52 protein-coding genes, 1 tRNA gene and 1 pseudogene (1 of these 54 only partly in view) are annotated in these 56,994 nt (G+C 64.2%); 23 read left to right on the top strand and 31 right to left on the bottom strand.

Going from position 1 to position 56,994, the window contains the following annotated elements:
• Window positions 1-165: 165 nt before the first annotated feature.
• Window positions 166-251, bottom strand: a tRNA-Tyr gene (locus tag CDQ92_RS14895).
• A gap of 79 nt (window positions 252-330) precedes the next feature.
• Here CDQ92_RS14895 and rlmB point away from each other — a divergent pair.
• Entirely contained in the window at window positions 331-1,098 is a 768-nt protein-coding gene (gene rlmB / locus CDQ92_RS14890; protein WP_158213866.1) for a 23S rRNA (guanosine(2251)-2'-O)-methyltransferase RlmB, read from the top strand.
• An 86-nt stretch (window positions 1,099-1,184) separates the two neighbouring features.
• Here the strand turns inward: rlmB and CDQ92_RS14885 are convergent, their stop codons facing one another.
• Entirely contained in the window at window positions 1,185-1,502 is a 318-nt protein-coding gene (locus tag CDQ92_RS14885) for a 2Fe-2S iron-sulfur cluster-binding protein (protein WP_088442287.1), read from the bottom strand.
• Window positions 1,503-1,603: 101 nt separating this feature from the next.
• Between CDQ92_RS14885 and CDQ92_RS14880 the strand changes: the two genes are divergently transcribed.
• On the top strand, window positions 1,604-2,221 hold the full coding sequence (locus CDQ92_RS14880) for a DNA-3-methyladenine glycosylase family protein (RefSeq protein ID WP_088442112.1): 618 nt from the start codon (window positions 1,604-1,606) through the stop codon (window positions 2,219-2,221).
• 17 nt (window positions 2,222-2,238) lie between these two features.
• On the opposite strand, the gene topA is transcribed toward CDQ92_RS14880, so the two are convergent.
• The 5 genes from topA to plsY form a co-directional block, all read right to left on the bottom strand.
• Window positions 2,239-4,785, bottom strand: coding sequence for a type I DNA topoisomerase (gene topA, locus CDQ92_RS14875; protein ID WP_088442111.1), 2,547 nt, complete (start codon window positions 4,783-4,785; stop codon window positions 2,239-2,241).
• Between the two features lie 66 nt (window positions 4,786-4,851).
• Window positions 4,852-5,520 (bottom strand): hypothetical protein, encoded by a 669-nt coding sequence (locus tag CDQ92_RS14870; RefSeq protein WP_088442110.1) that lies wholly within the window; start codon window positions 5,518-5,520, stop codon window positions 4,852-4,854.
• Window positions 5,521-5,619: 99 nt separating this feature from the next.
• On the bottom strand, window positions 5,620-6,675 hold the full coding sequence (locus CDQ92_RS14865; RefSeq protein ID WP_229667401.1) for a vWA domain-containing protein: 1,056 nt from the start codon (window positions 6,673-6,675) through the stop codon (window positions 5,620-5,622).
• Window positions 6,676-7,363: 688 nt separating this feature from the next.
• Window positions 7,364-7,783 carry a DprA-like winged helix domain-containing protein gene (locus CDQ92_RS21195; protein ID WP_158213865.1) on the bottom strand — a complete coding sequence of 140 codons (420 nt, stop codon included), beginning with the start codon at window positions 7,781-7,783 and terminating at the stop codon, window positions 7,364-7,366.
• Window positions 7,780-8,382 carry a glycerol-3-phosphate 1-O-acyltransferase PlsY gene (plsY, locus tag CDQ92_RS14855; RefSeq protein WP_088442285.1) on the bottom strand — a complete coding sequence of 201 codons (603 nt, stop codon included), beginning with the start codon at window positions 8,380-8,382 and terminating at the stop codon, window positions 7,780-7,782. Before plsY ends, CDQ92_RS21195 begins: the two co-directional genes overlap by 4 nt.
• Before the next feature lie 160 nt (window positions 8,383-8,542).
• On the opposite strand from plsY, the gene CDQ92_RS14850 reads away from it, so the two are divergent.
• From CDQ92_RS14850 to CDQ92_RS14835, 5 genes are all read left to right on the top strand, one after another.
• Entirely contained in the window at window positions 8,543-9,793 is a 1,251-nt protein-coding gene (locus CDQ92_RS14850) for an ISNCY family transposase (protein ID WP_201792036.1), read from the top strand.
• A 240-nt stretch (window positions 9,794-10,033) separates the two neighbouring features.
• Entirely contained in the window at window positions 10,034-10,837 is an 804-nt protein-coding gene (murI, locus tag CDQ92_RS14845) for a glutamate racemase (RefSeq protein ID WP_088442108.1), read from the top strand.
• Window positions 10,838-10,932: 95 nt separating this feature from the next.
• Window positions 10,933-11,061, top strand: a complete 129-nt coding sequence (locus CDQ92_RS21835) for a hypothetical protein (protein WP_268239158.1) — start codon at window positions 10,933-10,935, stop codon at window positions 11,059-11,061.
• 529 nt (window positions 11,062-11,590) lie between these two features.
• Entirely contained in the window at window positions 11,591-12,811 is a 1,221-nt protein-coding gene (hemA, locus tag CDQ92_RS14840) for a 5-aminolevulinate synthase (protein WP_088442107.1), read from the top strand.
• A complete protein-coding gene (locus CDQ92_RS14835) occupies window positions 12,808-13,497 on the top strand; it encodes a nitroreductase (protein WP_088442106.1) in 690 nt (229 codons plus the stop codon). Before hemA ends, CDQ92_RS14835 begins: the two co-directional genes overlap by 4 nt.
• A gap of 75 nt (window positions 13,498-13,572) precedes the next feature.
• Here the strand turns inward: CDQ92_RS14835 and CDQ92_RS14830 are convergent, their stop codons facing one another.
• The 6 genes from CDQ92_RS14830 to CDQ92_RS14805 all read right to left on the bottom strand — a co-directional run bounded on the left by CDQ92_RS14830 (window position 13,573) and on the right by CDQ92_RS14805 (window position 17,738).
• Window positions 13,573-14,124 (bottom strand): fasciclin domain-containing protein, encoded by a 552-nt coding sequence (locus CDQ92_RS14830; protein WP_088442283.1) that lies wholly within the window; start codon window positions 14,122-14,124, stop codon window positions 13,573-13,575.
• A gap of 86 nt (window positions 14,125-14,210) precedes the next feature.
• Window positions 14,211-14,918: an anti-sigma factor gene (locus CDQ92_RS14825; RefSeq protein ID WP_088442105.1), complete on the bottom strand. Its 708-nt coding sequence runs from the start codon at window positions 14,916-14,918 to the stop codon at window positions 14,211-14,213.
• Window positions 14,911-15,498 carry a sigma-70 family RNA polymerase sigma factor gene (locus CDQ92_RS14820; protein WP_229667372.1) on the bottom strand — a complete coding sequence of 196 codons (588 nt, stop codon included), beginning with the start codon at window positions 15,496-15,498 and terminating at the stop codon, window positions 14,911-14,913. The genes CDQ92_RS14825 and CDQ92_RS14820 overlap by 8 nt, the downstream gene beginning before the upstream one ends.
• A 4-nt stretch (window positions 15,499-15,502) precedes the next feature.
• Window positions 15,503-16,123 carry a GNAT family N-acetyltransferase gene (locus CDQ92_RS14815; protein ID WP_158213864.1) on the bottom strand — a complete coding sequence of 207 codons (621 nt, stop codon included), beginning with the start codon at window positions 16,121-16,123 and terminating at the stop codon, window positions 15,503-15,505.
• Window positions 16,124-16,248: 125 nt separating this feature from the next.
• The gene (locus tag CDQ92_RS14810) at window positions 16,249-16,692 is read right to left on the bottom strand and encodes a hypothetical protein (protein WP_088442103.1); all 444 of its coding nucleotides are present in this window, start codon (window positions 16,690-16,692) and stop codon (window positions 16,249-16,251) included.
• A 56-nt stretch (window positions 16,693-16,748) separates the two neighbouring features.
• Complete coding sequence (locus CDQ92_RS14805) at window positions 16,749-17,738, bottom strand: threonine ammonia-lyase (RefSeq protein WP_088442102.1); 990 nt, start codon at window positions 17,736-17,738, stop codon at window positions 16,749-16,751.
• A 63-nt stretch (window positions 17,739-17,801) separates the two neighbouring features.
• On the opposite strand from CDQ92_RS14805, the gene CDQ92_RS14800 reads away from it, so the two are divergent.
• The 4 genes from CDQ92_RS14800 to CDQ92_RS14785 are packed head-to-tail and all read left to right on the top strand — an operon-like array spanning window position 17,802 to window position 21,015.
• Entirely contained in the window at window positions 17,802-19,010 is a 1,209-nt protein-coding gene (locus CDQ92_RS14800; protein WP_088442101.1) for a saccharopine dehydrogenase family protein, read from the top strand.
• A gap of 53 nt (window positions 19,011-19,063) precedes the next feature.
• Complete coding sequence (locus CDQ92_RS14795; RefSeq protein ID WP_088442100.1) at window positions 19,064-19,417, top strand: DMT family protein; 354 nt, start codon at window positions 19,064-19,066, stop codon at window positions 19,415-19,417.
• A 12-nt stretch (window positions 19,418-19,429) separates the two neighbouring features.
• The gene (locus CDQ92_RS14790; protein WP_088442099.1) at window positions 19,430-20,602 is read left to right on the top strand and encodes a carboxynorspermidine decarboxylase; all 1,173 of its coding nucleotides are present in this window, start codon (window positions 19,430-19,432) and stop codon (window positions 20,600-20,602) included.
• Window positions 20,603-20,628: 26 nt separating this feature from the next.
• Window positions 20,629-21,015: a hypothetical protein gene (locus CDQ92_RS14785; protein WP_144035794.1), complete on the top strand. Its 387-nt coding sequence runs from the start codon at window positions 20,629-20,631 to the stop codon at window positions 21,013-21,015.
• On the opposite strand, the gene CDQ92_RS14780 is transcribed toward CDQ92_RS14785, so the two are convergent.
• On the bottom strand, window positions 21,012-22,682 hold the full coding sequence (locus CDQ92_RS14780; RefSeq protein WP_088442097.1) for an FAD-dependent oxidoreductase: 1,671 nt from the start codon (window positions 22,680-22,682) through the stop codon (window positions 21,012-21,014). The two genes, CDQ92_RS14785 and CDQ92_RS14780, sit on opposite strands and share 4 nt — an antisense overlap.
• Window positions 22,683-22,938: 256 nt before the next feature.
• On the opposite strand from CDQ92_RS14780, the gene CDQ92_RS14775 reads away from it, so the two are divergent.
• On the top strand, window positions 22,939-24,132 hold the full coding sequence (locus CDQ92_RS14775; protein ID WP_088442096.1) for a type III PLP-dependent enzyme: 1,194 nt from the start codon (window positions 22,939-22,941) through the stop codon (window positions 24,130-24,132).
• A 22-nt stretch (window positions 24,133-24,154) separates the two neighbouring features.
• Here CDQ92_RS14775 and CDQ92_RS14770 read toward each other — a convergent pair whose 3' ends face one another.
• Window positions 24,155-25,186, bottom strand: a complete 1,032-nt coding sequence (locus CDQ92_RS14770) for an NAD(P)-binding domain-containing protein (protein ID WP_088442095.1) — start codon at window positions 25,184-25,186, stop codon at window positions 24,155-24,157.
• Window positions 25,183-26,172, bottom strand: a complete 990-nt coding sequence (locus CDQ92_RS14765; protein WP_158213863.1) for a TauD/TfdA family dioxygenase — start codon at window positions 26,170-26,172, stop codon at window positions 25,183-25,185. Before CDQ92_RS14765 ends, CDQ92_RS14770 begins: the two co-directional genes overlap by 4 nt.
• Before the next feature lie 201 nt (window positions 26,173-26,373).
• Here CDQ92_RS14765 and CDQ92_RS14760 point away from each other — a divergent pair, with 201 nt between their 5' ends.
• The 4 genes from CDQ92_RS14760 (at window position 26,374) to CDQ92_RS14745 (ending at window position 29,907) form a co-directional block, all read left to right on the top strand.
• Window positions 26,374-27,696 (top strand): MFS transporter, encoded by a 1,323-nt coding sequence (locus CDQ92_RS14760; RefSeq protein WP_088442093.1) that lies wholly within the window; start codon window positions 26,374-26,376, stop codon window positions 27,694-27,696.
• A gap of 106 nt (window positions 27,697-27,802) precedes the next feature.
• The gene (locus CDQ92_RS14755) at window positions 27,803-28,963 is read left to right on the top strand and encodes a CaiB/BaiF CoA transferase family protein (protein WP_088442092.1); all 1,161 of its coding nucleotides are present in this window, start codon (window positions 27,803-27,805) and stop codon (window positions 28,961-28,963) included.
• 65 nt (window positions 28,964-29,028) lie between these two features.
• Entirely contained in the window at window positions 29,029-29,460 is a 432-nt protein-coding gene (locus tag CDQ92_RS14750; protein ID WP_088442091.1) for an MAPEG family protein, read from the top strand.
• A gap of 12 nt (window positions 29,461-29,472) precedes the next feature.
• On the top strand, window positions 29,473-29,907 hold the full coding sequence (locus CDQ92_RS14745) for an MAPEG family protein (RefSeq protein WP_088442090.1): 435 nt from the start codon (window positions 29,473-29,475) through the stop codon (window positions 29,905-29,907).
• A 143-nt stretch (window positions 29,908-30,050) separates the two neighbouring features.
• On the opposite strand, the gene CDQ92_RS14740 is transcribed toward CDQ92_RS14745, so the two are convergent.
• The 8 genes from CDQ92_RS14740 to CDQ92_RS14705 all read right to left on the bottom strand — a co-directional run bounded on the left by CDQ92_RS14740 (window position 30,051) and on the right by CDQ92_RS14705 (window position 39,889).
• On the bottom strand, window positions 30,051-31,250 hold the full coding sequence (locus CDQ92_RS14740; RefSeq protein ID WP_088442089.1) for a class I SAM-dependent RNA methyltransferase: 1,200 nt from the start codon (window positions 31,248-31,250) through the stop codon (window positions 30,051-30,053).
• 1 nt (window position 31,251) lies between these two features.
• A complete protein-coding gene (locus CDQ92_RS14735; protein ID WP_088442088.1) occupies window positions 31,252-32,604 on the bottom strand; it encodes an NAD(P)H-hydrate dehydratase in 1,353 nt (450 codons plus the stop codon).
• Window positions 32,605-32,701: 97 nt separating this feature from the next.
• Window positions 32,702-33,088 (bottom strand): hypothetical protein, encoded by a 387-nt coding sequence (locus CDQ92_RS14730; protein ID WP_088442087.1) that lies wholly within the window; start codon window positions 33,086-33,088, stop codon window positions 32,702-32,704.
• The gene (ilvD, locus tag CDQ92_RS14725) at window positions 33,088-34,944 is read right to left on the bottom strand and encodes a dihydroxy-acid dehydratase (RefSeq protein WP_088442086.1); all 1,857 of its coding nucleotides are present in this window, start codon (window positions 34,942-34,944) and stop codon (window positions 33,088-33,090) included. The genes CDQ92_RS14730 and ilvD overlap by 1 nt, the downstream gene beginning before the upstream one ends.
• Before the next feature lie 59 nt (window positions 34,945-35,003).
• Window positions 35,004-35,762, bottom strand: a complete 759-nt coding sequence (locus CDQ92_RS14720; RefSeq protein ID WP_169714571.1) for an N-formylglutamate amidohydrolase — start codon at window positions 35,760-35,762, stop codon at window positions 35,004-35,006.
• On the bottom strand, window positions 35,732-36,583 hold the full coding sequence (locus CDQ92_RS14715) for a 4-(cytidine 5'-diphospho)-2-C-methyl-D-erythritol kinase (RefSeq protein WP_088442085.1): 852 nt from the start codon (window positions 36,581-36,583) through the stop codon (window positions 35,732-35,734). Before CDQ92_RS14715 ends, CDQ92_RS14720 begins: the two co-directional genes overlap by 31 nt.
• Window positions 36,580-38,184, bottom strand: coding sequence for a tetratricopeptide repeat protein (locus tag CDQ92_RS14710; protein WP_229667370.1), 1,605 nt, complete (start codon window positions 38,182-38,184; stop codon window positions 36,580-36,582). Before CDQ92_RS14710 ends, CDQ92_RS14715 begins: the two co-directional genes overlap by 4 nt.
• A gap of 49 nt (window positions 38,185-38,233) precedes the next feature.
• Entirely contained in the window at window positions 38,234-39,889 is a 1,656-nt protein-coding gene (locus tag CDQ92_RS14705; protein ID WP_088442084.1) for an electron transfer flavoprotein-ubiquinone oxidoreductase, read from the bottom strand.
• A gap of 120 nt (window positions 39,890-40,009) precedes the next feature.
• Between CDQ92_RS14705 and CDQ92_RS14700 the strand changes: the two genes are divergently transcribed.
• From CDQ92_RS14700 to CDQ92_RS14685, 4 genes and pseudogenes are all read left to right on the top strand, one after another.
• Window positions 40,010-40,798 carry a uracil-DNA glycosylase family protein gene (locus CDQ92_RS14700; RefSeq protein WP_088442083.1) on the top strand — a complete coding sequence of 263 codons (789 nt, stop codon included), beginning with the start codon at window positions 40,010-40,012 and terminating at the stop codon, window positions 40,796-40,798.
• Window positions 40,799-40,801: 3 nt separating this feature from the next.
• A complete protein-coding gene (locus CDQ92_RS14695) occupies window positions 40,802-42,568 on the top strand; it encodes a lytic transglycosylase domain-containing protein (protein WP_088442082.1) in 1,767 nt (588 codons plus the stop codon).
• Window positions 42,558-43,082: a molybdenum cofactor biosynthesis protein B gene (gene moaB, locus CDQ92_RS14690; protein ID WP_088442081.1), complete on the top strand. Its 525-nt coding sequence runs from the start codon at window positions 42,558-42,560 to the stop codon at window positions 43,080-43,082. The genes CDQ92_RS14695 and moaB overlap by 11 nt, the downstream gene beginning before the upstream one ends.
• A gap of 147 nt (window positions 43,083-43,229) precedes the next feature.
• Window positions 43,230-44,317, top strand: a pseudogene (locus CDQ92_RS14685) (PA0069 family radical SAM protein).
• 117 nt (window positions 44,318-44,434) lie between these two features.
• Here the strand turns inward: CDQ92_RS14685 and CDQ92_RS14680 are convergent.
• The 7 genes from CDQ92_RS14680 to CDQ92_RS14650 all read right to left on the bottom strand — a co-directional run bounded on the left by CDQ92_RS14680 (window position 44,435) and on the right by CDQ92_RS14650 (window position 55,591).
• Window positions 44,435-46,033 carry a long-chain fatty acid--CoA ligase gene (locus CDQ92_RS14680; protein ID WP_088442080.1) on the bottom strand — a complete coding sequence of 533 codons (1,599 nt, stop codon included), beginning with the start codon at window positions 46,031-46,033 and terminating at the stop codon, window positions 44,435-44,437.
• A gap of 79 nt (window positions 46,034-46,112) precedes the next feature.
• On the bottom strand, window positions 46,113-49,601 hold the full coding sequence (gene dnaE / locus CDQ92_RS14675) for a DNA polymerase III subunit alpha (protein WP_088442079.1): 3,489 nt from the start codon (window positions 49,599-49,601) through the stop codon (window positions 46,113-46,115).
• Between the two features lie 152 nt (window positions 49,602-49,753).
• Window positions 49,754-50,230: a glutathione peroxidase gene (locus tag CDQ92_RS14670; RefSeq protein ID WP_088442078.1), complete on the bottom strand. Its 477-nt coding sequence runs from the start codon at window positions 50,228-50,230 to the stop codon at window positions 49,754-49,756.
• Window positions 50,227-50,880, bottom strand: a complete 654-nt coding sequence (locus CDQ92_RS14665) for a hypothetical protein (protein ID WP_229667365.1) — start codon at window positions 50,878-50,880, stop codon at window positions 50,227-50,229. Before CDQ92_RS14665 ends, CDQ92_RS14670 begins: the two co-directional genes overlap by 4 nt.
• Window positions 50,881-50,904: 24 nt before the next feature.
• Window positions 50,905-51,582 (bottom strand): ABC transporter ATP-binding protein, encoded by a 678-nt coding sequence (locus tag CDQ92_RS14660; RefSeq protein WP_088442077.1) that lies wholly within the window; start codon window positions 51,580-51,582, stop codon window positions 50,905-50,907.
• On the bottom strand, window positions 51,575-52,825 hold the full coding sequence (locus CDQ92_RS14655) for a lipoprotein-releasing ABC transporter permease subunit (RefSeq protein WP_088442076.1): 1,251 nt from the start codon (window positions 52,823-52,825) through the stop codon (window positions 51,575-51,577). Before CDQ92_RS14655 ends, CDQ92_RS14660 begins: the two co-directional genes overlap by 8 nt.
• A gap of 573 nt (window positions 52,826-53,398) precedes the next feature.
• The gene (locus CDQ92_RS14650) at window positions 53,399-55,591 is read right to left on the bottom strand and encodes a TonB-dependent receptor family protein (protein WP_201792065.1); all 2,193 of its coding nucleotides are present in this window, start codon (window positions 55,589-55,591) and stop codon (window positions 53,399-53,401) included.
• On the opposite strand from CDQ92_RS14650, the gene CDQ92_RS21300 reads away from it, so the two are divergent.
• The 3 genes from CDQ92_RS21300 to CDQ92_RS14640 all read left to right on the top strand — a co-directional run.
• On the top strand, window positions 55,590-55,751 hold the full coding sequence (locus CDQ92_RS21300; RefSeq protein WP_162291074.1) for a hypothetical protein: 162 nt from the start codon (window positions 55,590-55,592) through the stop codon (window positions 55,749-55,751). The genes CDQ92_RS14650 and CDQ92_RS21300 overlap by 2 nt on opposite strands.
• A 79-nt stretch (window positions 55,752-55,830) precedes the next feature.
• On the top strand, window positions 55,831-56,865 hold the full coding sequence (locus tag CDQ92_RS14645) for an extracellular solute-binding protein (RefSeq protein WP_201792064.1): 1,035 nt from the start codon (window positions 55,831-55,833) through the stop codon (window positions 56,863-56,865).
• 71 nt (window positions 56,866-56,936) lie between these two features.
• Window positions 56,937-56,994, top strand: the start of a protein-coding gene (locus CDQ92_RS14640) for an ABC transporter permease (protein ID WP_088442074.1). Its footprint extends 1,448 nt past the window's final position; 58 of the gene's 1,506 nt are visible here — the first part of the coding sequence; it begins with the start codon at window positions 56,937-56,939; its stop codon lies off the right edge, out of view.

Below are 56,994 nucleotides of genomic sequence, written 5' to 3'. Positions count from 1 at the left end.
TCGGAGACCATCGCTGCGCTTATCCGGTCGAGTTCGCGTGCGACAAACAGCGACGTTCCCGAACAGGCCAGCGACCAGTCGGCAAATTCCCGCGTACTCTGCTCTCCCTTGGCCATCGTCAGAACTCGCCGTGGCGCTCGTCGCGCGAAATACTGGTGCGCAGGGTGGTGGACAGGGCTGGATTCGAACCAGCGTACGGAAACCCGGGCAGATTTACAGTCTGCTGCCTTTAACCACTCGGCCACCTGTCCATGGGGTCCGCTTTGGGAAGCGGTCCAATGGCGAAACGAGGCTTGCCTGTCAATGCCAGTCATGGGAAAGGCGCGCGCTATGAGACAGATTTCCCGTCACCGTCGCCCGCAAGGCCAGGCCCAGCGCGGCCAGGCCACCCGTTTCTGGGGCCGTCACGCCGTCCTGGCGGCGCTCGCCAACCCCGAACGCACCGTCAAACGCATCTGGGGAACGCGCGAAGCGCTGGGGCAGCTTGACCTGCCACCGGTGATTCCGATCAGCTATGCCGAGGTTACCGATCTCGCGCGGCTGGTCGCGCGCGACGCGCCGCATCAGGGGCTGGTGATCGAAGTCGATCCGCTCGAAGACATCTATCTTGGCGACCTGTTGCAACAGGAAGTCGACGCCGATAGCAAGCGCCCGCTGATCGTGCTCGACCAGGTCACCGACCCCCAAAATATCGGCGCGGTGCTGCGTTCGGCGGCGGCGTTCGACGCAGCAGCAATCATCACCCAGGACCGTCACAGCCCGCCGGAAAGCGGCGTCATCGCGCGCTCGGCGTCGGGGGCACTCGAAATCGTGCCGTGGGTGCGCGTGGTCAACCTCTCTCGGGCGCTGGAGGAGATTGCCGAGGCGCAATATTGGCGCATTGGGTTGATGGGCGACACCGACACGACGTTGGGTTCGACGCTTGACGGCAGCCGCGTGGCGCTGGTGCTCGGCTCGGAAGGCGACGGAATGCGTCACAATGTGATGGAACATTGCGACGTGCTGGCAAAGCTGCCGATCTCGCCGCGCATGGAGAGCCTGAACATCTCGAACGCCGCGGCGATCGCGCTTTATGCGGTGGCGACGGCAAAAAGCTGATTGTCATCCCAGCCAAAGCTGGGATCGCTCGCATTCTGAATGGACGATAGCGGCGGCCCCAGCTTTCGCTGGGGCGACGGTCGGGCTCAATCCTCCGCGGCGATCCTGACCTTTAACCCATCCAGCGCCTCGCTGAACGGCAGCTGGCACGACAGGCGCGAGCCCGCATCACGGTCAGTCGTCGAATCGAGCAGGTCGTTTTCGTCCTCGCTCATCGCGGGCAGCTGATACGCCGCGCCTGCTTCGACATGAACGTGGCACGTCGCGCAAGAACAGCAACCGCCGCACAGCGCCAGCAGTTCGTCGAACCCGGCGTCGCGGATATTTTCCATCACCGTCAGGCTGGTGTCGCCTTCGATTTCATGTTCGGTTCCGTCACGCGTCACGACAATCAGCTTGGCCATGCTAGTCCCCATATCTTCGATGTTGCTGGCGCTATGTCGCGCGTTGCGCGGCAAATCAAGCACTGCTAGTGACAGGCGGCGGAACAAAAGGGGAATATGAAATGGGCCTGACCCAGCAGCAGCTGAACGCGGGAATTGACGCGCTGGCGGCATTCGATCCGAATTTCGCCCGCGCACTCGGCAACGCGGGCTACCCCGAACCACGCATCCGCGCACCGGGCTACGCCACCCTGCTCCGCACCATCGTCGGCCAGCAGGTGAGCGTCGCCGCCGCCACCTCGATCTGGAACAAACTGGAGGCGCAATTTGGCGAAGGCTGCCCCGCCGAAGTCGTCGCAGCAGCCGATTTCGATACGCTGCGCGCCTGCGGTCTTTCCGGCCAGAAACAGGGCTATGCCAAAAGCCTGGCACAACTCATCCTCGACGGCGAACTCCAATTCGACGCGCTGCCCGCCGACGACGAGGAAGCGATTGCTCTGCTCACCAAGGTCAAAGGCATCGGCCGCTGGTCCGCCGAAATCTACCTGCTGTTCGCTGAGGGCCGTCCTGACATCTGGCCCGCGGGTGATCTGGCGGTGCAGGAAGCGGTAGGCCGTATCCTGCAACTGGGCGCGCGCCCAACCGAAAAGGACGCGCGCGCGTTGGCCGAAGCCTGGCGCCCGCATCGTGGCGCCGCCGCGATCTTCAGCTGGCACTGCTACAATATGGCGGTGATCTGAAAGACGCGATCGAGCGCTCAGCTAGCCGCCTTCTTCGCCGGAGCCTTCTTCTTCGCGGGCGCCTTTTTTGCCGCCGCCTTCTTGGGCGCCGCCTTCTTCTTCCCCTTCGCCGGCCCCTTGGCAGCGCGCGCATCGATCAGCACGATTGCTTCCTCCAGCGTCAGCGTCGCCGGATCGCTGCTCTTGGGCAGCGTGGCATTGGTCGTGCCATCGGTGACATAAGGACCGAAGCGCCCTTCCATCAGCTTCATCTCGCCGCCGCTGGTCGGGTGCGGGCCGAAGGTGTTGAGCGGCTCGGCCTTGGTCCGCCCGCGCCCGCCGCCCGCTGCTGCCTCAGCGATGCGGACAACCGCAGCATTCATGCCAATGTCGAAGATCTCGGCGGTGCCGGTCAGCTTGGCATATTTGCCGTCGTGGAGGAGGTACGGGCCATAGCGGCCCAGCCCCGCCATGATCACCTTGCCGCTTTCAGGATGCGTCCCGACCTCGCGCGGCAGGCTGAGCAGCCGGAGCGCATAGTCTAGGTCGAAATCCTCGCCCAGAATGTCCTTGGGGATCGACGAGCGCTTGGCCTCGTTGCCGTCGCCGAGTTGGATGTACGGACCGAAGCGCCCGCTGCGCTTGGTGACCTCCAACCCGCTGTCGGGATCGTTGCCCATCGTCTCCGGTCCGGTATCGGCGCCATCGCTGCCGCCCGGCTGCGCGAATTTGCGAGTGAATTTGCAGTCGGGATAGTTGCTGCACGCGATGAATGGCCCGAACTTGCCGCCGCGCAGCGCCAGCTTTCCGGAACCGCAATTGGGGCAAATCCGCGGGTCTGTCCCGTCGCCCTTGTCGGGGAAGAGATAGGGGCCGAGGAAGATATCGAGCTCCGCGGTGATCTCCGACGGCTTCTGCTCCATCACCTCGCCGGTGCGCGGCTTGAAGTCGCGCCAGAAGCGTTCGAGCACCGCCTGCCACTGGGCGCGACCGCCCGACACATCGTCGAGCTCTTCCTCAAGCCCGGCGGTGTAGTCATATTGCACATAGCGGGTGAAGAAGCGTTCGAGGAAGGCGGTCAACAGCCGTCCGCTTTCTTCGGGACTGAAACGGTTCTTCTCGACTGTCACATATTCGCGGTCCTTCAGCACCTGAAGGATCGAGGCATAGGTCGACGGGCGCCCGATGCCGAGCTCTTCCATCTTCTTGACCAGGCTCGCTTCCGAATAGCGCGGCGGCGGCTGGGTCTCGTGGCTTTCGGTCTCGACCCCGGTCTTGGCCGGCGCGTCGCCCTTGGACATCACGGGCAACAGGCGCGCATCCTCGTCTTCGCTGTCGTCACGGCCTTCGTCATAGAGCGCGAGGAAGCCGGGGAATTTGATCACCTGCCCCGTCGCGCGCAGCATCGTCTTGCCGGTGCCGTCGGTCAGGTCGATGCTCGTGCGCTCAAGCCGCGCCGACGCCATCTGGCTGGCCATCGCGCGCTTCCAGATCAGCTCGTACAGCCGCGCATGATCGCCGCCGCCGACCTTGTCCTTGGAAAAGTCGGTCGGGCGGATCGCCTCATGCGCTTCCTGCGCATTTTTGGCCTTGGTCTGATATTGCCGCGGCTGGTCGGGCACATAGCCGCCGTCGTAGCGGGTCGCGATCGCCTTGCGGGCCGCGCTGATCGCGCTGCCGTCCATCTGGACGCCATCGGTACGCATATAGGTGATAGCGCCGTCCTCATACAGCCCCTGCGCAATCCGCATCGTGTGGCTCGCCGAGAAGCCGAGCTTGCGCGCCGCTTCCTGCTGCAAGGTCGAGGTCGTGAACGGCGGCGGCGGGTTGCGCGTCAGCGGCTTGGTTTCGACCAGATCGACGGTGAAATGGCCCGCCTTCACATCGGCCTCAGCGGCGCGCGCATCGACCTCGTTGGTAATCGTCAGCCGCTCGATCTTGTCGCCGCGCCAGCGCGCGAGGCGCGCCTTGAACGGCGTTCCCGACATTTCGAACAGCCCCGTGATCGACCAATATTGCTGCGCAACAAAGGCCTCGATCTCGCGCTCGCGCTCGACGATCATCCGCAGCGTCACCGACTGCACACGCCCCGCCGATTTGGCACCGGGCAGCTTGCGCCACAGCACCGGCGACAGGGTGAAGCCGACAAGATAATCGAGCGCGCGGCGGGCGCGATAGGCATCGATCAGATCCTCGTCGAGCGCACGCGGGCTCGCCATCGCGGTCAAAACCGCGTCCTTGGTGATCGCGTTGAACGTCACCCGATCGACCGTGGCCGGCAGCGCCTTTTTGCTGCGCAGCAATTCCTGCACATGCCAGCTGATCGCCTCGCCTTCGCGATCAGGGTCGGTCGCGAGGATCAGACGGTCGGCACCCTTGGCGGCGTCCTGAATTTCCTTCATCCGCTTGGCCTTGTCGGGATACAGCAGCCACTGCATCGCAAAGCCATCGTCGGGATCGACCGACCCGTCCTTGGGCGGCAGATCGCGGACATGGCCATAGGAGGCCAGCACCTTGAAATCGCGCCCCAAATATTTCTCGATCGTCTTCGCCTTTGCAGGCGATTCCACAATTACCAACTGCATGAAAAACCTTAGTCCTTGCTGTCCCTTACGTACGTACGCGTGAGGGTGGCGTCGCTGCGCGCCGCGTCAACCGAAAATTTCTTGCAAGGTGTGAGCGGGTTGTTCGATGTTCAGCAACAGGCTCACCGCGGCCAGATAGCCGCCCACGATTCCCGCCGCTGCGACAAGGTTGGTCGCGACCAACCAACCAAACCCATATTCGACGGCCAGCGTCGGGGCCACCTCCCCCACCACCAGCGGCGCGACAGACAGAACGCCAAGGATTAACCCGACTCCCAGCGCGGCGGGCCAGTGCGCCGCCAACATCTCCCAGCTACGCTGCATCGCAGCCCGGCGTCCCCCGCCATCGCGCACGAGCAGTGCGCTCGCAAGGTACCACCGCGCGAAAACATAGAACCCCGGCAGGATGAGGAGGACGAGTCCCAGCAATATCCCAAGCCCGATCAACAGGCCTTGCAGATAGACACTCAACGAATTGGCGAGTGGCAGGGCGGGTGCGACGCCGACCTGTTCAAATGCTTCACGGGTAATCCACACCTGAACATAGGTAATCAGAATGCCATAAACAATCAGGACGAAACTCGCCACGTCACCCATCCGGTCAAAGGCAACATCCGAAGCAACTCCTGTGACGGTGGTTGCCAGCCAGGCGACCAAGACAGTGCCCGGCATGGCAGTCGCCATATCCAAGCTTCGCCGCAGCGTCGGAACCAGCAGGCTGCCATCAAATTGCATGGACCGAAACTCCCCCTCGCATGACCGCGCGCGAGGGTCGCGGGCGTCCCATCCTTCCGTCAAGAGATTATCAGGACGCCCGCCATCAGGATCAAAGCGTCACCCATCCTGCCATTTAAAGTCAGCGGGCAGGCTGCATTTGCCCGCGTCATATTTGCCGACGCTGCGGATGATTTCCTGATCCTCGGGCTCGATCCGGCGGCCACTGATCTGGCTGTCGATCACGCGGCGCACCAGCGCGTCGAGCTTCGTGACCAGATAACAGTCGATCGCCGGCGGCGCGTGCGGATTGCCAACGCCGCTGTCGTCGGTCAGGAACAGATAGCGCGACTGCGTCGCTGCCGCCATCGCGCGCATCGAATATTCGGCCTTGTCGGCGACCCCCGATGCCGCGACTGGGGTGATGTGGATGCGCTTGGCGCGCGCCGCTTCGGCGGCTTGCCAAGTCCGTCCGAACAGCTGATCGTGCGGCGGCGCGTCGGCGACGAGCAGCAGCGACTTGACCGCATCGGGGCGCCAGTCCTGGCCCACGGCACGGATCAGCGCCTGATCCATCGCTTCGGGATAATCGCCGCCGCCATTGGCGTTCTGCCGTGCGAGGGCGCCCTGCACCCGCCCGACATCGCGATCGAAGACGACCGTGCGGGTGACATATTCATCGCCGAGATCGCGGTAGAAGACGAAACCGATCCGGATGTCGAGGTTATGGTGCCTCGCGGTGATCGCGCTGATGATTGAGCGAAGTTCGGACTGCAAATAGTTGATCTCGTCGCCCATGCTGCCCGTGGTGTCGACGACCAGCATCAGGTCGAGCTTGGTTACCTTCGTCGCCGCCTGATTGGCGGTCAGACCGACCAGTTGGCCGCCCGCCGCGTTGGCGACCAGCACCGGGCGCGCGTCGGCGATCGTCCGTCCCGCCTTGCGCGCCGTGACGGTGATCCGCTCGCTCAACCGGTCGAGCCCCGGGAAGAACACCGCGCGGCCGTCGGCTTGCGTCGCCATGGTGATGCTGTTGCCATCGCTGCACGTCACGACGACGTCGGCAAAGGGGATCGGCTGGCCGCTGCGGTCGTTGACCTTCACCGTCACCACCCGCATCGTGTCGACGCGCGGCAGGCTCCGCACCTCCTGCCCCAGATCGCCGCTGCGGTTCACATAAGCGGCGTATAACTCCGGGTTAAGCAAATCATCATGCTCGCCCGCGGTCAAGGTGCCCGACTTCGGTTGAGGACGCGGATGGGGCCGCGGTGGATAGGGCGACAATATACGCGCGTCAGACGACCCAGGCACTGGCGGTGCGACCGACCGCTCCGCTCCCGATGCGTCGATCGCCGTCTCCGACCTTGGCAATTCGGATGGCGATGAGGAAATGCGCGAGCCAGTAACCACCGCTTCCGCCGCGCTGCTTGCGTCGGCATAGGCAGAGGGCGCCGTGATCGGTGATGGCGGAGGAGGCGGAGGCGGAGGAGGCGGTGGAGGTGGTGGCATCGGCTCCGGAGCCATGCCGACGTCGCGATCGCGCTTCCGCCCACCTTCGGTTTTGACGCTTCCGTTCGATTGCTGTTGTTGTGGCTGAACCTCGGCGTCGAGGCGTGGCAGGGGGACGGCAGTGCGGCAGAAACCTTGACCAGCAATCGATCTGGCCTGCGCCGCTGCAAAAGGCATCGGCCCGGGCGCGGACGCCAGCACCGCAACCATAATCACGCTTGTCAGTAACCGGCTTCGCATCATCCCACTCCCCGAGATGTAACACAATATCATCAAACTGAAGCTCGACCGCTGAACCGTGGCTGAACCGCGATGAAAGGTTAGATTGCCGGGGATTAGGGCGCTGTGCGCGGCCTCACACGAGAGAAATCTTGGCTCCGGCATGCCGTTCGATGCGCCCCGCGAGTTCGAGTTCGAGCAGGACAAGCTGCACTGTCGCCGTCGCCTGCCCCGATTGCCGTACCAGTTCATCTACAGCCACCGGGGTGGGACCGAGCAGGTCGATCTCGCCCTCGCGCAGCAGTGGCGAATAATCGGGCTCGTCGCTGAAAATATGCCGCGCGCCGAGGTCCGCGGCACGTACCAATTCACGCTCGGCAATGTCGGCGGAGGCAATCCGCACTTTCCCCGCCCCGCCGCGAAACACCAGATCGGGCAGCGCGTCAAGCGCCGCCGCGCCCGATCCAAACCGCTGCATCAGCTGGTGCCAGCTGACCGGGCCGACATGCGGGGTGCGGATCAGCCGCAGCCGCGCCAGCCGTTCGGCGTGCGTCACACGACCTCTTTCTTGCCGCCAATCCGCGGCTCGGTCCCGGCCCGCAGCCGCGCGATATTCTCGCGGTGCCGCCACAGCACGATGACCGCCAGCCCTGCGAGACCGATCGCATAAACGCGATTGCCTAGCGCCAGCGCCGCAATCGGCGCCGCGAGCGCGCCCAGCATTCCGCCGAGCGACGAGATGCGCAGCAACAGCACCGCGCCGATCCACACCGCGGCAAAGGCCAGCCCGATCGGCCAAGCCAGCGCGAGCGCGAGACCGAGCAATGTCGCGACCCCTTTGCCGCCGCGGAAGTTCAACCACACCGGATAGCAATGGCCGATCATCGCCGCCGCGCCCGCGATCATCGCGCCCTGATCACCGAGTTCGGGCACGAAATGCCGCGCCAGCATCACCGCGACCGCGCCCTTCGCGCCATCGAGGATTAGCGTCGCCGCCGCCAGCCCCTTGCGCCCCGTGCGCAGCACATTGGTGGCGCCGATATTGCCCGACCCGATCTGGCGCAGGTCGCCGGCGCCGAACAGGCGGGTCAGGATGACGCCAAAGGGGATCGAGCCGAGCAAGTAGCCCATGGCGATCAGCAACAAATTCGTCATGGCAATTATTGCTCCGTTCGCGGCGATTGTGGCGAAGTTGGCGCGCGCAATCAACGGATTCGGTATGGTTTGTCGTGCGCACGAGGTATGTCCGATGAGTTGACGCGTCATATGTCCGATTTTGGTGTCTGGATGATCTCCGAGCGAAGGGAGTCATCAGATGCGGCGCAATCGGGCATTGACGGAGGCGATACGGATGGAGCGCTTTGAGGAGCTTTACCTTGCGGTTGAGGCTGGGCGACTGAGTTGTTCGGATGCGGCGATGATCCTGGGTTGTAGCCCACGTCATTTTCTGCGGCTGCGCAGCCGGTATGACGAGGACGGGTTTGCTGGATTGCGGGATCGCCGCGTTGGGCAGGTATCGCGGCAGCGGGCGGCGGATGCAGAAGTCGAGGAGCTCACGCAGCTTTACCGAGATCGATATGCGGGATTTAACATGCGTCATTTTCACGAGCTGGCGCGGCGCGATCACAGCCTGCGCCGGGGCTATACCTGGACGCGTCTGGCGCTGTTGAGTGCGGGCCTGGTGAGGCCCGTCAAGCGTGGTGGAACGCACCGTCTCAAGCGCCCGCGCAAGCCGATGCGGGGGATGATGATCCATCAGGACGCGAGCACGCACTGCTGGTATGGCGAGGGCTATGCGGACCTGGTGGTGACGCTCGATGATGCGACGAGCGAGATCACCTCGGCGTTCTTCTGCAAGCAGGAAGGGACCAACTCGAGCCTGCGCGGCATCCATGAGACGATCGCAAAACACGGGCTTTTCTGCTCTTTGTACACCGACCGGGGCAGCCATTATTTCTTCACGCCCGAAGCGGGCGGCAAGGTCGACAAGTCGCGCCCGACCGAGGTTGGGCGAGCGCTCCGCCAACTCGGCATCGATCATATCGCGGCCTATTCGCCCGAGGCGCGCGGGCGTTCGGAGCGGGCATTCGGCACCTTGCAGGGGCGGTTGGTCAACGAGCTGAAGCTGGCGGGCATCGCCGATATGGCAGCGGCGAACCACTATCTCACCGAGGTCTATCTTCCCCGTCACAACGCGCAGTTCGCGGTTGCGCCCGAGATGGAGGCGTCGGCCTTCGTAGCCATCCCCGGCTACGACATCGACAATATCCTGTGCGTCCAGGAAGACCGGCAGGTGGGGGCCGATAACACCGTGCGCTACATGGGAATGATCTTGCAGATCCCGCCCAGCCCCTTTCGCCATCACTATGTCAAAATGCGCGTCCGGGTGCATCACTACCCCGATGACTGCCTGGCCATCTTCCACGGCCCGCGCAAAATCGGCGGCTATCGCCCCGACGGCACCCTCCAGGACGAGGTTCAAATCGATCCGCGCGAGTGCAGCCCGCTCCGGACCGGCTCCGGCTACGCCTCCGCCAGCCCTCCGCAGGCTGCACTCGCGCTATGAAACCAATCGGACATATGTCGTGTCAATTAATCGGACATCTTCATTCGCGCTCGACACGGATTCGGTATGGTTGATCTCCAGAATGGACAATTACCGTCGCCCCCGCGTAGGGGGTTCAGAGTCACGTGCCTCCGCACGCGGCCGCCCTCGGCCTCGCGCAAGATTGCCAGCGGCCCCCGCCGTCGCGGGGGGCGACGAGATATATTTGAGCACCGCCTTGCCCCCTGCTAGTCGCGACGCATGAACCCCGCCCGCGACGCCCCCATCCTGTTCTTCGACTCCGGCCTCGGCGGCCTCACCGTGCTCGGGTCGACGCGCGCGCTGCTGCCGACCGCGCCGATCGTCTATGCCGCCGACTATGCCGGGCTGCCCTATGGCCAGAAAAGCGAGACAGAGCTCGCGGCGCGCGTCCCGGCGCTGCTCGGCCGTCTTGTCGAACGCTATCAACCGCGGCTCGCGGTCATTGCCTGCAACACCGCCTCGACGATCGCGCTTGCGCATGTTCGCGCCGCACTTGACCTGCCGATCGTCGGCACCGTCCCCGCGATCAAGCCTGCCGCCCAGCTCACCAAAAGCGGCGTCATCGGCGTGCTCGGCACCGAAGCGACGGTGCGCCAGCCCTATGTCGACGACCTCAGCGCGCGGTTCGCGGGCGGCAAGACGGTGCTACGCCACGGCAGCCCCGGCCTCGTCACCGGCGCCGAGGCGAAGCTGCGCGGCGAACCGGTCGACCCCGCGGTGATTGCGCGCGCCATTGCGGGCCTGCGCGATCAACCGGGCGGCGCCGCAATTGACGTCATCGTCCTCGCCTGCACGCATTTCCCGTTGCTGGCCGATGAATTACAGGCCGCGGCGGGTTCGGGCGTGACCCTAATCGATGGCGCCGAGGGTATTGCGCGGCGGATCGCCGACCTGACGCAGGGCCAACAATGGCCAAAGACTGCAACCCCCGGTCTTGCGGTGTTTACCCGCAGCGCCGACCGCCCCCCGCCACCGCTGGCGACGCTGGCGTCATATGGCATCGACCGGATCGAGACGATCTGACGCATCACTCGCGCCCCGCTGCGCAGGCCGCCAACCAGTCGCGATCTTCCGGATGCTGTCCTTGCTTGCCCAGGCCGCGAACGCGCGGCATTCCCATGCCGGACGTCGCGCCCTTACAACTGGCGCGGGCATCGCTCGACGTGCTGAACAATCGGCCCCGGCACTGGAACAATCGTTCGCTGGACGTGCCCCACCCGATCTTCGCGGCATTGCGCGGCACTTGACCCGTGCAACTTGACCCGTGCAATAAGTGTCGGTCTCCAATCCCAGGTCACCGCAGATCTTCTCGACTTGCGCGACATGGCCCGTCACAGAACCGACAAACCGCTGCTCGTAATAGGCGCTGGTCGCAAAATAGCGCTGAACGCCGCAAACCCGACTGCCGCGTTGCGGCAAGCAACTTGTACGTGCAAATCGCGGCCCCGCGATAGGTTTAGCAGGACATCCACGCCCCATCGAACGGTGCCGGCGCCGGCGCGGGGACCAGCACCGATATTTCAATGGCAATCGACCATATGACAACAAGCGGGACGCGCATCGTGTCCTTGCTCATTTTGACAGCTTTGGGTTCGCCGCTTAACCGCTGACGGTCAACATACCGGTGCATTTGATCACACTGATCGACGCAATGACTTGCGAATCGTTCGCACTGGATTTCAGCCCAATTCACCGTTATTGGCCCGCGTGTTAATAGCCGCCCTGAACGAGCGGCAAAAATGCCTGGATTTGGCACCTGGATTGCGGGGCTGGAACGTGAATTATAACGATATCTTCGCTCGCGCGATCGACCGGCTGCACGAAGAGGGGCGCTATCGCGTCTTTATCGACATCCTGCGTAACCGCGGCTCGTTCCCCAACGCCCGCTGCTTTGCCGGCCATAACGGTCCCAAGCCGATCACCGTGTGGTGCTCGAACGATTATCTGGCGATGGGCCAGCACCCCAAGGTCGTCGAAGCAATGGAATCGGCTTTGCACGATGTCGGCGCCGGTTCGGGCGGCACGCGCAATATCGGCGGCAACACGCATTATCACATCGACCTCGAGCATGAACTGGCCGACCTGCACGGCAAGGACGGCGCACTGCTGTTCACCTCCGGATATATCTCGAACGAAGCGACGCTCGGCACGCTCGGCAAATTGCTGCCGAACTGCATCATCTATTCGGACGAGCTCAACCACGCCTCGATGATCGCGGGCATCCGCAATTCGGGCTGCGAAAAGCGCGTGTGGCGCCACAACGACCTCGCGCATCTCGAAGAATTGATGGCGCAGGACGATCCCGAAGCGGCGAAGCTGATTGCGTTTGAAAGCGTCTATTCGATGGACGGCGACGTCGCCCCGATCCACGCGATCTGCGACCTCGCCGACAAATATAACGCCCTCACCTATTGCGACGAAGTCCACGCCGTCGGCATGTACGGCCCGCGCGGCGGCGGCATCACCGACCGCGACGAAGCTGCCGATCGGGTCACAATCATCGAGGGCACGCTGGGCAAGGCGTTCGGCGTGATGGGCGGCTATATCGCCGCCGACAAGAATATCATCGACGTCATCCGCAGCTATGCGCCGGGTTTCATCTTCACCACCAGCCTGTCGCCGGTGCTCGTCGCCGGGGTGCTCGCCAGCGTCCGCCACCTCAAAAGCTCGAGCGTCGAGCGCGAGGCACAGCAGGCCAATGCCGCGTATCTCAAGGCCTGTTTCCACAACGCCGGACTGCCGGTGATGGATTCGACGACGCATATCGTGCCGCTGATGGTTGGCGACCCGGTGCGCGCCAAGAAGATCAGTGACATCCTGCTCGCCGAATATGGCGTCTATGTGCAACCGATCAATTTCCCGACCGTGCCGCGCGGTACCGAACGACTGCGCTTCACCCCCGGCCCGGCGCATGACGAGGCGATGATGCGTGAGCTCACCGATGCGCTCGTCGAAATCTGGGGCCGGTTGGAGCTGGAACTGCGCGAGGCGGCGTGAGCCAGGCAATCGGTTTTGACGATGTCGTGTTGGGACGCCGCTCTATCCGCGGCTTCCTCGACAAGCCGGTCCCCAAGGAACGGATCGCCGAGATCATCGAGGTCGCTATGCGCGCGCCCTCGTCCTACAACAACCAGTGCTGGAATTTCTCGGTTGTCACCGGTGAGCCGCTCGACGCGATCCGCCGTGGCAACACCGACGGCATATTGGCGGGCAAACCCGACAGCCGCGAATTTCGGACATTCAACCTTGTCCCCGACGAACATCGCGGTCGGCAGATCGAAGTCGCCAAACAATTGTTTGGCGCGATGGGGATCGCGCGCGACGACAAGGACGGGCGACAGGATTGGGTGTTGCGCGGGTTTCGCCAGTTCGACGCGCCGGTCAGCATCGTCGTCACTTACGACCGCGTCCTGCTCGGCAGCGACATCGCGCCCTTCGATTGCGGCGCGGTCACCAACGCGCTGGTCAACGCCGCCTGGTCGCGCGGGCTGGGTTGCGTCATCAACAGCCAGGGCATCATGCAAAGCCCGGTGGTGCGCGAGCATGCGAAAATTCCCGACGATCAGGTGATCATGATCTGCGTCGCGATGGGCTGGCCCGACGAAGATTTCTCCGCCAATGCGGTGGTGTCGAACCGCAAGAGCGTCGCAGAAGCTGCGCGGTTCGTGGGCTTCGACGACTGATCTAATTGGTGTCCGGCAATGCGGCCCGTCCCGGGAGGGAAGTGGACGGACCGCACCTGTTACCGGACGAAGGGGTCAGCCCGGCAGCAACACGTCATCGACGACGTGGATGACGCCGTTCGACTGCTTGACGTCAGCGATGGTGATCTCGGCCTTCCCGCCCTTGGCGTCGGTGACATACCATTTGCCATCCTTGCCCCACACGGTGAGCTTGGCGCCCTGAACCGTCGTCAGCACGGCCTTGCCGCCATTAGCCTGCGCATTGGCGGCCAGATCGCCGGCGGTCAGCGTGCCGGGCACGACATGATAGGTCAGCACCGCGGTCAGCATGCCCTTGTTCTCGGGCTTCAGCAGCGTATCGACGGTACCCGCGGGCAGCTTGCCGAACGCGGCGTTAGTCGGTGCGAACACGGTGAACGGGCCGGGGCTGGCGAGCGTGTCGACCAGGCCAGCCGCTTGCACCGCGGCGACCAGCGTCGTGTGATCCTTTGAATTGACGGCATTTTCGACGATGTTCTTGGTTTCGTACATCGCGGCGCCGCCGACCATTGGGTTGGCTAGCGCGGCGCCGCCCCCGGCAACCATCATCAAGGCAGCAAGCGACGCGGAGAGTTTGGAAAGTTTCATCATACAATCCTCTGGTTTCTGGCACCCCGGAAATGCGGAATGCGGCGCAGCTACGGCGGCACCCCCAGCTCGGATGCAACGGAACGTCAGATTGTGATGATTTTTCCCGAGGCCACCGCGACACTGCTCGGCGCAGGATGCGGCGTTTTCGACACCGGCTCCATCGTGATCGCCAGCGTCGCACCTTCGGTCATGAGCAGGCGGTGCGGCGGCGGCATCGTCATTTCGGCTTCGCCTGCATGACCGATCTGCCCGAGCGAGACGGGCGTGCCGCCCTCGGGAATGACCCACAGTTCGGGCGCCAGCGTTCCGGGCTCGAAGCCATGGATGCGCAGCTGCATCAAACCGTTGCTCTGGTTATAACGCGCGAGCACCAGCGGCCCCGCGGCATCGCTTTCGATCCGCGCAACCGCGAGCTGCGGCGCGGCCGGTGTTGGTGTCGGCACGGGCTGGGTGATCAGCACGAAAGCCAACGCTGCCGCAACCGCACCCGACAGCAGCGCCCCGGCGCGCCAGCGGCGCAACCGCATTTCGATAGCGGTAACCTTGTCGGTGGGCGCATCCGCCAGCTGCCGCTCGATGCCGCTCCACACCGCGGCGCCGGGCTGCGCATCGGCCCACTCGTCATGCAGCGGTGCCAGCTTCGCCTCCCACGCCGCGACCTGCGCCGCGAAGGCGGGATCGCTGAGCGACAGCCGCAGCGCATCGGCGCGCGTCTGCCCTTCGAGCAGGCCAAGCGCCAGTTCGGCGGCGAGCGCGTCGCGCTCTTCAGTGGGCGTCAGATGGTCATCCATCGCCAAGACAATCCTTCAGGCGCAGCAACCCGCGCCGTATCCAGCTTTTCATCGTCCCCAACGGGACATTTTCGCGCGTCGCAAGCTCGGCATAGGTCGATCCATCGAAAAAGGCGGCGCGGATGCACAAGCGGGTCCGATCCTCGAGTTCGCCCAGGCAGCGGTGCAGCTGCTCGCCCTCCTCTGCCGCAACCAGCGACTGGTCCGCGAGCGGGCTGTCGTCGGCCACTGCAAAGGCGGCCTGTTCGGGCAAAGTGTCGCGCACCGTCCGGCCGGAAACCGACCGCCGCCAGTCGATCGCGCCATTGCGGGCGATCGTCGCCAGCCAGGTGATCGGGCTGGCACGCGCAGCATCAAACTGCCCCGCGCGCTCCCACACCTTGATATAGACGGTCTGCAAAACATCCTCCGCGCTGGCCCTCTCCCCACAGATACGGAGGCAGATTCCAAATAGTTTCGCGGCGGTCATGTCATAGACCTGGCGGAGCGCCGCGCGGTCGCCGCGCCCGACCGCGGTCAGCGCCGCCGTCAGCTGCGCGCGCGCCTCGTCCGCGCCTGATGACCATTGGGTGCCGTCCACGGCGTCAAGTCGTAGAGAGGTGACGGGAATATTCAAGCGCGGCCGGCCGCATCATGCCCCAAAAATGCGGTCCGCCCTCTGGCACGTCCCATTCGACCTGCGTCGCAAAGCCCAACCTTTCATAAAGCGACACATTTTCCGGGGTCGCGGTTTCCAGCCAGCACGGCAGCCCTTCGGCGTCGGCGACCGCGGTTTGCGCGCGAATGATCCGCCCGCCATGGCCTTTGCCCTGGTGCGCGGTGCGCACGCCGACATAGTGGAGATACCAGAAGCCGCTCGTCGGACGGTGCGCGTCGATGCCGCTTTGGACCTTCATTCCCCGCGGCAAGGCGGTGCCAAAGGTGGCGATCAGCGACAGGACGGTGCGTAGGAATTCCAACGTCTCGCCATGCGCCTGCCCCGGCGAACGCCACAGCGCCGCCGCTTCGTCGCCAGCGGAGCGAAGCGCCACCCCGGCGCGCATGTCGGCGGGGACGAGGGTGCGGAACAGGCTACGCAGCGCCCGCGCGCGGTGGGCAGGATCGGGCAATATCCATGACAGCGCCGGGTCGGTCTGGAAAGCCTGCGCGAGTGTTTCGATCAGCGCTGATTGGTCGGCTATTGTTGCTCTGCCGATCTGATCCATTCCCACCCTCTCCATCGTCATTGCGACCCCGGACTTGGTCCCGGGGGAAGCAATCCCCAGCGGTTTACACAAGGACTGGATTGCCGCGTCGCTTCGCTCCTCGCAATGACGGCGAATTTACCAGATCAATCGCGGCAATAGCCCTCGCCATCCTTGACCTTCAGGCAATCCTTCTTGCCCGCGAGATATTTGAGGCCGGTCGCATCGCCGGTCGAGGCCGCCAGCGTCAGCGTTTCGGTACCGCGGGTAAATGTGATGCCCCCCTCGCCGTCGCTACCGTCATAGGTGCCTTTGGTGTCGAGGTCCGACTGCATGTCCAGCTTGTACTTGCCGGGCTCAGCCGCGGTGATCGTGACATACATGCCCTCGACCCCGGTCCACTTGCCCGCCCATGCCGCGTAGCGGTGCGCCGCGACAGCCGGATCGTTGGCGTCAGCGCCTTCAGGCGCTGTCGTTTCGACCGGCACCTCGGTCGTAGCGGTCTCGGCAGGCGCCGGCGCCTCGGCCTTTTCGCAACCGGTCAGCAACGCCAGCGCCGCTGCACCAGCCAGAATTACTTTCTTTTGCATCTCGCCTCTCCTTCGCCGTCCCAACGCACCAAGTGAAGCAGATATCCCGCGCGGCGTCACCCGGCGATTATCTCGGCATAAAGCTCCGGATCGACATTGCCGCCCGACAGGGTGACCAGCGTCGCCTCGCCCAGCGCGACCTTGCCCGCCAGCACCGCCGCCAACGCCGCCGCGCCGCCGGGTTCAACCACCAGATGCAATCGCTCGAACGCCACGCGCATCGCGTACCGCACCTCCTCGCGCGTCACCACCACGCCGCGCACCCCGCGCGCTTGCAGCACCGCAAAATTGATAGGCCAGGTCTGCGGCGTTTGCAGCGCGTCACACTCAGTCGGATAGGCCAGATCCTCGACCGACAGGATTTCTCCCGCCACCAACGAGCGCGTCACATCGTCCCACCCCTCGGGCTCGACCGCAATTATCTCGGCATCGGGACAGGCCAGCGCCAGCCCCGCCGACAAACCGCCGCCGCCGCAGCACGCGATGACTTTATCCGGTCCAGTAATCCCGCGCGCCGCCAGCTGCGCCCGCGCCTCGATCCCCGCGCTCCCCTGCCCCTCGATGATCCACGGATCGCCATAAGCATGCATGAGCGTCCCGCCGCTGGCTGCGAGCAATTTCGCCGCCACCGCGTCGCGCGATTCGGTCACGCGGTCGTACAGCTCCACCTCGGCCCCCAGCGCCCGCGTTGCGGCGAGCTTCATCTTGGGCGCATTGCTCGGCATGACGATCGTCGCTGGAATCCCCAGCCGTTTCGCCGCCCACGCCACGCCCTGCGCATGATTGCCGCTCGACACCCCGACCACCCCCGCCGCCGCTTGCTCGGGCGTCAGGTCGGTCAGCCGGTGCCAGGCGCCGCGGATCTTGAAGGCGCCAACGGGTTGCAGGCATTCGGCCTTGCACCAGATCGTCGTGCCATCGACTTCGAGCGGCAGTAGCGGCGTTTGCGGCAGCAATGCAGCGACTTTCTCCGCAGCGCGTTCGACACCCGCAAGCGTGGGCGCGCGGTTCGGGTCGAGCAAGGGATCGGGGCTTTGCTGTGTCATGGCTTCGTCCTATAGGGCCGGGCATACAAGACAAGCCGCATAGGTAGGCGCAGGAGGTTTTTCATGAGCAAGGTTCTGGTGATCGGCGCAGGCGGCGTCGGTTCGGTCGCGGTGCACAAGATGGCGATGAACACCGACATCTTTCCCGACATCACATTGGCCAGCCGCCGCAAGTTCAAATGCGACGCGGTCGCCGAATCGGTGAAGGCAATCACGGGCGTGACGATCAAGACCGCCGAAGTCGACGCCGACCATATCGATGCCACCGCCGCGCTGATCCGCGAAATCGGTGCGACGCATGTCGTCAACCTCGCGCTCCCCTATCAGGATCTGACGATCATGGAGGCGTGCCTGTCGACCAGTGCGCATTATATGGACACCGCCAATTACGAACCGCGCGACGAGGCGAAGTTCGAATATCACTGGCAGTGGGCGTATCACGACCGTTTCAAGGATGCCGGGCTGATGGCGCTGCTCGGCTCGGGCTTCGACCCCGGCGTGACCAGCGTGTTCACCACCTGGCTCAAGAAACATCATTTCACCCGCATCGACACGCTCGACATTCTCGACTGCAACGGCGGCGATCACGGCCAGCATTTCGCGACCAACTTCAATCCCGAGATCAACATCCGCGAAGTCACCGCGGTCGCGCGCCACTGGGAAAATGGCGACTGGGTCGAAACTCCGCCGATGTCGGTAAAGCAGAAATTCGACTTCGAAGCGGTCGGCGAAAAGACGATGTACCTCATGTATCACGAGGAGATCGAAAGCCTGAAAACGCACCTCCCCGAAATCCAGCGCATCCGCTTCTGGATGACCTTTGGCGAGGCCTATATCACCCATCTCAATGTGCTGCAGAATGTCGGCATGACCCGCATCGACCCGGTGATGTACGAAGGCCGCGAGATCATCCCGCTGCAGTTCCTGAAAGCCGTACTCCCCGAACCGTCTAGCCTGGGTGAAACGACCAAGGGCAAAACCAACATCGGCGTCATCGCCACCGGTCTGGGTCAGGACGGCAAGGAAAAGACGCTCTACCTCTACAATATCTGCGATCATGAGGACGCCTATGCCGAAACGGGCAATCAGGCGGTCAGCTACACCACCGGCGTCCCCGCGATGATCGGCGCCGCGATGATGGTGACGAACACTTGGTCGGGTGACGGGGTGTTCAACATGGAACAGATGGACCCCGATCCGTTCATGGCGATGCTGAACGACCATGGGCTGCCCTGGAAGGTGAAGGAACTGGACGGGCCGCTCGAATTCTGATTGCTGCACGTAGCGTCGGCGCCTGTCGGCGCTACGTGCCAGCGAGGGAATTTATGACCGCCTATCTCGCCCCCATCGGGCTGCTTATCATCTCCAACATCTTCATGACCTTCGCTTGGTATGGGCATCTCGGCGACATGTCGCGGCCGTTGTGGCTCGCGGTGCTGATTGCGTGGGGCATCGCCTTTTTCGAATATTGCCTTGCGGTCCCCGCCAATCGCATCGGTTACGGCGTTTACACCGCCGCCGAACTCAAGACCTTGCAGGAAGTCATCACCCTCGTCATATTCGCCGGGTTCGCAGTCTTCTGGCTCGGTGAGAAGCTGACGGTGAACCATCTCGTCGGCTTTGGCTTTATCGCGGCGGGGGCTTTCTTCATCTTCAAGGGACCGATTGCGGTCGCATAGGAACAGAACGACATGGAAACCCGTGCCGGCGATCCCGGAGCTTTCGCAAGCTTCGACCTCAGCCGCGTCCCCTCGCCCGCCTTTGTCGTCGATGCCGCAAAGGTTCGCGCCAATCTGTCGGTGCTGCGCCATATCGGCGACGCGTCGGGCGCGCGCGTGCTCGCGGCGCTCAAGGCATTCTCGATGTGGTCGCTGGGTTCAACGGTGGCCGAGTATCTCGACGGCGTCTGCGCCTCGGGGCTTTACGAAGCCAAGCTCGGCAGCGCTGAATATGGCGGCGAGGTTGCCACCTATTGCGCGGGTTACAAGGAAGCCGACCTGCCCGAAATTGCGGCGCTGTCCGATCATCTGATCTTCAATTCGCCCGGGCAAATCGCCCGCTTCCGCCCGCTGCTCGACGAACTTCGCGCGAAGGGCGAGAACTTCGACATCGGTTTGCGCATCAACCCGATGCACAGCGAGGGGGAAGTCGCCAAATACGACCCCGCCGCGCCGTGCAGCCGCCTTGGCTTTCCGGTCACCCAGCTGCTGCCCGATCACATGGAGGGCATCGACGGCATCCATATGCACAGCCTGTGCGAACAGGATTTCCCGCCGCTGGCGCGCACTTGGGAGGCCGTTCAGCCGATGCTGAGGCCGTTCTTCGGCCAGCTCAAATGGATCAACTTCGGCGGCGGACACCATGTCACCCGCGCCGATTATCAGGTGGACGACCTCATCGCCTTCCTGAAACAGGTGCGCGCCGCGACCGACTGCGACGTGATGATCGAACCCGGCGAAGCGATCGCGCTCGACGCCGGGATCCTGATCGGCGAGATCCTCGATCTGTTCGACAACGGCATGCCGATCGGTATCACCGATATTTCGGCGACCTGCCACATGCCCGACGTGATCGAGGCGCCGTATCGCCCCGCGATGCTCGATGAAGGCTCAGACGGCATGCCGACCCGACTCGGCGGTCCTTCGTGCCTCGCAGGCGACGTTATCGGCGACTACCGCGTCCCCGGCGGCGCCCGCATCGGTCAGCGTTTCGCCTTTCTCGACCAGGCGCATTATTCGATGGTCAAGACCAACACCTTCAACGGCGTGCCGCTGCCGTCGATCTGGCTGTGGGACAGCGAGACAGACAACCTCAAGCTGATCCGGGAATTCGGTTACGAGGATTTCAAGACCCGGCTGAGCTGAGACCGACGATGGCAGATCCATTGGACATGACCGGCCTTTGGACCGGTCAATATTGGTATCCCGAACCTTGGGAACCCCCCATGGGGTTCGTCGCCACGATCAGCGATAACGCCGGTTCGCTATCGGGCACGACGACGGAGGCTTCCGACCTTTTCATCGGTGTTGACGAACGCGCCGACATACGAGGCACGCGAAGCGGCACGAGCGTGAGCTTCTATAAATATTATGACGGTACCAGGGCCTACGGGCATTCGGTGACTTATGAGGGCGTGTTAAGCGCCGACGGCCAACAGGTTGAAGGTCAGTGGTCGCTGGACGACTATTCGGGGTCTTTCATCATGTTGCGTAGTCTTCAGCAGTTCAGTGTAGAACAGCTGGAGGAGTTCAATCAGCTCGATGTATCGGTCAGCTAACCCGCGTGCTCCGCAATCTCCGCCAGCGCGGCGTGGATATCGCTGACCACCACCGACCCCTCGCCCACCGACGACGCGACCCGCTTCACCGACCCCTTGCGCACATCACCGATCGCATAAATACGCGGCCAGCTGGTCTCGTAGCGGCTCGGCATTCGGTCGAGCGACCAGCCCGCCTTGACCAGCTCAACCGGCGCAATGTCGGCGCCCGTCTTCACGAATCCACGTTCATCGCACACCATTTCCTTCGGCAACCAGCCGGTGTTCGGGCTGGCACCGAGAAACAGGAACAGGAAGCGGCAATCGCAGCCGCTTTCGGCCCCGCTCTCACGGCTGCGATAAGTGATTCCGTCGAGCCACCCGCCCGCCGCATCGGCGCCGTGCAGCCCGACCACATCGGTCATCGCGTGCAGCTCGATGTTCGGATGCTCCTCCAGCCGCTTGACGAGATATTCGGACATCGTTTCGCGCAAGGACGGCCGTCGGAAAATCACATGCACCTTGCGCGCCGCATTGGCGAGGTAGATCGCCCCCTGCCCCGCCGAATTGCCCGCGCCGACAACGGTCACCTCGGCGTTGCCGCACAGCTGCGCCTCCATCGGCGTCGCGCCGTAGAAAATGCCGCGGCCCTCATAATGCTCGATCCCGTCGATCGGCAGCCGCTGATATTGCGCGCCGCTCGCGATCACCACCGCGCGGCTGCGCAATTTGCGGCCATCGGCGAGCATCAGGCAGTAGGCCCCGTCATTGCGGTCGATCGCCGCGCCGCGCACCGGCGCGACCAGCCGCGCGCCGAATTTCTGCGCCTGCACCGTCGCGCGCCGCGCCAGCTCGTTGCCTGAAATGCCGGTCGGAAAGCCGAGGTAATTTTCGATCTTCGACGATGTCCCCGCCTGCCCACCCGGCGCGAGTGCGTCGATCGCGATGACGGTCAGCCCTTCGGACGCCGCATAGACCGCCGCCGCCAGCCCGCCCGGGCCGCTGCCCACCACAATGACATCGGCGGTCGCACCGTCAGGGAGCAAGTCGAGCCCGAGGCTGGCGGCCAGTTGCTCGGGGGTCGGCTGGATCAGCACGTCGGCGGCGCCCAGGATTACCGCGGGCAACTGCTCGTCAATCAAGCCGCGCTCGGCGATCAGATGCCCAGCGACCGGGCCATCGGCAGGATCGAACCACCGATGCGCCACACCATGTTTCATCAGCAGGTCGCGCAGCGCATAGACGCTGCGGTCCATCGCCGCGCCGATCACGATGATCGCCGCAAAGCCGCGGCTGGTGCTGAACTCGCGGCGCGCCGCGAAAATGCGGACGAAGATGTCAGAATAATGCGAATTGCCCGCGATCAGTCGCTGGAAATCGCCATGCACGATCCGCAAAATCTCGCCATCAACGCCCATTTCGACGCGCGACAGGTGGCGCTGCCCGGTCAGCACCGACAGGTCGCCGGCAAACTGCCCGCGCTCCATCCAGCCAACGCGCTTCGGTCCATCGTCGGTCGATGCAAAAATGTCGGTGTGGCCTGAAAGCGTGACGATACAGTCGGGGGCCATCGTTCCCTCGGCAACGAGCAACTCGCCGGCCCGATGCGATTCGACCGTGCCAAAGGCGCGCAGCTCGTCAAGTTCCGCATCGGAAAAGGTGTGGTTCACTTCGGCGGGAGAGGCCATGACGAGCAAATCCTTTGGCGGCTTCGATTTCAGATGGTCGTAGCGCAGAGCTGCGGGATTGTCGCTACTTTGACCCGTTCGGCGCGCACCTGCCCCGCTTCGCCCTTTGTGTTACCGCGCTATTACAAAATTGCGCGATAGGGACTTTACAGGGGGCACCCCCCTCCATATATGCGCCTCCGCTGCCCCAGGGGGACTTCCAATAACCGCAAGGCAGCCTTGTCGTTTACCGTTACACTTTTGGGGGTCCCTTGCATTGCACCAGCATCATAGCGCCCACGGGCTGATTCAGGCACTTTCGCCGGTCGAACCTGTCACGCTTGTCCGTCCGCACGCGGCGCGGCGCGCAGCGCGTTTCTTCATCGACCGGTTTCCCGGCACGACCATGTATGCGGTCAAGGCGAATCCGTCCGCCGACCTGCTGCGCGTGCTGTGGGATTCGGGCGTCACCCATTATGACGTCGCCTCGATCGCCGAGGTCCGACTGGTGTCGCGCACCCTGCCGCAAGCGACACTGTGCTTCATGCACCCGGTGAAGGCCGAGGAAGCGATTTCCGAAGCCTATTGGAAGCATGGCGTGCGCACCTTCTCGCTCGACACGATGGACGAGCTGGAGAAGATCGTCCGCGCAACCGAAGGCGCTGCCGACCTCAATCTGCTCGTGCGCCTGCGCGTCTCGTCCGACCATAGCAAGCTCAGCCTCGCCGCCAAATTCGGCGCCGAAGCCGACGAAGTTGCCGAGCTGCTGATGGCAACGCGGCAGGCGGCCGACGCGCTTGGCATCTGCTTCCATGTCGGCAGCCAGGCGATGACGCCGCACGCCTATGCGCAAGCGATGGAGCGCGTCCGCGCTGCGATCGTCGCGGCATCGGTGACCGTCGACATCATTGATGTCGGGGGCGGCTTTCCCTCGTCCTATCCGGGCATGGAGCCGCCGCCGCTCGATGCCTATTTCGACACCATCCACCGCAGCTTCGAAAGCCTGCCGATCAGCTATTCGGCCGAGCTGTGGTGCGAACCCGGCAGGGCGCTGTCAGCAGAGTATAGCTCGCTGATCGTCCGCGTCGAAAAGCGCCGCGGCGAGGAGCTGTACATCAACGACGGTGCCTACGGCGCCCTGTTCGACGCCGCGCATGTCGGCTGGCGCTTCCCGGTGTCGCTGCAACGCGATGTCGAAAGCGACGCCGAGCTGGTGCCGTTCAGCTTCTATGGCCCGACCTGCGATGACCTCGACCATATGGCGGGGCCGTTCTTCCTGCCGGCGGACATCAAGGCAGGCGATTTCATCGAGATCGGGATGCTCGGCGCCTATGGCTGTGCGATGCGGACCAAGTTCAACGGCTTTGGCGCCGACGAGACCCATGTCGTCAGCGACGAACCGATGACCAGCCTCTACACCGGCGAAGTTGAGCAGGAACGCCGCAGCGCGACGGTGACCAAGCTGTTCTGATCACCGCCGCGCGGCAACTGGTTCACATCGCGGCGATCCGCGGGATGACGTAATCGGCGTCACGCCCGACGCCGCGCAGCGTCGCCGATGCAAAGCCGTTCTGTCCCGAGAGGCCAACAAAACCGAGCCCGCGGACGCTGGTCGACACCCCGCGGCGATGCAGCGGCTGCCCGTGCGCATCGAGGGCGCCCGATGGGCGGAGAAAGTCCATCGCGTGGCGAAAGCCGGTAGCGAAAATGACCTGGTCGACCCGCTCTTGCGTTCCGTCGGGCCAGACGACGCCGTCGGCGGTAAAGGCACGGAACATCTTCCGGATCGGCGGCCTATTGGCGCGCAACGCGGCCTTGTAACGGCCATCGTCGACGATGGGGACGCCTTGGTCGGAAAACAGGTTGAGGCCGTTCAGGCGTAGCTTGTTGAACCACCAGTGAATATCGTGGCCCAGCACCCGCTGCGGCAGAAAGCGCAGCTTGTCACGGACGGCCAGGGTCACGTCGGCATGCCCCGCCAGTTCCACCGCAATCTGCACTGCCGAATTTCCGGCCCCGACCACGATGATCCGCTGGCCCAGATAGGCATCCGGATTGCGATATTCCGATGAATGCGCGATGCGGCCCAGATATACGGCTTGCCCGGCTATCTGCGGCAGGTTCGGCGCGCCAAAGGCTCCCGACGCCACGATCAGCTTTTGCGCGCGCATCGGCGTTCCGTTTTCGGGCCTCAACACAAATCGATCAGGCTCGCGGGTGACCGACGATATCCTCGTTCCCAATTTCACCGGGAAGGCAAAATGGTCGCGATACTGTTGCAGATAATCGACGACATCATCGCGCGTCGGATAGGCATCGGGCACGCCCTGCATCGCAAACTCAGGCAATGACGAGTAGCGCACCGGCGAAAACAGCTCGAGGCTGTCGTAATAGTGGCGCCACGAACCGCCCACCGCCCATTCGGCATCGACCATCAGGAAGTCGGCGCCCGCGCGTTGCAAAAGACGCGCCGCCGCCAGTCCCGCTTGTCCGGCCCCGATGACGACAAACTGATGATCGATCATGCGTCGGCTTCTTGGGCAAAACCATGCCGTAACCGATCGTCGCCATCGGCAAACTCAGGGACGTTGAGCCACAGCCGCAACAGATGGCGCTTTTCCTCGGCGGAATCCCAATCCTCATAATCGGTGCGTGCATGCAGCACGACCGAGTTTTTCAGGAACTGCATGTCGCCCTCCTGAAAATTCATGTCCAGCGCGATACCCGGTTCGAAGGGAAGCCATTCGAGCAGGTCGAGCAGGCTCTGCTCGCCGTCGCTCAGCACCGCGATTTCGGGGAAATCCTCGGCTGCATTGCGGATATACCAGGTCAGCAGCATCATCCGGAAAATCCCGCCCTCACGGCTGACGATCGGATAGCGAAAGGTCTTGGGGCCGTCCGGGCCCAATTGCCCATGTGCGTGGTGGTGGAATTGCTGTTCCATCAGCGGCGCCAGTTCGGGGCGCCGCGCGACGACCTGATTATAGACCTCGACCGACGAACAGATGCGGCTGACACCGTCCGCCTTGGCACCGCGCAGGCACAGCAGGCCGATAATGTCGGCGCCGTCAGTGTGAAAGGCCAGTTCGGCCCGCGTCTTGTACAGCCGCACATTATGGTCGCTCGGCGGCGCACCCGTGTCACGAATGTCGACGAGCAGCTCGCCCAGCGGATTCTGGGCGGTCGGCTGCCCCAGCTGCAATCCGATCAACCAATAGGCCGCGGCGGCGACCTCGCGGCCGATGCTGCGGACCGGCAGTCCGCGGATCAGCACCATGCCATGACCGTGGTCGATCCGATCCCGCCAATCGGTCAGTGCCGCCTCCAACCCGGTCATCGGATAATCTTCGCGCGCCAGCTCGCTGAGCGGGCAGCCTCGCTCGACTGCCGATTGCGCCGCGATGACAATCGTGGCGATTTCGGCGCCACTCATCTGGTAAAGCCACTGCTCGGGTTGCGCCTGCAATGTCTCGCCGCGCCAGGGTGTTGGTGATTCAACCATTGACGTCATTGGGCAGTCCTTTTCCTTGAACGCGGCCACCGATTGCGACCGCTCGAAATCGCGCATCGGATCATTAATTCGATATTCGTCGAATTATCGAATTTAACAACTGGGTCAAGCCATATTTCGACTGCAGTCGAAACGACGAAAAGGGACAGGCGCAAATTGCGGGCTAGCCTGAGCAAATCACGCTGCTAGGTTTCCCGCCGCATGCGCCCCTTTCACCACCTGCTGATCAATAACCTCGTCGCCAACATCACCAATTTCACGGTGTGGTTCGCGATCACCTTCTGGATTTTTCTCGAAACCCGGTCGGTGTTCGCAACCGGCATGATCGCGGGCATCTATCTGGTGCTCACCGGGGCGCTGGGCATCTGGTTTGGCAGCCTGGTCGACCATCACCGCAAACGCAGCATGATGCTCGTCTCCAGCTTGGTTTCACTGGCGATTTATGCCGCCGCGCTCGGCGCCTATGCGCTCGATCCCGGCATCCGCGTCGCCACGACAACCAGCGTCACCTTATGGCTGTTCGTCCTGCTCACGATGCTCGGCGTGATCGTCGGCAATATCCGCATGATCGCGCTGCCCACGCTCGTAACCCTGCTGGTGCCAGCGGATCGGCGCGACAAGGCGAACGGGCTGGTGGGGATGGTCAGCGGTATCGGCTTCCTGACCACCTCGGCGATCAGCGGCTTCCTCGTCGCGTGGGGCGGAATGGTCGCGACATTGGCGTTCGCAATCGCCTTCTCGCTGATCGCCGCGCTGCACCTCCCTTTCGTCGATGTTGACGAGCCGCGCGAAACCGACACGCATGATGCGCCCCAACAGATCGACCTCGCCGGCACCTTTCGCGTCGTGCGCGGCATTCCGGGCCTGTTCGCGCTGATCCTGTTCGCGGCGTTCAACAATCTGCTGGGCGGCGTCTTCATGGCGCTGATGGACGCTTACGGCCTGTCGTTGATGAAGGTCGAGCAATGGGGCCTGCTCTGGGCCTTTGTCTCCTGCGCTTTCATCCTCAGCGGCGCGTTGATCGCGCGAACGGGCCTTGGCACCAACCCGGTGCGGACGCTGCTCCTCGTCAACCTGATCGTCTGGGCGGTCGCGGCGCTGTTCACTGTCCAGTCGTCGATCCTGTTATTGACCATCGGCTGCTTCATCTGGCTGTTCCTCGGCCCCTATGCCGAGGCGGCCGAGCAGACGACGTTGCAAAAGGTCGTGCCGTTCGAGCGGCAGGGGCGCGTCTTCGGCTTTGCCCAGTCGGTCGAACAGGCCGCCTCGCCGCTCACCGCCTTCCTCATCGCGCCGCTCACGCAGTTCATCTTCGTGCCGCTGATGACGAGCGGCGCGGGCGCCGACCTGATCGGCGACTGGTACGGCCGCGGCGCCGAACGCGGCATCGCGATCGTCTTCTCGATCACCGGTACGCTCGGCGTGCTGGCGACGATCGCCGCTTTCCGATCGCAATCTTACCGCCAGATATCGGCGGCCTATGCGACCGATACCCCTCTCCAAGAGAACACCGCCGCATCATAAGGATGTCCGATTGCGTTTTTGGTTTCCTTCTGCAACCATTCCTTCCGACACGCGAGATGGAGAGGCAGACGATGGCGCTCAAATCGACCCGGCGAGACCGCGCCGCATGACCATGCTCAAAGGCATCCGCATCGTCGACCTGACGACGGTGATTTTCGGCCCCTACGCCACGCAAATGCTCGCCGATCTAGGCGCCGAGGTGATCAAGGTCGAGACTCCCGGCCTCGGCGACATCTCACGCTATCTGGGCAGCGGGGTTCCCGATCCGACGATGGGGTCGATCCACCTCACCGTGAACCGCGGTAAACGCTCGATCGCGCTCGACCTCAAGAAACCCGACGACGCGGCGGTACTGCGCGACCTCGTCGCTGGCGCCGACGTGTTTTTCCACAATGTCCGCGGCAAGGCGATTGCCAAGCTCGGTTTCGACTATGCGGGCTGCAAGGCGATTAAGGGCGACATCATCTATGTCCATGGCACCGGCTTTGGGCAGGATGGACCCTATGCCGATTTGCAAGCCTATGACGACGTCATTCAGGCCGCGACCGGCACCACCAGCCTGCTGCCACGCGTCGATGGCGACCCGCGCCCGCGCTATTTCCCGTCGCTGATCGCCGACAAGATCGCGGGCCATTTCGGCGCACAGGCGATCTTGGCGGCGCTGATCCACAAGCTGCGCACCGGCGAGGGGCAAGCGGTCGAGGTGCCGATGTTCGAATGTTTTGCATCCTTCATGCTGACCGAACATCTGCGCGACGCCGCGCTTGACCCGCCGCTCGGCCCCGCGGGCTATCCGCGCCAGCTCGATCCGACGCGCCAGCCCTTCCCGACTAGCGACGGCTATCTGGCAATCGTCCCCTACACCCCCGAATCGACCGCGCGGCTGATGGCGCTGCTCGGTAGCGAAGGACTGACCCAAACCCCCGAGTTCGAGGCGGCCAAGGCGAAAGGCCAGCACATGCCTATCGTTTACAGCGAGATCGCTCGCAAGACTCCGGCCAAGACAACCGCCGAATGGCTCACCCTGTTCGCCGCCAACGACATTCCCGCGATGGCGGCGCGCGAACTGCAAGACGTCAAAGAGGATCCGCATTTCGTCGCGACCGGTTTCTTCCGCCACCGCAACCATCCCGACGTCGGCGCCTTCCACGAAATGCAGCCACCGGTGAAATATGGCGCCGCGGCCGCGCGGGACCTGGGTTTTGCGCCGAAGGTCGATGGCGACGGCGACGCGATCCGCGCCGAACTCGCCGAGCGCCGCGGCTGAATATCGATCATTGCAATGTCGGCCCCGCGCCCTAGCATCGCACGAAAATAACGAGGGGGAATGATATGCCTGAAAACCTGCTAGCCCCCGGCGCGGTGCTCGCGCTTTGGACACTGATCATGCTCGGCTGGGCCGCGGTCACGCGATTTCAGGCGTTCGGCAAGGTCGGCCTCGACCTCAAGACCGCACCGCCGGGTGGGCGCGGGGTCGATCTGGAGGGCGTGCTGCCACCCCTCACCAACTGGAAATCGCACAATTACACGCATCTGCTCGAACAGCCGACGCTGTTCTATGCGGTGCTCGTTTTTCTGCACCTGTCGGGCGGTAGCACCGACCTGACGCGCGGACTGGCGTGGGCCTATGTCGTGCTGCGCATCATTCACAGCCTGTATCAAGCGACCGTGAACCGCGTTCCGGTCCGTTTCGCGATATTCGCACTCGCAACATTCTGTCTGGTCGTGCTGGCCGTGCTGGCGGTCATCGCCACTTTGGGTTGAGGGGGGAATATCATGGAAACCAATGCAATTTTAGGGCCGGTCGCGACGCTCGCGCTATGGTCAATGATCATATGGGTGTGGATGTACGCGACGCGCATCCCGGCGATGCAACGCGCCAAGATCGACGCGGCCAAGATGGTCGGCGGCACCGGCAAGAGCCTCGACGAAGTGCTACCGCCCGAAGTGCAGTGGAAGGCGCACAACTATAACCATCTGATGGAACAGCCGACGATCTTCTACGCCGTCGCGCTAGCGCTGGCGGTGGGTGGCATGGGCGGCGGGCTGAACACCCAGCTCGCCTGGGCCTATGTCGGCCTGCGGATCGTCCACAGCCTGATTCAGGTGACGGTCAACCGCGTGCTATGGCGCTTCGCCGTCTTCGCGCTGGCCAGCCTCGCGCTGCTCGCACTGTGCGTGCATGCGTTCATGGGGTTTGTGCTGCACTGAACTTGAATCCCCTCCCGCTTGCGGGAGGGGCAGCGAGACTTGCGAATTTGTTCGCTAGTCGCAGCGGGGTGGGCTTGGACAAGGCTGCAAGCTCGCTTCGCTCGTGCCCACCCCTAGCCCCTCCCGTTCGCGGGAGCGGAAAACTATTTCGAAAAGCGTCCGGCCAGCTCGACATGCGTCGACCAGCGAAACTGCCCGACCGGCTGCACCCAATCGAGCTTATATCCGCTATCGACCAGCAGCTTCGCGTCACGCGCAAAGCTCGCGGGGTTACAGCTGACATAAGCGATCACCGGCGTATCCGACGCCGCCAATTGCGCCACCTGTTCCTCAGCCCCCGCGCGCGGCGGGTCGAGGATCACCGCACCGAAGCGGTCCAGCTCGGCAGGGATCAACGGCCGACGGAACAGGTCGCGATGCTCGGTGGCGACCAGCGCGCCGACGCGGTTGGCGGACGCCTTCAACGCTGCAATCGCATCCCGCGCGCCTTCGGCGGCATAGACCTTGCGCCCCTTCTGCAGTGACAGCGCAAACGTCCCGACCCCTGCGAACAAATCGGCGACCACCCCGGCATCGCCGATCGCTTTGGCCACCGCCTCGACCAGCGCCGCCTGCCCCGAGCTCGTCGGCTGCAGAAACGAAAACGCCGGCACTTCGACCGTAACGTCACCGAAGCAGACCGTCGGCGGTTCGGGCTGCCACAGGGTTTCCAGCCCATGCCCCTGATCGACGGCAAAGCGCGCCAGCTTATGCGTCCCCGCGAAATCCTGTAACGCCATTGCAGCATCAAGACCCTCGGCCTTGACGCCCTCCAATATCACCTCGACGCCCTGGTCGAGCATCTGCAGCTTGACCTTCACCGGTCGCTTTTGCTGCGCAATCGTCGGCAGCAGGTCGCGCAGCGGCGCGATCAGCGCAAACAATTCGGGCAGCAGCAGCGGGCATTGCCGCATATCGACGATCTGGTTGCTCTGCGCCGCGTTGAACCCGATCGCGACCTGCTTGCCGGTGCGCAGCGCGGTCAGCGCCGCTCGGCGGCGGCTCTGTGGCGGCGACAGCAGCGCGGGCAACACCTCGCCAACCGGCACTTCCTGCCCCGCCAAAGCGCCGACCACCCGGTCGCGCACAAAATCGACGAGCGCGGGCTCTGCAACATGCTGCAAGTCGCACCCGCCGCATTTGCCGAAATGACGGCACGGCGGCTCGGCGCGGTTCGGCCCCGGGATGATAATCCCGTCGTCGCGCACCCGATCGCCCGGAACGCCGCCAGCGACATGGCGGCCATCGCCGGTCACGCCATCGCCGCGCGCGGCGATGCGCTCAATCAGCGCAGTTTCGCTCATTTCATTCCCTAACCAGATCGTCGGCGACAAGGCCGCGGCCTATACGCGCCGCCTGCGCGATATGCCACCCCACCGCCGCGACCGCGGCGTCGAACGCATCGCCGCCGCGCGCCAGCATCGCCCCGCACGCCCCGGCCAGTACATCGCCGGTCCCTGCCGTCGCCAGCCAGGGGCTGCCGGGCCAAGCTGCTACCACCCTGCCATCAGGCGCGGCGACGATCGTATCGGCGCCTTTATAGATAACCACGGCCCCCGTGCGCACCGCCGCCGCCTTCGCGCGGTCGATCTTACTGCCGTATAGCTCGGGAAAGGCACGCGCGAATTCGCCTTCATGCGGAGTGAGGATCGCCCGGCAGGGCGTTTCGCACAGGCGCGGCAAGGCTGCCGAAATCGCGGCGGCGTCGAGCACGAGCGGCTTGCCCGAATCAAGCGCCGCCTCAACATCGAACAGCAATTCGTCGCCCGCCGGAAAGCCCGGCCCGATCACGACCGCGCCGACCCGAGGATCGCTCAGCCGTTCGCCGAAGCGCGCGTCGCTCTCAGTTATGATCGCCGACAGCGGCGCGCGTTCGCTGCCCTCCAGCACGACGTAGCCTGCCCCGGCGCGTAGCGCCGAGGCCGACGCCAGCCCCGCCGCCCCCGGCATCGGCCCGGCAAACACCAGCACCATCCCGCGGTTGAACTTGTGGGCGGTCGCCGCGGGCGTGGCGGCTTTCAATGGCGGCAAGGTCCGCATCGTGCCATGCGGGGCAATCCCGATCGGCGCGAGCAGCACGCGGCCGCAAGCGGGCGCGGTGGGCAGCAACACATGCGCAGGTTTCAGAGCACTAAGTGCCAGCGTGACATCGGCGGCCAAAGGCGGCATCCAATCGGCATTGCCGTCGCTCTCGACGCCACTCGGTACGTCAACCGCCAGCACGCGGCGTCCGACGAAACGCCGCAACAACAGCGTCAGATCGTGGGCCAGCGGCCGCGACAAGCCAACGCCAAACAGCGCATCGACGATCAACGGCGCGGATGCCAGCGCGGCATCGATCGTTTCGACTGGACCGCTCCAACCAGCGCGCGCCGACTTCGCCAGATCGGTCGCGGGCTCGGCCAAAGCCGCTACTCGCACTGCCACCCCGCGCGCGGCCAGCACCCGCGCCGCGACATAGCCGTCGCCGCCATTGTTGCCGGGACCGCACAGGATCAGGATCGGCGCCCCTGCGCCCATTCGCCAAGCGATGTCGGCCACCGCCACACCGGCGAGCTCCATGAGTTCGGACAGCGGGGTTCCTTGGACGGCGCAGGCAGCCTCAGCCTCGCGCATCGCAGCGCTGGTCAGGATCGGGGCGTCGGCGGGGATGGACATGGCTTTAGACTAGCACGACCAGCCAAAAAGTCGCGGTGGAAGCGCTCGACCGCCTCAACCCGTCATTGCGAGCGCAGCGAAGCAATGGCGATAATGTTTAGGTCGCACCACCCGTGTTCGCCGGCAACCGATAGCGATCGCTCCCAACCGCAACCTCGATCATGCCGTCACCCACAATCGTCACCTTCGCAGCTTCAGCCCCGTCCGCCGACACGACCCCGCGTCCATCGGTCGTGATCTGCAACCGACGATAGCCGACGTTCGGACGTCCGACGACCAGCACCGTCCCGTCCACTCCGCTCATCTCCTCGACGGTGCAAGTACGGTCGAACAGCTTGGCGTCCTCCAGCGCGCACTCGATACGTCCATTCACCGCCGCTTCACGCGACCCGCGCGCTTCAGCTTCGGCCAGGTCGCCATTGTCGGGTGCGCCGCCGCACGCTGCCAGAAGCAGAAGCCCCGCAAAGCCCCACAGTGTCCGCATTACTTGCCCTTCAGCTGCGACAGGTCGCGCACTGCGCCGCGCGCGGCGCTCGTCGTCATCGCGGCATAGGCCTGCAGCGCGACCGAAATCTTGCGCGGGCGCGGCCTGGCGGGTTGCCAGGCGGCGTCGCCCTTGGCCTCCATCGCCGCGCGCCGCGCCGCCAGTTCGGCATCCGGTACGGCGAGATTGATCGTGCGCTTCGGAATATCGATCTCGATAAGGTCTCCGTCTTCGACCAGCCCGATCAAGCCACCCTCGGCAGCTTCGGGCGAGGCATGGCCGATCGACAAGCCCGACGTGCCGCCCGAGAAACGTCCGTCGGTGACCAAGGCACAGGCCGCACCCAGCCCCTTCGATTTCAGATAGCTGGTCGGATACAGCATTTCCTGCATCCCCGGCCCGCCCTTCGGCCCTTCGTAGCGGATCACGACGACATCGCCCGCAACGACCTGACCGGTCAATATACCCGCAACCGACGCATCCTGGCTTTCAAACACCTTCGCCGGTCCCGAGAATTTCAGGATCGATTCATCGACCCCCGCTGTTTTCACGATGCAGCCATCGAGCGCCAGATTGCCCGATAGCACCGCGAGTCCGCCGTCCTGGCTGAATGCGTGCTCGGCCGACCGGATCACGCCTGTCTCGCGGTCCAGATCAAGCGACTCCCAGCGCCGCTCCTGGCTGAACGCAACCTGCGTCGGCACCCCGCCCGGCGCCGCCATGAAGAATTTCTGCACCTCGGGATCGTTTGTCCTTGAGATGTCCCATTTGTTCAGCGCATCGCCCAGCGTCGCGCTGTGCACCGTCGGCAGATGCGCATGGAGCAGTCCGGCGCGCTCGAGCTGACCGAGGATCGCCATGATCCCGCCGGCGCGATGGACGTCCTCCATATGCACGTCGCTCTTGGCGGGCGCGACCTTCGACAGGCACGGCACCCGGCGCGACAGCCGGTCGATGTCGGTCATGGTGAAATCGACCCCGGCTTCAAAGGCAGCGGCCAGCAAATGCAACACGGTGTTCGTCGAACCGCCCATCGCGATGTCGAGGCTCATCGCATTTTCGAACGCTTCGAATGTCGCGATATTGCGCGGCAACACGCTGTCGTCGCCTTCCTCATAATGCCGTTTGCACATCTCGACGACGATCCGCCCGGCGCGCAGGAACAGCTCCTTGCGGTCGGCATGCGTCGCGAGCTGCGATCCGTTGCCCGGCAGCGACAGTCCCAGCGCTTCGGTCAGGCAGTTCATCGAATTGGCGGTGAACATTCCCGAGCACGAGCCGCAGGTCGGGCACGCCGCCTGCTCGATCGCCAGCACCTCCTCATCGCTGTATTTTTCGTCGGCGGCAGCGACCATCGCATCAACCAGATCGAGCGCAACCGTCTTGCCGTTGAGCACGACCTTGCCCGCCTCCATCGGGCCGCCCGACACGAACACGACCGGGATATTGATGCGCAGCGCCGCCATCAGCATCCCGGGCGTGATCTTGTCGCAGTTCGAAATGCACACCATCGCGTCGGCGCAATGCGCGTTGACCATATATTCGACCGAATCCGCGATCAGGTCGCGCGACGGCAGCGAATAAAGCATGCCGTCATGCCCCATCGCGATGCCGTCATCGACCGCGATCGTGTTGAATTCCTTGGCAACCCCGCCCACCGCCTCGATCTCGCGCGCGACCATCTGGCCCAGATCTTTCAGATGGACGTGGCCAGGGACGAACTGGGTAAAGCTGTTGACCACCGCGATGATCGGCTTGCCGAAATCGCCGTCCTTCATCCCCGTCGCGCGCCACAGCCCGCGGGCGCCCGCTTGGTTGCGGCCATGCGTGGTCGTGCGCGAACGATAAGAAGGCATTTTCTGATTTCCTAGAAATAATATTACAATTTATTGCGAGAGAAAGCGCCTCTACACGCCTATCCAGCGATGTTCAACGCCACTTTATGGCACATGCGCGCCAACCGCTCGGCAAACAGCGCCTGCCCCGCGGCATCGCCGACCAGATCCTGCCGCATCTCGATCCCGACGTAGGGAATGCCATTACCCTCGGCATGGCGGTTCATCGTCGCGTTGAGCAGCTTGCCCGAATAGGGCAACTGATCGCCGACGATCATCTCCTCCGCTTCCAAAGCCGAAATCGCCGCCGCCGCCAGCCGGTCGTCTTCGTTATACAGTACCCCGACATGCCAGGGCCGAACCTGCTCGGGATGCGCCGCCAGCGACGGCGTGAAGCTGTGCAGCGACAGGATCATCGCCGGGCGATGCGCCGCGATCGTCGCGGCAATATGCGCGTGATAAGGGCGAAAGAACCGCGCCAGCCGCGCCTCGCGCGCCGCGTCGTCCAGCGCATTGCCCGGCACCGCATGCCCGTCGCTAGCAATCGGCAGCACCCCCGGCACCTCTTCTTCGCGGTTGCAATCAATCACCAGCCGCGACACCCCGCCCAGGATAGCCGCATCGACCGCGCCGCTCTCGACCAGCAGTGCCGCCACCTCGGCCACCCCGATGTCGATCGCGATATGCTTACTCAGCAGGGCGGGATCGATGCCGAGGTCGATGTCATCGGGAACATGGTTCGACGCATGATCGGCGATCAGCAAAATGCCGCCCGTGCGCGGCGTCCCCAATTGGCGCCACGCCTCGCTCACCGCAGCGCCGCCGCCATTTGCCACCATTGCGGATGACTCTGCGCCAGCGACACCGCAGCCGCATCGCGCTCGGCGGCGGAATCGAACAGCGCAAAACAGGTCGCGCCCGATCCCGACATCCGCGCGAGCCACGGCCGCAGCGCGCCGAGTTCGAGCAGCACATCGGCAATCGCTGGACATTGCGCCGTCGCAGGACGCTGCAAATCATTGCGCGCCGCCAGCAACTGCGCCCGCCCCGCCGGATCGCCAAACAATTCCCCGCGATCGATCCCGTCCCACGCCGCAAACACCGGCCCGGTCGCGACCGGCTGGCGCGGGTTGACCAGCAGCACCGGCGTGCCGTCCAGCGGCAATTCGGGGACCGCGCTTAACTCTTCACCCACCCCGACCCCCAGACAGGTCGCGCTCGTAACGCACGCGGCGATATCGGCGCCGAGCGGGCTGATGATCCGCGCCAGCACCGCATCGCCCAGCTCGGGCAGGAAATGCGTTCGCACCAGCCGCGCCATCGCCGCCGCATCGGCCGACCCGCCGCCGATCCCTGCCGCAACCGGCAGCCGCTTAGTCAGCATCACCGCCAGCGGCGGCACCCGCTCGGCGCCGTACCGCGCGCGCAGCAAGGTCAGCACCTGCAGCACCAGATTGTCGGCGCCTGCACTGAGCCCATCGGCAAATTCACCAACGATCGTCAGGCTATTCGCTTCTGCCAGTTCGGCCACGATCCCGTCGCCGCCATCGACAAAGGCGAACAAGGTCTCAATCTCATGATAGCCATCGCGCCGCCGCGCCCGCACGTGCAGCGCCAAGTTGATCTTGGCCCAGCCGGTTTCCTGCATCACATTGCTCATGGCGCGATCGTCGCTTGGGTTAGCCCGTCGCGCAGCTTCGCCGCGAGCCGCGTCGCCATTTCGGCCTCGGCGAGCAGCGCCGCGGCCCGCCATTTGTACCGCGCCTCGAACTTGCGCCCGACTTGCCAATAGGCATCGCCCAGATGTTCGACGATCACCGTATTGGTCGGCTCGCCGCGCTGCGCCTTTTCAAGCAGTTCGACCGCATCGTCGGTGCGCCCGGTCAGGAAATAGGCCCAGCCGAGCGAATCGGTGATGCTCGCATTTTGCGGCTCCTGCGCCCACGCCGCCTCGATCCGCGCCAGCGACAGCTTGACATCCTTGCGCCGTTCGAGCGCCGAATAACCTGCAAAATTCAGCACCGCGGCATCGTTCGGGCGCAGCGCCACCGCGCGTTCCATCAGCGGCGCCGCAGCGTCCCATTCGTCCGTACGCAACAGCAATTCGGCGCGCGCAATCAACAACGATCCGCGCAGCGTCTGGTCGCCCTCATCCTCGCCCAGCGCCGCCTCCAGCCGTTCATAAGCGCGCGCCGCGGCCTTCGGATCTTCCGAGCGCCGCGCAATGTCGGCGAGGCGCACCAGCAAGCTACGCGGCGTATCACCCGCCGCGGCGCTCTCAGCCAGCGTCGTCGCCCCCGCCAGATCGCCACTATCGGCCAGCAATTCGGCGCGCCGCATCGCCAGCACAGGCGGCAGTTCGCCGCGCCTGCCATCGATTAACGCCGCGGCTGCATCGCGCTGGCCATTGCGGTCGAGCGTCTCGACCAACGTCGCGAGCACCGCCCAGTCCGCATCGTTCAGCCAAAAGGCGGCGCGCGAAAACAGCAGCGGCAGTTTGGTGTTGCCATTCGGCACCCGCGCCAGCCCGTCAGCGAGCAGCCCCAGCCACTGCGCCACCCCGGCGCGCGGCGTCGTCACCGCCTGATCGGGCAGCAACAGCATCGGATCCTCGCGCTGCCCCGCCGCCAGTGCGATCCGCCCGCGCAGCTGCTGCGCCGCATCACCCTGCCCGGCCTTGTCGAGCGTCGCAGCCAGCCGCAGCCCGACCAGTTGGCTCGTCCGGTCGGTCAAAACAATCTCGTCGGTCAGCGCCGCCGCTTCATCGGCGCGTTTGGTCGCCAGATGCACCAGCGCCACTTGCAACGTGAGCGCCGGTTCGGGCCGCGTCCGCCCGCTGACGTCAAGCAAATGCCGTTCGGGTTGCTTCTCGCGCGCTCCGACGTCGATCCACGCATTGACCGTCGGCAGGATCAACCGCGCGATCGTGTCGGCGCCCGTTTTGTCGCCGCGCCCCGACATAAATTCGCGCGCAGCCTTCCAGTCCGACCGCCGCATCGCATCGACCATCAGCACCAGCTGCGCATCGAACCGGCGGTCACCCGCGGTGCACAGCTGCAACGCCGCCGTACGCGCGGCGGCGAGGTCGCCCACTTCGATCGCCTGTTCCAATATCCGCCCGCGCACCCCGGGCAAGCCGGGCGCCAGGCTCGACACATCGGTCAGCGCCGCCAGCGCCGCCGCAGGCTCACCGCCCGCCTCGGCCAGCCGCGCCCGCACCAGCGCGTTCAGCGCCGCGCCGCCATCGTCCGCAGCCTGCACAGGCGCTGCGACAGCGAACGCGCTGACAGCCAGAAACGCCCGCGCGAGCTTACATATTCGGGTAATTGGGGCCTCCGCCGCCTTCGGGGGTGACCCAGTTGATATTCTGGGTCGGATCCTTGATGTCGCACGTCTTGCAATGGACGCAATTCTGCGCGTTGATCACGAATTTGGGATCACCCGTTTCCTCGCCGACAATCTCATAAACCCCCGCCGGGCAATAGCGCTGCGCAGGTTCGTCAAAGAGCGGCAGGTTATAGGCGACCGGAATCGACGGGTCTTTCAGCTGCAGATGGACCGGCTGGTCTTCCTCATGGTTGGTGTTCGACACGAACACCGAGGATAGCCGATCGAACGTCAGCACCCCGTCGGGCTTGGGATAATCGGGCTTCGGCATCATGTCGGCGCGGTACAGGCTCTCATTGTCCGGGTGATGCTTCATCGTGAAGGGGACTTTGATCTTGAGCGTTTCGAGCCACATCGTGATCCCCGACAGGATCGTCCCGCCCAGATCACCCCATTTTTCGACGAGCGGCAACACGTTGCGCACGACGCTCAGCTCTTTCTTGACCCAGCTGTCGTCATAGGCCGCCTGATAGGCGTCCAGCGTGTCGCTGCCACGTCCCGCAGTCACCGCCGCAAACGCCGCCTCGGCCGCCATCATCCCCGATTTCATCGCGGTGTGGGTGCCCTTGATGCGCGGGACATTCAGGAAACCGGCGCTGTCGCCGATCAGCGCGCCGCCCGGAAACGCCAGCTTCGGCACCGACTGGTAACCGCCATCGCTGATCGCCCGCGCACCATAGGACACGCGCTTGCCGCCCTTCAAAATCTTAGCGATCTCGGGATGCGTCTTCCACTTCTGCATCTCTTGGAAGGGGGAGATGTGCGGATTGCGGTAATTGAGCCAGGTCACGAAACCCAGCGCGACCTGTCCGTTCGCCTGATGATAGAGGAAGCCGCCACCATTGGCATGTTCGTCGAGCGGCCAGCCCTGCGTGTGGATCACCCGGCCCTCGGCATGGTTCTCGGGCTTGACGTCCCACAATTCCTTGACGCCCAGCCCGTAAACCTGCGGCTCGCAATCGGCGTCGAGCGCGAATTGCGGCTTCAGGATTTTGGTCAGATGCCCGCGCACGCCTTCGCCAAAGAAGGTATATTTGGCGTGGAGTTCCAGTCCCGGCGCATAATCCGCCTTATGGCTGCCGTCGCGCGCGACGCCCATGTCGCCGGTCGCGACGCCTTTGACCGAGCCATCGTCATTGTAGAGAATTTCCGCGGCGGGAAAGCCGGGGAAGATTTCGACACCCAATCCTTCGGCCTGTTCGGCCAGCCAGCGGCACAGATTGCCCAGACTGCCCGTGTACGTGCCCTTGTTGTGCATGAACCCTGGGGTGATGATGTGCGGCACCCCGATCTTCTTGGTCTTGGTCAGCACCCAATGCTGGTTGTCGTTAACCGGCACCTCGGCCATGGGACAGCCTTGCGTCCGCCAGTCAGGCAGCAACTCGTCGAGCGACTTGGGATCGATCACCGCGCCCGACAGGATGTGCGCGCCGACCTCGGACCCTTTTTCCAGGATACAGACCGACAGCTCGCTGCCCGCTTCATTCGCCAATTGTTTGAGGCGGATCGCCGCTGAAAGTCCCGCCGGCCCAGCACCGACGATGACCACATCATAGGGCATCGATTCCCGTTCGCTCACTTGGCTTACCCTTTCTGCCGTCCCGGCGCCGATCGTTCATCGTAAGCGGCGCTCATTCTGTCACGAAATGCGATGCCCGCCAATTGACGTGTCCGTCAACAGCCTGTTTGGATAAATCACATGGGTGGGTCACAATCAGCCTTGCTGGCGGAAAGCATAACCGACTGGTGGTCGTTGGCGGGCGTCGATGCGCTCGTTGGTGAGGACCCGGCGGGCTGGCTCGTCCTGCTACCGGCAAATGACGCTGCGGCACCGCGGCCCAAGCCGACGATCGCCCCCGAACCCGAAGCGGCGCCCCTACCCGCCATTTTGCAGCGCCAGGAGGCACCGCAACCGGTCGAAACCAAGGGACCGGTCGTCTTTCCCGATGCGTGGGACGAATTTCAGCACTGGCTCGCGACCAGCGACGATGTGCCGGGCAGCCAGTGGGACGCGCGCCGCATCTTGCCGGTCGGCCAGACGAACGCCCCGCTCATGCTGCTCACCGCCTGGCCCGAAATCGACGACCAGCGCGACGGCGCCATGTTCAGCGGCACCGCGGGCCAGTTGCTCGACGCAATGCTCAGCGCCATCAGGACGACGCGCGACGTTTGTTATGTTGCCAGCCTCGCGGTCACGCGCCCCGCGGGCGGCCGCTGCGACGGCGCCGAGGCCGCCGAACTCGACCGGCTGCTCTGGCATCACCTCCGGCTCGCCAACCCCGAACGGCTGCTTCTGATTGGCAGCGACATCGTCCGGATGGCGGCGGCGAGCGAATTGCCCGAAACACGCGGGAAGATACTGAATATTAACCAAGATGGCGGCAAGGTGGAGACGGTGGCTGTGGCGCATCCTGCGATGCTCCTGGCCCGGCCCGCGCAAAAGGCGGCGGCATGGGACAGCCTGAAACTGCTCAACCGGGGACGTTGACAGATGAACATGATGACCAGGACTTTTCTTTCCGGCGCGATTTTGGCGGCAGCCGCTTCGGCACTGCCCGCCATGGCGGCCGATGCCAGCAGCCGCGATGTCGCGGCGGCCCCGCAAACCGTGCCCGACATTTTATCGTCGAAACAGAAACAGCTTTATACGCAGGTGCTCACCGCGATCCGCGGCCAGCGCTGGACCGATGCCAAGGCGCTGCTCGATAGCGCAGACAATGGCCCGCTCACCGATTTCCTGCGCGCCGAACTGCTGACTGCCGCCAACAGCCCGCGCGCCGAAGTCGCCGACATCCTGCCGATCCTTTCGCGCTCTCCCTATCTGCCGCAGGCCGAACAGCTTGGTCGCCTCGCCACCAAGCGCGGCGCCACCGATCTGCCATCGCTCCCCTCGCAAGCCCGCCTCGCCTGGGCCGGCAGCGCCCCGCGCCGCCTTGGCGCCGATGCGGTCAGCAGTGATCCTGTCGCCGCCGCGCTGACCCGCACTATCCCCGAGCGCATCAAGAACGATGACCCTGCGGGCGCCGAAGCCTTGCTCAACGCGGTGGCCGACCGGCTGACTCCCGAAGCTCGCGACGAATGGAGCCAAAAGGTCGCCTGGTCCTATTATATCGAAAACGACGATGCGAACGCGCTGCGCGTGGCAATGGCCTGCACTTCGGGCCGCAGCAGCTGGGCGACACAAGGCGCGTGGGTGCAGGGCCTCGCGGCATGGCGCCTGCACGATTATCCCACCGCGCTCGTCGCCTTCGATCGCGTGTCGCGCGAAGCGCCCGACAGCGAATTGCGCGCCGCGGCTTATTATTGGGCCGCCCGCGCCGCGATCGCCGCCGGTCAGCCCGCCGCGGTGCAGTCGCGCCTTCGCGCCGCCGCCACCAATGAAGAAACTTTCTACGGCATGCTCGCGGTCGAAACGCTCGGCGTCGCGACCAACAGCCAGCGCGAGCTGATCCGCGCCGATCGCAGCACATGGCGCGCGCTCGAAAAACTGCCCAACGTCCGTACCGCCATGGCGCTATCCGAAATCGGCGAGGATATATATGCCGACGCCGTGCTGCGCCATCAGGCACGGATCGGTGATTCGCGGCAACATGAGCAACTGCTTGCCATGGCGGGCGCGCTCAGCCTTCCCGAAACCCAGCTCTATCTCGCCCACAACACCCCTCAGGGCCGCAAGCCTGCCGCGCAGGCCCGCTATCCGCAGCCCAAATGGGAACCGAATGGTGGATGGAAGGTCGATCCGGCGCTCGTCTTCGCCCACACGCTCCAGGAATCGCGCTTCCAGCGCACCGTCGTCAGCCCAGCAGGCGCCTATGGTTTGATGCAGGTCCGCCCCGGCACCGCGCGCGATGTCGCACGCTGGCGAGGCGACAGCATCGACACCGCCGATCTGCGCATCCCCGCGGTCAACATGGACATGGGGCAAAGCTATCTGCAATATCTCGCCCGCGACGTCTCGACCGGCGGCCAGCTGCCTAAGGTGATTGCCGCATACAACGCCGGCCCCGCCCCGATCTCGCGCTGGCAGTCCGAAATCCGCGATAACGGCGATCCTTTGCTCTACATGGAATCGATCCCCTATTGGGAAACGCGCGGCTATGTCGGAATCGTGCTGCGCAATTACTGGATGTACGAAGCGCAGCAGGGCAAGCCATCGGTGAGCCGCGCCGCACTGGCGCAGGGCAAATGGCCGCGCTTCCCCGACGGCAAGGACCGCACCCGGCTGACCTATGCGGGCGGCTTGGCCAATGCCGATTGACGAAAGCCTGACCTTCAAACCGGTCCGGATCGCGTTGCTGACGATTTCCGACAGCCGCAGCGCTGCCGAAGACCGCTCGGGCGACAAGCTCGAAGAACTCCTGACCGCCGCAGGCCACATCCTCGCCGCGCGCGCGATCATCAAAGACGAGACATCGCTGATCGTCTCGCGTCTCCACAACTGGATCGACGACCCCGAGGTCGATGTCGTTATCACCACTGGCGGCACCGGCCTGACCGGCCGCGACGTGACCCCCGAGGCGCTGCACCGGCTCGACGGCAAGAACATACCCGGCTTCGGCGAGCTGTTCCGCTGGCTCAGCTATCAGACAATTGGTACCTCGACGATCCAGTCGCGCGCGTGCGCCGTTGTCGCGCGCGGTACCTATATCTTTGCGCTGCCGGGATCGACCGGCGCGGTCACCGATGCGTGGGAAGGCATTTTGGCAACCCAGCTCGATAGCCGTCACAAGCCGTGCAATTTTGTGGAACTGATGCCGCGGTTGATGGAATAATCAGGAAAATCGTCGCCCCCGCGAAGGCGTGGGCCGCTAGAGTGTTCAACCCATCGGCGTCCACTAGACCGATGGCGGCCCCCGCCTTCGCGGGGGCGACGGATATTTGTTCTTTATTTGTTCTCGTTAAACAGATAAACTCTTTCGGTGGAACCCGCGAAACCCCTCCCCCCAATCGCCGGTCGCGGCGCTCCCTCCAACCCGCGCCCGACGCGCACCGGATCGCTCGACCGTGAGCCCGACGGCGACTGGCTCGACACCGCCGAATTGATCGACGACGCCCCAATGCCGCTGCGGACGACCGTCACCGTCGAACATCCCAAAACGATCATCGCGCGCAACACCTCACCCGACATCGGCTTCGACCGCTCGATCAATCCCTATCGCGGCTGCGAGCATGGCTGCATCTATTGTTACGCGCGTCCGACCCACGCTTTTCACGCCTGTCGCCCGGACTCGACTTCGAAAGCCGCCTGTTCGCCAAGCCCGACGCCGCCAAGCTACTACGCGCCGAACTCGCAAAGCGCGGCTACACTCCTGCTCCGCTCGCGATCGGCACCAACACCGATGGTTACCAGCCGATCGAGCGCGAATGGGGGATCACACGCTCGGTGATTGAGGTGCTCGCCGAGACGCGCCACCCGCTGCTCATCACCACCAAGTCCGATCGGCTGCTCCGCGACATCGACCTGCTCGCCGACATGGCGCGCGACAATCTGGTCGGCGTCGCGATCTCGGTCACGACGCTCGACCCGGCAGTCGCGCGCACGCTCGAACCGCGCGCCCCGCATCCCAAACGCCGCCTTGCCGCGATCCGCCAGCTAATCGATGCCGGGGTACCGACGCAGGTCAATATCTCGCCGATCATCCCCGCGATCACCGATCACGAGATCGAAGCGATCATGGCCGCGGCTGCACAAGCAGGCGCGATCCGCGCCTCCTACATCCTGATGCGCCTGCCCTACGAAGTCGCGCCCTTGTTCCGCGCGTGGCTCGCCGCGCACTATCCCGACCGCGCCGACAAGGTGATGCACATGGTGCAGGACATCCGCGGCGGCCGCGACAATGACTCCGGATTCTTCACCCGCATGAAGGGCCAGGGCGTCTGGGCCAACTTGATCCGCACCCGCGTGAAACGCGCTGCGCGGGAGCAGGGCATGGATCGCAGCTTTCCGCCGCTGCGCTCCGATTTTTTCAAACCACCCGAGCGGGATGGTCAGATGGAACTGTTTTGAATCCAAACCGTCGCCCAATGCACAATCTGTCATTGCGAGCGAAGCGAAGCAATCCAGAGCGGTTGACGCCGTCCCTAGATTGCTACGCTTCGCTCAATGACGAGAGATTGCAGGCAATTATGCCTCGGCCAGCGACTTCAGCCTATAATCCTTATAGTCGTCCCGGATCTGCCGCTTCAAAATCTTCCCCGTCGCCGTATGCGGCAACTCGTCAACAAACACGATCTCGTCAGGCAGCCACCATTTGGCGATCTTGTCCTGCAGATATTCGACGATGCTCGCCTCGCTCACCTCGGCCCCCGGTTTCTTCACGATCAGCAGGATAGGCCGCTCGTCCCACTTCGGGTGATAAACCCCGACCGCCGCGGCTTCCTGCACCCCCGGCGCACCCACCGCGGCATTTTCCAGTTCGATTGACGAAATCCATTCGCCGCCCGACTTGATCACATCCTTCGCCCGGTCGGTGATTTGCATGACGCCATCGGGGTGGATCACCGACACGTCGCCCGTATCGAACCAGCCGTCGGCATCCGCGGCATCGCTGTCGGCCCGGAAATAACGCTGAATGATCCATGGCCCGCGACATTGCAGCCGCCCGCTCGTCACGCCGTCGCGCGGCAATTCATTGCCTTCATCGTCAACGATGCGCAGCTCGACCCCGAACGGCGGACAGCCTTGCCGCGCCACCACATCGACGCGCTCGTCGAAACTCATCTCGTCCCAGTTCCACGGCCGCTTGCCCATCGTCCCGATCGGGCTGGTCTCGGTCATCCCCCACGCATGGCCGACGTCGATCCCCGCCTTCATAAAGCGTTCGATCATCGCCCGCGGGCAAGCCGATCCGCCGATGATGACGCGGTGCAGCTTGCCATAGTCGATGCCCGTCGCGTCCATATGCGCGAACATCGCGATCCACACCGTCGGCACCCCGGCGCTGTGCGTCACGCCTTCGCTATGCATGAGGTCGCATAGCACCGCCGCGTCGTTGGTCGCCGAAAACACCAGCTTCGCCCCCACCGTCGCCGCGGCAAAGGGGATGCCCCAGCTGTTGGCATGGAACATCGGCACGATCGGCAGGATCACGCTGCGGTTCGACATGTCGAACACGTCGGGCTGAATCTCGGTAATCGCGTGGATGACGTTCGAGCGATGTTCGTATAGCACCCCCTTGGGATTGCCGGTTGTCCCGCTGGTGTAGCACAGCCCGACCGGATCGCGCTCGTCGAGGTCCACCCATTCGAAGCTGCCATCCTCGGCGTCGATCAGGTCACTGTACGACAAATAGCCGTCCTGCGCCGGCGCATCGAACAGGATGAAATGCTCGACCGTCGGCAACTGGCTGCGCAGCCGCTCGACGATCGGCAGGAACATCGCGTCGAACAGCAGCACGCGGTCCTCGGCATGGTTGATGATATAGACCAGCTGCTCGTCGAACAGCCGCGGGTTTACCGTATGCAGCACGCCGCCCAGGCCCGCGCTGCCGTACCAGCTGACCAGATGATGGCCATGGTTCATCGCCAGCGTCGCAATGCGGTCTCCCTTGATCATGCCCAGCCTGACCATCGCCGCAGCGAACCGCCGCGCGTCCTGCCCGACCTCGCCCCAGTTCGATCGCGTCAAACTGCCATCGGCCCAGCGCGAGACGATTTCGCGCCCCGCATGTTCGCGCGCGGCATGGTCGATCAGGCTGGTGACCAGCAGCGGCTGGCTCTGCATTCCGGACATTTGGGCATTCCTCTCTTGTTTCCCCAAGGGATAAGGCGAGGACGGCGCTTTGCGCAAGCGTGAAGCGGGATCAGCGCACCCGAAAATCGCGCGGCGCCACCAGCGACAGCGCGGTTTCGCTGATCCCGGCCACCGTTTCGAGACGCGACACGACATCGGGGCCAAGCGCGAAGCGGCGGCCCAGGCATATCCTGATTTCGCCGCCGGTGTCGGGGTCGGCGGCCACGACGATCACCTTGCCGCGCGCATCGTCGCGCTTTTCCAGCAGCCGCGCCATGTCGGCGATCGCCTCGGGCAGCGCCACGCGGCACGTCAGCTCCAGCGCCGCGGTCGCCGCAATCTCCGCCAGCGGCTGCGCCCCGCGCACCGTAACGCGCGGCGTTTCTTCGCCTTCGAGCAGGTCGAGCTCGACCGACAGGATCGCGCAGCCGCCATCGACCGCCAGTGTTTCCAGTAGCTTGCATGTCTGTTCGTCGAAACAACTCGACTGGAACTGGCCGCTGCGGTCCGACAGCGTCAAATTCAGGAACCGGTTGCCGCGCTGCGACACCCGCGCCTTGGCGTTTTCGACCATCCCCGCCATCATCATCGGGATCCGCGTCCCCGGCGTCATTTCGACCTGCGAACAGATGTCGCCGTAAGTTCGCGCCCCGCGCGCCGCGACGATCGCCTCATATTGCTCGACCGGATGCGACGAGAAGTAGAATCCGAACGCCTCTTTTTCGCGCGTCATTCGCTCGGCGAGTGTCCACGGTTCGGCGGTCGGCAATTGCAGCACCGGCGCGACATCTATGTCCCCCCCAAACAAGCCGCCCTGTCCGGTCGACCGCTCGTGCGCCGAGCTATTAGCGCAGGCGAGCAGGCTTTCGGCCCCGGCGTAGGCACGCGGGCGATTGGGCTCGATACTGTCGAACGCCCCCGCCCCCGCCAGCGCCTCGATCTGGCGCCGGTTGAGGAGTTTCGGATCGATCCGGCTGGCGAAATCGTCGAGGCTGGCAAAATCGCCCTTCGCCTGCCGCTCGGCGACCAGCGCCTCCATCGCCCGCTCGCCGACCCCCTTCAGCGCGCCGAGCGCAAAGCGCACCGTCAGCTCGTCGCCGCTCTGCCCAACCGAAAAATCGGCCTCGCTTTCGTTGATCGACGGAGGGGCCACCACGACACCCGACCGGCGCATGTCGTCAATAAAGATCGACAATTTGTCGGTCTGATGGCTGTCGAACGACATCGACGCGGCGAAGAATTCGTGCGGATAATGCGCTTTCAGCCAGGCCGTCTGATACGACAGCAATGCGTAGGCGGCAGCGTGGCTCTTGTTGAAACCATAGCCCGCGAACTTGTCGATCAAATCGAACAGCTCATTCGCCGCCTTCGGCGCAATCTGGTTATGCTCGCCGCAGCCTTTGACAAAGGTGTCGCGCTGCGCGTCCATCTCTGCCTGGACCTTCTTGCCCATCGCGCGGCGCAGCAGGTCGGCGCCGCCGAGGCTGTAACCGGCGAGGATCTGCGCCGCCTGCATCACCTGTTCCTGATAGACAAAGATGCCATAGGTTTCGGCGAGAATGCCCTCGAGCAGCGGGTGCGGATAGGCGATCGCCTCGCGCCCGTTCTTGCGCGCCCCGAACAGCGGGATATTGTCCATCGGTCCGGGGCGATAGAGCGCAACGAGCGCGATGATGTCGCCGAAATTGGTCGGTTTCACCGCCGACAGCGTGCGCCGCATCCCTTCGGATTCCAGCTGGAACACCCCGACCGTCTCACCGCGCTGGAGCAGTTCATAGACCGCCGGATCTTCCCACGCGAGCGTATCGAGATCGACGTCGATGCCGCGCAGCGCGAGCAGGCGCCGCGCCTCTTTCAGCACCGACAGCGTCTTGAGCCCGAGAAAGTCGAACTTCACCAGCCCAGCGCTCTCGACATATTTCATGTCGAACTGCGTCACCGGCATGTCCGAGCGCGGGTCGCGATAGAGTGGCACCAACTGGTCGAGCGGGCGGTCGCCGATCACCACCCCGGCGGCGTGTGTCGAACTATGCCGTGGCAGGCCTTCCAACTGGCGCGCCATGTCGAACAGGCGGCGCACCCCGTCGTCCTGCTTATATTCGGTCATCAGCTCGGACACGCCGTTCAATGCGCGCTCAAGCGTCCACGGATCGGTCGGATGGTTCGGCACCAGCTTCGCCAGCCGGTCGACTTGGCCATAGCTCATCTGGAGCACGCGCCCGGTGTCCTTCAGCACCGCGCGCGCTTTCAGCTTACCAAAGGTGATGATCTGCGCGACGGTGTCGCGGCCATATTTTTCCTGCACATAGCGAATGACTTCGCCGCGCCGCGTTTCGCAGAAATCGATGTCGAAGTCGGGCATCGACACGCGCTCGGGGTTGAGGAAGCGTTCGAACAGCAACCCCAGCTTGAGCGGATCGAGATCGGTGATCGTCAGCGCCCACGCGACCACCGAACCCGCGCCCGAACCGCGCCCCGGCCCGACCGGAATATCCTGCGCCTTCGCCCATTTTATGAAGTCGGCCACGATCAGGAAGTAGCCGGGGAAGCCCATCTGGGTGATCACCCCGACCTCAAAATCGAGCCGGTCGATATAGGTCTGGCGCTCCTCGTCCGACAGCTCGGCATAGAGCGCCAGCCGCGCGTCAAGCCCTTCACGCGCGTCGCGCGCCAGCTGCGCCGCCTCGGCCTCGCGATCACCCGCGAGGCTCGGCAGGATCGGGGCGCGGTTCGGCGCCATGAACGCGCAGCGCTGCGCGACGACCAGGCTGTTGCGCATCGCCTCGGGCAGGTCCGAAAACGCATCCTCCATCGCCTCGGCGGGCTTCAGCCACGCCTCGGGACTGCTCACGCGGCGGTCGGTGCTTTCGACATAGGCCGATTGCGCGATACAGAGCATGGCGTCGTGCGCGGGGTGGAATTGCGGTTCGACAAAGCTCGCCGGGTTCGTCGCCACCAGCGGCAGCGCGCGCGCATAGGCCAGGTCGATCAGCACCTTTTCAGCGGCGATCTCGGCAGCGTCGCCGCGGCGCGAAAGTTCGATATAGAGCCGCCCGGCGAACAGCGCCTCCAACTGCTCGATATAATCATTCGCCGCGACTGCCTGCTCGCCCGCCAGCAAGCGCGTCAGCGCGCCCTCGCCGCCCGCGGTCAGGCAGATCAGCCCGTTGGTCCGCCCCGCCATGTCCGCCAGCGTGACGTGCGGGTCCATCTCGACCGGGCGGCCCAGATGCGCGTGCGACACCAGCGCGCACAGATTACCATATCCCGTCTCGTCCTGCGCATAGAGCGCCAACCAGTCGATCTGCGGCGCGCCGTTCGCCAGCCGCTGCCCCGGCCGCGCGACGCTGAGCAGCGCCCCGACGATCGGCTGCACCCCCGCCGCCTTGCACGCATCGCCAAACGCCATCGCGCCGTACAGCCCGTTGCGGTCGCAGATCGCGATCGCCGGAAACCCGCGCTCGCGAGCCGCCTTGGCAATCGCCTTCGGCTCGATCGCCCCTTCGAGCATCGTGTAGCTGGAAAAGACGCGCAGGGGGACAAAGGGGCTGTAGGCCATGGCGGGGACGCTAGCGCCGCCCAGATGATTCGACCATGGCTTCGATTCACAAAATCGTCATTGCGAGAAGCCGAAGGCGACGCGGCAAACCATGGCCTGCGTAAACCGCCCTAGATTGCTTCGCTGCGCTCGCAATGACGAGCTATTGGGATCTACCCCAACAATTCTTCAATCTCTTTCCTGAGCTGCTCTGGCTTCGTCGTCGGCGCATGCCGCGACACCACTTTGCCGTCGCGCCCGACCAGAAACTTTGTGAAATTCCACTTTATCCCGCTGCCCAGCAGCCCGGTCTTTTCCTGCTTCAGATGCTTGAATATCGGATCGGCGTCATCGCCGTTGACCTCGATCTTCGCCATCACCGGAAAGCTGACATCATAGGTAAGCGAACAGAAATTCGCGATCTCGCTTGCGTCACCCGGCTCCTGCGCGCCGAACTGATTGCATGGGAAAGCCAGCACCTCGAACCCGCGATCCTTGTAGTCCCGATACAGCTCCTCCAGCCCTTCATATTGCGGGGTAAAACCGCATTTGGACGCGGTATTGACGATCAGCAGCACCTTGCCGCGATAATCCGCCATCGAATGCATCGCCCCACCGGGCAGCGGCGCCGAAAAATCATAAAGGCTCATGGTCTTTTCTCCCCCGCTTGGCGCGGTCTGTAGATGAAATCGAAACTGGTTGCCCATGTCAGGCCGTGATCGGTCGATTGCTCGCCATGCTGGCGCACCGACCCGTCGGGCTGCTTGCTATATGTCATGCGGATCAGCCCGTCCTGCCCATTGGCGACGACATTCGCCCAATGACCGGTCAGCACCATCTTGCCGTTCGCGGGTCCGCCGTCGAAATCGACCCGTGCGCCGCTGCTGTCGACCCACGCCTGCCGCCAGCGGCGACGTTCGGCGTCAAAATGGCTGAACGACCCGCCGCCGCCGCCCTTCAGCGGTTGCCACGTCTCGCGGATCGCACAGCCCGCGAACATCGCCTCGATGCTGCTCGTCGCCACCTGCGCACTGCTTCCATTCGCATAGACATCCCACTCCCCGACCCAAAAGTCGAAGGCGCGATAGTCGGGCGCCGTGCAAGCCGATTGAACCAGCGGCGGCGCGACGGGCGCCGATACGGGCGGCGGCGACGGTGGCAGCAGGATGGGAGGCGGTGGTGGCGCCGGCGACGACGGCATCGGAATAGGCGGCGGTGGCGGTGGCGGTGACTGGGCTTGCCCCGGTTGAGCCACCACCCATGTCAGCGCAATCAGCAAAAACAGCCTGTACCGGATCATGCGCTCACCCCCTGCGAATGCAGCCTACGCTTCAATCCGCCCGTCATGCAAGCGCAGCACGCGGTCCATCCGCGCCGCCAGCCGTTCGTTGTGCGTCGCCACCAACGCCGCCGAGCCATGATCGCGCACCAGCGACACGAACTGGTCGAACACTCGGTCGGCGGTCGCCTCGTCCAGATTGCCCGTCGGCTCGTCCGCCAGCACCAGCATCGGCCGGTTCGCCAACGCCCGCGCCACCGCGACGCGCTGCTGTTCGCCGCCCGACAGCTTGCTCGGCTTGTGCTGCAATCGCTCACCCAGCCCCAGTCGCCCGAGCAGCTCCGCCGCGCGTTCCTCGGCGTCGGCCTGCGCGGTCCCGCGGATCAGCTGCGGCAACACGACATTCTCGATCGCGTTGAAATCGGGCAGCAGGTGGTGGAACTGATAGACGAAGCCGATCTTCTCCCGCCGCGTCTTGGTTCGCTCGCTCTGATCATATTGCGTCACGTCGGCGCCATCGATGCGGATCGTTCCGTCGAACCCGCCTTCGAGCAGCCCGACGGCCTGCAACATCGTCGACTTGCCCGATCCCGACGGCCCGAGCAGCGCAACGATCTCGCCGCGTTTCAGATGCGCATCGACCCCGCGCAGCACGTCGATCGTCACATCGCCCTGCGTGAAACTGCGCCTGAGCGCGGTCAGCTCGAGGATCATGTCACTCATAACGCAGCACCTGCACCGGATCGGTATTCGCCGCCTTGAACGCGGGATAGAGCGTCGCGAGGAAGCTGAACACCACCGCCATCAACGCAATCCCCGCGACTTCGAACGGATCGGGCTTCGACGGCAATTCGGTCAGGAAGCGGATCGACGGATCCCAGAGCGGCTGGCCGGTCAGAAACTCGACCCCGCGCAGCACACCCTGCCGGAAATAGAGCAGGCCGAAGCCGAGCGCCATTCCCATCAGCGTCCCCGCAATCCCGATCGACAGCCCGATCGCCATGAAGATGCGCAGCACGGCATCACGGGGCGCTCCCATCGTGCGTAGGATCGCCATGTCGCGCGTCTTGGCGCGCACAAGCATGATTAGTGAAGACACGATGTTGAAAGCGGCGACCAGCACGATCAGCGACAGGATGACGAACATCGCCACCCGCTCGATCGACAGCGCCTCGAACAGGCTGCTGTTCATCTGCCGCCAGTCGGACACCACCGCCTGCGCCGCGACCTTTTCCTTCAGCGGCGCGAGTATCTCGCCAACCTTGTCGGGGTCGGTGACCTTGACCTCGATCATCCCGACCTGATCGCCGCTGAGCAGTAACAGCTGCGCATCCTCCATCGGCATCACGACATACATCTTGTCGAAATCATAGACCCCGATCTCGAACACCGCGGTCACCCGGTAACTGATCTCGCGCGGCACCGTCCCGAACGGCGTCGGTCGCCCCTGCGGATTGATGATCGTCAAATTCGACCCGACCGTCGCGCCGATGTTGCGCGCGAGTTCGCTACCGATCGCCACATTACCGGCATTGGCGGTCAACGTGTTCAGATTGCCCTGCAACACCTTGCCGCCCAGCGTCTGGTTGTTGCGAATGTCGGGCACCGTCATGCCGCGCACCAATATGCCCTCGACGCGGCCATTGAAGGTGGCGAGCAAAGGCTGTTCGATCAACGGCGTCGCCGACACCACATCGGGCGTCGCTTTCGCCTGTTTCAGCACCTCGCGCCAGTCGTCGAGCCGCCCACCGAACCCCTGCACCACCGCATGGCCGTTCAGCCCGACGATCTTGTCGAACAGGTCGGCGCGCACCCCGTTCATCACGCTCATCACGATCACCAGCGCCGCGACGCCCAGCGTGACGGCGACAAAGCTGAACGCCGCCGCAATAAAGATGAATCCTTCGCCGCGCTGCGGAAGCATATAGCGTTTGAAGATGGTGCGTTCGTAAGGACGCAGAATCATGGGGTGATGGGCCTTTGCAGCGCAATTAAGATGACACGCATGCGGTCGCTTTAAGCAGAGCCCGCACCGCTGGCAATGGCCACTGGCATGCGCGTCTTTTGCGAGCCAGTCGCAGAATATGTTGCCCATCGGCCACAGCAGGGGCCAAAAGCGCCGCCGAACGGCTTGCACAGGGTGACAAACTGCCCCCTTGCGCCTAGCCCGATGACTTCTGGATCAAGCGGCCCCAAGGCCCGGTTCCGGGGAGTGCAAGCCTTTCGCCAGGCTTGCAACAAAAGGGGATGGCGAGTGTTCGTCACACGCGCCCGGGTCTCGAAAACGAGGCCCGGGCGTTGTGATTCCAGCGCGGTGCGCCGCACCCAACGAACGCACGGTTACGCATAGCCAATCGGCATCGGGCGCGCCTGCCTTTTTCCCATCGCTCAGCCTCGCCCTCGTGCGGCGGTCGTGCCGCCCGCGGATCGTCACTATCGACACCGTTGCAAACATCGATGCAAGGACAGGAAGGAGGCAGTATCGCCCTCACCCTGTCCTTGTTTCCGGAAACGACCGGCGCGGTGACTTTGTGCGGCGTCAGAAGCGCGCGCGGATGCCGCCGAGCGCCAGTCGCGGCGCTCCGGGGCGGGCGCCTGCGGGAGAGAAAGCGGCATTATAGGTTACGTCGAACAGATTCTGGACCGAACCGAACAGTGAGACTTTGGGCAGCAGATCGACTTCGGCGGACAAATCGATCAGCACGCGGTCGTCGATGCGGTCCGCGGGCACGATCGCGCCGCGACCGGCGGTGGCGCGCGCCTTGCCGACCCAGTTCAGCGTCGCGTTCAGCCGCGCAGCCTTGAGCGCCAGGCCAGCGTTCACCGTCATCTGATGGCGCGGCAGATAGGGCAGCCGGTCGCCCGCGGTCACCGTCCCCCACGGCTCGTAACCGCTAGCGAAGCTGGTTTTGAACTGGGCGTCGGTGACAGTGTAGGCGAGCGACACCGGCAACTCGAAGCCGTCGTTCGCAATGCGCCCGAACGTCCGCCCGGCAGTGATTTCGACGCCTTTGACATCTACTTCGCCGCCCGCGAACTGGTCGCCGATGTTGCAATCGCCACCGGTCGAGGCGGTGCAGGTGCCGACCAGATTCGTATAATCGTTAAAAAAGCCGATGACTTCAGTGCGCCAAGCCTCATTGCCGAGCTTGACCCCCGCCTCGTAATTCCACGACGTTTCAGGATCGATCGTTGATCCAGGGCCGGGGCTTGCGAACCCGCGATGCGCGCCCGCGACGATCCGCACATTCTCGGCCGGGCGCCACGTCGCCGAGATCCCCGGAATGAACACATCGACGTTCGACTTTGCAACGGTTGTCGCGCCCGATCGTGCAGGATCGGTCAAGGCCCAACGCGTTTGCCGAAGGTCGATCGCTTCGTAGCGCAGGCCGGGAACAATCGTGACGTTGCCCGCGTCGATCGTGTCGCGGATAAAAAAGGCCCAGGCCTTGGCGTCGCCGATGCGATTGTCCTGGCCGCCGGGCGCGCCCGCCGTCGTCAGCATCATGCGAGAGTTGACCATCTGGTAACGGTCGTCCTGCTGCAAACGATCCTCGTCATCCTCGTGGTAGCGCGCCGAAAGTTCGAGTGTGTGGGCGACGCCGCCGGTGCCGAACCGGGCCGTGAGCACGCTCTGCACGCCAGTTGCCTGATAGACGCGGTTGTTGTTGCGCACGCGCAGCGCACCCGCCCGTCCGGTAAAGCCGTTGGCGCCAATCAGATCGGCCATTTGCAACGGATTGGCAACGGGATTGTCGAGCACGCTGCCGATCGTCACCCAGCCGGTGTTCGCGCTGTTGCGAACGTCGTTGAGCTTGTACCAGGCGCGCGCCGTGTCGGTGCGATAGGCGACCGTGGTCAGATTGATGTTCGGCGTGATGTCGAACCGGTGGCTAAACTGATAGGTCGTGTGCGCGACGTCCATCACGTCGACCTGACTGCCGTTATAGCGGCGGTTCGGCGACACGGCGAACTCGGCGAGCGTCAGACCCAGATAGGTTTCGTTGCTGGTCTCGTCGTAGTTCTGGTATTTGAACTCGAGCGCGTGCCGGCCGTCGACGCTCCGCAGACCCAGTTTCAAGGTCCAGTCGGTAATCTCGAACCCGGTATCGCCACCGATGTCGAGCGTCTTGAAGCCGCTCGAATGCTCATACAGTCCTTCGGCAAGCGCGCCGATTTCCATACCGGCGCCCAGGGACGCCCAGCCGCCAGCCCAGCCATGCGCCCGCCTGCCGTCATGGTTGCCGATCAGCAATTCGGCCTTGCCCGCCAGCGTTCCCGCCGCAACGTCGGGGATCGGCGTCGAAAACAGGTTCAGCGCACCGCCGACTGTCATCGGGCCATATTTGATTGCGGCCGGGCCCTTGGCCACCTCAACCGCGGCGATCCGCGCGGGGCGCGGGAAATAATAGGCAGCGGGGGCCGAATAGGGTGCGGGGGCGATCAGCACCCCGTCTTCCATCACCGTGATCCGGCCGTTGCGGTCGGTACCCGATCCACGGATGCCGATGTTAGGGCGCAGGCCGAAACCTTCCTCTTCCTGAAGATAGACGCCCGGAATCTGACGCAGCACGCGGTTGATGTCGCCATAGGAAAAGCGCTGGAGGTCGGCGGTGTCGAGCCGCTGTACCGAGCCGCCGATGTCAAGCGTGTCCGACTTTGATCCCGTCACCACGATACTATCGATGATCTGCCCCGATCCCGCGTCAACTACGGCGGCGGTTTCGGCCATGGCCGTCGGGCTCGACAATCCCGCGATCAGCAACGCGCAGCAGCTAACACTCATTCTGGTCGGCATCGGGCCGGTCATCCTTTCGATTCGAATCGACGTGCCCACTAATGACAATCACTATCATTTGCAACGCGCCGATTGCGCCGCGAATGAAAGATAACGCATCGCACACGAGATATATTGCGAGCGGTTCTCAATAATGATAGGCCTAAGGCCCATCCTCCAGAGAAAGATCGATCGTGCGGAATTTATGGATTTTGGCGGCAACAAGCGGCGCTATGGCGCTGGGCGGCTGTTCGGGCGGCGAGAAGACCGCGGGCACGCAGGAGGTCAATCTATACACCGCGCGCCATTATGACAGCGACCAGGCTCTTTATGAGCGGTTTACCAAGGAAACCGGCATCAGGATCAACCGCATCGAGGGCAAGGCCGACGAGCTGGTCGCGCGGATGAAGAGCGAGGGCGCGAACAGCCCCGCCGATTTGTTCATCACCGCCGATGCGGGCGCACTGTGGCGCGCGCAGCAGGCGGGCCTCTTCCAGCCGACGGTTTCCGAAACGCTGACGGCACGCATCCCTGCCAACCTGCGCGAACCAGGCGGCAACTGGTATGGCTTCATGCGCCGGGCCCGCGTCGTCGCCTATGACGCGGCCAAGGTGAAGCCCGAAGAAATCGACGATTATGCCAAGCTCGCCGGGCCGCGCTTCAAGGGGAAAATCTGCGTCCGGTCATCGGACAGCGTGTATAACCTCTCGCTCGTCGGCGCGCTGATCGAGGCATGGGGTCCCGACCGGGCGGGCGAATGGGTCAAGGGCATCGTCGCTAACATGGCGCGGCCGCCCGAAGGAGGCGACCGCGACCAGATCCGCGCCGTTGCTGCAGGGGTGTGCGAAGTCGCGATCACCAACAGCTATTATTACATCCGATTGGCGACCGGCGACGATGCTCAGGACCGGGCAGTAACCGACAAGGTCAAACTCGGCTTCCCGAGCCTGGATGGCAAGGGTGCGCATGTGAACATCTCGGGTGGCGGCGTGGCGAAGAACGCGCCGAACCAGGCCAATGCCGTCAAGCTGCTCGAATTTTTCGCCTCGACGGATTCGCAAAAGCATATTTCGGCAAACAATAACGAATATCCTGCCTCGCCCGACGTCCCGGCCCCGCCGCCCGTCGATGCCTATGCCAACTTCACCGCCAACCCAATGAGCGTCGCCGCCTTTGCGGCGCGGCAGCCGGCGGCGCAGTCGTTGATGAGCGCGGCGGGCTGGCGCTGACGACGGCCGCCGCCCTTCGCCTCTCTGTCCCGTCACCACTTGCCAGCCTCGCCGCGCTGGCGGGGCTGGCGGTGGCTTTGCCGCTGATCGGTGTGCTGCTCGCCGCATTCGGGACCGACACCGCCGACA

Origin of the sequence: Sphingopyxis bauzanensis, assembly GCF_002205675.1 — a bacterium.
GTDB classification, from domain to species: domain Bacteria; phylum Pseudomonadota; class Alphaproteobacteria; order Sphingomonadales; family Sphingomonadaceae; genus Sphingopyxis; species Sphingopyxis bauzanensis.
The sequence above is the reverse complement of the archived record's forward strand: the minus strand, read 5'-3'. Positions and strand labels throughout refer to the sequence as shown.

Bases quoted from the DNA above. Each gene is read 5' to 3' on its own strand.
- CDQ92_RS14695 (WP_088442082.1), top strand. From the start codon at position 40,802: ATGAACATGATGACCAGGACTTTTCTTTCCGGCGCGATTTTGGCGGCA.
- CDQ92_RS14830 (WP_088442283.1), bottom strand. From the start codon at position 14,124: ATGAAACTTTCCAAACTCTCCGCGTCGCTTGCTGCCTTGATGATGGTT.
- CDQ92_RS14805 (WP_088442102.1), bottom strand. From the start codon at position 17,738: ATGACACAGCAAAGCCCCGATCCCTTGCTCGACCCGAACCGCGCGCCC.
- murI (WP_088442108.1), top strand. From the start codon at position 10,034: ATGAACCCCGCCCGCGACGCCCCCATCCTGTTCTTCGACTCCGGCCTC.
- CDQ92_RS14885 (WP_088442287.1), bottom strand. From the start codon at position 1,502: ATGGCCAAGCTGATTGTCGTGACGCGTGACGGAACCGAACATGAAATC.
- CDQ92_RS14755 (WP_088442092.1), top strand. From the start codon at position 27,803: ATGACCATGCTCAAAGGCATCCGCATCGTCGACCTGACGACGGTGATT.
- CDQ92_RS14780 (WP_088442097.1), bottom strand. From the start codon at position 22,682: ATGGCCTCTCCCGCCGAAGTGAACCACACCTTTTCCGATGCGGAACTT.
- ilvD (WP_088442086.1), bottom strand. From the start codon at position 34,944: ATGCCTTCTTATCGTTCGCGCACGACCACGCATGGCCGCAACCAAGCG.
- CDQ92_RS14815 (WP_158213864.1), bottom strand. From the start codon at position 16,123: ATGGATCAGATCGGCAGAGCAACAATAGCCGACCAATCAGCGCTGATC.
- CDQ92_RS14655 (WP_088442076.1), bottom strand. From the start codon at position 52,825: ATGATTCTGCGTCCTTACGAACGCACCATCTTCAAACGCTATATGCTT.
- topA (WP_088442111.1), bottom strand. From the start codon at position 4,785: ATGCAGTTGGTAATTGTGGAATCGCCTGCAAAGGCGAAGACGATCGAG.
- CDQ92_RS14720 (WP_169714571.1), bottom strand. From the start codon at position 35,762: ATGGTGGCAAATGGCGGCGGCGCTGCGGTGAGCGAGGCGTGGCGCCAA.
- CDQ92_RS21835 (WP_268239158.1), top strand. From the start codon at position 10,933: ATGCCGGACGTCGCGCCCTTACAACTGGCGCGGGCATCGCTCGACGTG.
- CDQ92_RS14760 (WP_088442093.1), top strand. From the start codon at position 26,374: ATGCGCCCCTTTCACCACCTGCTGATCAATAACCTCGTCGCCAACATC.
- CDQ92_RS14715 (WP_088442085.1), bottom strand. From the start codon at position 36,583: ATGAGCAATGTGATGCAGGAAACCGGCTGGGCCAAGATCAACTTGGCG.
- CDQ92_RS14750 (WP_088442091.1), top strand. From the start codon at position 29,029: ATGCCTGAAAACCTGCTAGCCCCCGGCGCGGTGCTCGCGCTTTGGACA.
- CDQ92_RS14850 (WP_201792036.1), top strand. From the start codon at position 8,543: ATGCGGCGCAATCGGGCATTGACGGAGGCGATACGGATGGAGCGCTTT.
- CDQ92_RS14680 (WP_088442080.1), bottom strand. From the start codon at position 46,033: ATGCAGAGCCAGCCGCTGCTGGTCACCAGCCTGATCGACCATGCCGCG.
- moaB (WP_088442081.1), top strand. From the start codon at position 42,558: ATGCCGATTGACGAAAGCCTGACCTTCAAACCGGTCCGGATCGCGTTG.
- CDQ92_RS14880 (WP_088442112.1), top strand. From the start codon at position 1,604: ATGGGCCTGACCCAGCAGCAGCTGAACGCGGGAATTGACGCGCTGGCG.
- CDQ92_RS14730 (WP_088442087.1), bottom strand. From the start codon at position 33,088: ATGCGGACACTGTGGGGCTTTGCGGGGCTTCTGCTTCTGGCAGCGTGC.
- rlmB (WP_158213866.1), top strand. From the start codon at position 331: ATGAGACAGATTTCCCGTCACCGTCGCCCGCAAGGCCAGGCCCAGCGC.
- CDQ92_RS21300 (WP_162291074.1), top strand. From the start codon at position 55,590: ATGGCCGTCGGGCTCGACAATCCCGCGATCAGCAACGCGCAGCAGCTA.
- CDQ92_RS14660 (WP_088442077.1), bottom strand. From the start codon at position 51,582: ATGAGTGACATGATCCTCGAGCTGACCGCGCTCAGGCGCAGTTTCACG.
- CDQ92_RS14670 (WP_088442078.1), bottom strand. From the start codon at position 50,230: ATGAGCCTTTATGATTTTTCGGCGCCGCTGCCCGGTGGGGCGATGCAT.
- CDQ92_RS14770 (WP_088442095.1), bottom strand. From the start codon at position 25,186: ATGATCGATCATCAGTTTGTCGTCATCGGGGCCGGACAAGCGGGACTG.
- CDQ92_RS14810 (WP_088442103.1), bottom strand. From the start codon at position 16,692: ATGCAAAAGAAAGTAATTCTGGCTGGTGCAGCGGCGCTGGCGTTGCTG.
- CDQ92_RS14735 (WP_088442088.1), bottom strand. From the start codon at position 32,604: ATGTCCATCCCCGCCGACGCCCCGATCCTGACCAGCGCTGCGATGCGC.
- CDQ92_RS14740 (WP_088442089.1), bottom strand. From the start codon at position 31,250: ATGAGCGAAACTGCGCTGATTGAGCGCATCGCCGCGCGCGGCGATGGC.
- CDQ92_RS14800 (WP_088442101.1), top strand. From the start codon at position 17,802: ATGAGCAAGGTTCTGGTGATCGGCGCAGGCGGCGTCGGTTCGGTCGCG.
- CDQ92_RS14745 (WP_088442090.1), top strand. From the start codon at position 29,473: ATGGAAACCAATGCAATTTTAGGGCCGGTCGCGACGCTCGCGCTATGG.
- CDQ92_RS14870 (WP_088442110.1), bottom strand. From the start codon at position 5,520: ATGCAATTTGATGGCAGCCTGCTGGTTCCGACGCTGCGGCGAAGCTTG.
- CDQ92_RS14700 (WP_088442083.1), top strand. From the start codon at position 40,010: ATGGGTGGGTCACAATCAGCCTTGCTGGCGGAAAGCATAACCGACTGG.
- dnaE (WP_088442079.1), bottom strand. From the start codon at position 49,601: ATGGCCTACAGCCCCTTTGTCCCCCTGCGCGTCTTTTCCAGCTACACG.
- CDQ92_RS14765 (WP_158213863.1), bottom strand. From the start codon at position 26,172: ATGACGTCAATGGTTGAATCACCAACACCCTGGCGCGGCGAGACATTG.
- CDQ92_RS14795 (WP_088442100.1), top strand. From the start codon at position 19,064: ATGACCGCCTATCTCGCCCCCATCGGGCTGCTTATCATCTCCAACATC.
- CDQ92_RS14790 (WP_088442099.1), top strand. From the start codon at position 19,430: ATGGAAACCCGTGCCGGCGATCCCGGAGCTTTCGCAAGCTTCGACCTC.
- plsY (WP_088442285.1), bottom strand. From the start codon at position 8,382: ATGACGAATTTGTTGCTGATCGCCATGGGCTACTTGCTCGGCTCGATC.
- CDQ92_RS14665 (WP_229667365.1), bottom strand. From the start codon at position 50,880: ATGATCCGGTACAGGCTGTTTTTGCTGATTGCGCTGACATGGGTGGTG.
- CDQ92_RS14825 (WP_088442105.1), bottom strand. From the start codon at position 14,918: ATGGATGACCATCTGACGCCCACTGAAGAGCGCGACGCGCTCGCCGCC.
- CDQ92_RS14785 (WP_144035794.1), top strand. From the start codon at position 20,629: ATGACCGGCCTTTGGACCGGTCAATATTGGTATCCCGAACCTTGGGAA.
- CDQ92_RS14650 (WP_201792065.1), bottom strand. From the start codon at position 55,591: ATGGCCGAAACCGCCGCCGTAGTTGACGCGGGATCGGGGCAGATCATC.